Origin of the sequence: Pseudonocardia sediminis (assembly GCF_004217185.1) — a bacterium.
Taxonomy (GTDB): Bacteria; Actinomycetota; Actinomycetes; order Mycobacteriales; family Pseudonocardiaceae; genus Pseudonocardia; species Pseudonocardia sediminis.
The window spans coordinates 2770687-2828357 of the sequence record NZ_SHKL01000001.1 but is presented as its reverse complement, the minus strand read 5'-3'; the positions used below and the strand labels follow the sequence as shown (position 1 = coordinate 2828357).

Below are 57671 nucleotides of genomic sequence, written 5' to 3'. Positions count from 1 at the left end.
CCGACACCCGCGTCTACTGCTGCGGGCCCGCCCCGCTGCTCGACGCCGTCGACGACGCCTGCGCGCACCTGCCGTCGCAAGCACTGCGCACCGAGCGCTTCGCGGCCAGGGAGCAGGGCGCACCGGTCCGCGACACCCCGTTCACCGTCGCGCTGGGCCGCACGGGCACCGAGGTCGAGGTCACCCCCGACATCACCGTGCTCGAGGCCGTGCGCTCGGCCGGGGTCGAGGTCCTGTCCTCCTGCCGCGAGGGGACGTGTGGCACCTGCGAGACGACGGTCCTGGCCGGCGATCTCGACCACCGTGACTCGATCCTCGACGAGGACGGGCGCGCCGCCGGGGACTGCATGTTCGTCTGCGTCTCCCGCTCCCGCGGCGACCGCCTCGTCCTCGACCTCTGACTCGCCCGAGTCCCATCCGAGCCGTGCCGACACCGCAGTCGAGGAGCGTTCCGTGACCGCTGTCCAGACCCTGCCGACCCTCGATCTCGACCCGTTCGATCCCGAGGTCCTGCGCGACCCGCTCCCCGCCCACGCCGCTCTGCGCGACGCCGGGCCGCTGGTGCGCCTGCCGCGCTACGACACCTACGCGATCGCCCGGTACGACGACGTCCGCGCGGCGCTGTCGGACTGGCAGTCCTTCGAGTCCTCCGCCGGTGTCGGGCTGACCAACTTCCGCACCGAGACGCCGTGGCGACCTCCGTCGCTGCTCCTCGAAGCCGACCCGCCCGGGCACGACGCGCCCCGTACCGTCCTCGCCGGGATCCTCGGGCCCCGCGCGCTACGACGGTTGCGCGAGGACTGGGCCGCCGACGCCGAGCGGCTCGTCTCCGACCTGCTCGCCGGCGGCTCGGCCGAGGTCGACGCCGTCCCCGCGCTGGCCGAGGCGTTCCCGCTGCGCGTCTTCCCCGACGCCGTCGGCCTGGGCCGCGACGGGCGGGAGCACCTGCTCCCCTACGGCGACCACGCTTTCAACGCCTTCGGCCCCACCGACAACGCGCTGGTGCTCGCCGGCAACGCCGACGTCGCCGAGCACTCGGGATGGGTCGGCGAGCAGTGCCGGCGGGAGAACCTGGCGCCGGTCGGGTTCGGAGCCGACATCTGGGCCGCCGCCGACCGCGGCGACCTCACCCACGCCCAGGCCCCGCTCGTGGTCCGGTCGCTGCTCACCGCCGGGGTCGACACCACGGTGCACGGCATCGGCGCCGTCCTGCACGCCCTCGCCACCACACCGGGCGCCTGGGACCTGCTCCGTGCCCGGCCCGAGCTCGTGCGCGGGGCGTTCGACGAGGCGGTCCGCTGGGAGTCCCCGGTGCAGGCCTTCTTCCGCACGACGGTGCGCGACGTCCCGGTCGGCCGCGACGGCGCCGTCCTGCCCGCCGGGCAGAAGGTGCTGGTCTTCTTCGCCGCGGCCAACCGCGACCCCCACCACTGGACCGACCCCGACACCTTCGACCCCACGCGCGACCCCTCGGGTCACGTCGGGTTCGGCATGGGCATCCACCAGTGCGTCGGCCAGCACGTCGCCCGGCTCGAGGCCGAGTCCCTCCTGACCGCCCTGCTCACCCGGGTGACCCGGCTCGAGCTGACGGGCGAGCCGGTCCGGCACCTCAACAACACCCTGCGTGCGTGGGCCTCGCTCCCGATGCGCCTCACGATCTGAGAGTCCCGAGCCTCATCGCCCGTCGCCGGCACGACTCGGAGTCGCTTCGTTCACGGATCCTCGACGGAGGCGATGACGTAGCGCCTCACCTCGGCTCCCAGGATCCGCGCCGCGGTGTCCGAGTCGGGTCCGGAGCCGCGGAACGTCAGAAGCTCCTCCTCGGACTCCCAGCGCTCGAAGATGTTGATCCGCGCCGCGTCGACGGTGTCCGCGGTGATGGAGAAGTCCAGGCAACCCGGCGCGGCGCGCGCCATGGAGACCGCCTTCGCGCCATCGGCCACGAACGCGTCCCGGTCGGTCGGTTCGGCGGTCAGGTAACCAGCGATGATCAGCATGTAGGTCCAGACCGTCCGTGGGATCGGAACTCATCGCCGACGATCCGGACCGGCGCCGGGCGGGACCTACTTCCGCGACCCGGTTACTGCCCGGCCGGCTGGAGGCACCGCTGCAGCAGGCACACGGGCTGACGCTGTTCGAGTACCTCACGCTCAGCCACCTGTCGGAGGCGCCGGGACGCAGTCTGCGGATGAGCGAGCTGGCGTTCCTGACCAACGGCTCGCTGTCCCGGCTGTCCAACGTCGTCAAACGGCTGGAGGGTCGCGGCTGGATGCGACGCTCCCCCGACCCCGACGACGGCCGCTACACCCTCGCCGCCCTCACCGACGACGGGTTCGACGTCGTGCACGCCGCGGCGCCCACCCACCTGCGCGCGGTCCGGGCACTGGTCCTCGACCGGCTCGACGCCGACAACCGGGCGGCGCTGGGGCGGATCGCCGTGGCGTTGGGGGTGCAGGACTTCCCCCCGTCCTGAGGACACGGCGCTGTCCCCTCGGTCACACCGGACCGCCGTCGTCCCTGCTCCTCCGCGTGTCCGGCGCCAGGATCCGGATCCGGGTCCACCACGACGGAAGAGCGAGCGCCCCCGCGTCGTTGAAGGTGAGGTCACCGTGTCGATCGTGAGGTGCCTCAATGCCGCTACCGCTGCCGTTGTCGATCCTGGACCTGGCCACCGTCGCCCGGGGCGAGACCGTCGCCCAGGGCCTGGAAGCCACCACGACGTTGGCGCAGCGCGCCGAGGACTGGGGTTTCCGGCGCATCTGGTACGCCGAGCACCACAACATGGGATCGATCGCGTCGGCGGCGACGAGCGTGCTCATCGCCCACGTCGCCGCACGCACCGAGCGCATCACGTTGGGCTCCGGCGGCGTGATGCTGCCGAACCACTCGCCGTTGCAGATCGCCGAGCAGTTCGGCACCCTCGCCGAGCTCCACCCCGGCCGGATCGAGCTCGGGCTCGGCCGCGCGCCCGGCACCGACCAGGCGACCGTGGGCGCGCTGCGGCGCGATCCGCGCGCCTCCGACCGGTTCCCGCAGGACGTGCAGGAGCTGCAGGCGTTCCTCGGGTCCACCAGCCTCGTCCCGGGTGTCGAGGCCCATCCCGGCCGCGGCACCGGGGTCCCGCTGTCGATCCTCGGGTCGTCGCTCTACGGCGCCCAGGTCGCCGCCGCGCTCGGACTCCCCTACGCGTTCGCCTCGCACTTCGCGCCGGAGGCCCTCGAGCAGGCCGTCGCGCTCTACCGCCGGGAGTTCCGTCCCTCCGAGCAGCTCTCCGCCCCGCACGTCCTGGCCGGGGTGAACGTCATCGCGGCCGACTCCGACGAGGAGGCCGAGCAGGTTCAGCGCGAGGTGCAGCGCTCCCGGGTCCGGCTGTTCACCGGACGTCGCGGCGCATCGCTGACCGACGCCGAGGCCGACGCCGTCCTGGACAGCGCCTCGGGCGCCCAGATCCGGTCGATGACCCGCTACACCGCCGTCGGGACACCCGACACCGTCGCCACCTACCTGGACGACTTCGCCACCCGCGCCGACGCCGACGAGCTGATCGTCACCGGGCCGGCGCCGCGCCGGGAGAGCTGGTGGCGCAGCTGGGAGCTGCTGGCGACGAAGGTGCAGAACGCGCACTGACGCCACCGTCACGGAGGCCGTAGGGGCCGCCGAGACGCTCGCCGCGATGCTGCCGACGGCACGGGCCACCGCGGTCGACCGGCACCGTCGTGGTCACCGCGTATCGTCGCCGCCTGCCGAGGGGCCGCGTTCGCTGGACTCGTAGACCCGGCTCGGCGGCCCGGCGATCAGCGGGTCGGGTGTGCCGACGACGTCGACGTCCTTCGTCGGGTAGTCCAGCGTGGACAGGACCCAGCGCAGGGCCGCGATCCGTCCCCGCTTCTTGTCGTTGCTCTTGACCACCGTCCACGGCGCGGCGGCGGTGTCGGTCCCGGCGAACATCGCCTCCTTGGCGGCGGTGTAGTCGTCCCACCGGTCCAGGGCGGCGAGGTCGACCGGGCTGAGCTTCCACTGGCGCAACGGGTCGATGACCCGGATCGTGAACCGGGTGCGCTGCTCCGGCCGCGACACCGAGAACCACAGTTTGATCAGATGGATCCCGTTGTCCACCAGCGCGTTCTCCAGGGACGGGACCTGCGACATGAACTCGGCGTACTCCGCGTCGGTGCAGAAGCCCATCACCCGTTCGACGACCGCGCGGTTGTACCAGGAGCGGTCGAACAGCACGATCTCCCCGGCTGAGGGGAGCTGGCAGAAGTAGCGCTGGAAGTACCACTGCGTGCGTTCCCGGTCGTCCGGTTTGTCCAGGGCGACCACCCGGGCCCCGCGCGGGTTCAGGTGCTGGGTGAACCGCTGGATGGTGCCGCCCTTACCGGCCGCGTCGCGCCCCTCGAACAGGACCACCACCCGCTGGCCGGTGTCCTTGACCCAGGACTGCATCTTCAACAGCTCGATCTGCAGGGCGCGCTTGACCGCCTCGTACTCCTCGCGCGCCATCCGTTCGGCGTACGGGTAGTCCTCGCGCCACGTCCCGACCTCCACGCCGTCGCGATCCACGAGCAGACCCTCGTCGTCGTCGACGTCGACCACCGACCAGTTGTGCAGGCCGTCGAGCAGGTCCGCCGACCGCAAGGCCTCCCGGAGCTCGTCGCGGGTGCGCTCGGAGTGCCCGGCTCCCTGCGGTGTCCGCCGGAACGCGTTGACAGCCTGCTCGACCGATGTCATCGACTTCTCTCCGAACCTCGCCCGACGGTTCATGGTGACACGGCGGAGGGCCCCGAGGGCGAACGACGCGGCAGACGAGGCGGTCGGACCCGTGCCGCACCACCGGCTCCACGACGCCACTCGCTCCTCCGTCGGTTCAGCTCTCTCCGTCTTCGGTCGGACGGCGCCGGTCGCTCGACCGATGTGCCCGGCCGCACGGCATACCTAGCGTCGACCGCATGTCGAGAGCACTCCCGTCCGTGCCCGGACCGGTCGCACCGACCCCCGACGGCGAGCGCCTGCTGGCCCCGGACCTCGCGCGCGGTGTGATGCTGCTGCTCATCGCGCTGGCCCACTCGCGGATGCTGCACGCGGGCGGGAACGCCTACAACGTCCCCGCCGGCGGCGGCCCGCTCGACGTCGCGGTCCAGGCACTGCTGACGTCGCTGGTCGACGGCCGGGCGGCCCCGCTGTTCGGCCTCCTGTTCGGGTACGGCCTGGTGCAGATGACCCGGCGTCACTCCGGCCCCGGCCAGGATCCGGCCGGGGCCCGACGGCTGATCCGTCGGCGCGGCTTCTGGCTGGTCGTGTTCGGTGTCGTCCACGTCGCACTGCTCTACAGCGGGGACGTGATCGGCTCCTACGGAGTGCTCTCGCTGCTGTTCGCCGGCGCGGTGGCCTGGTCCGGACGCCGGCTGTGGACGGTCACGGCCGTGGTCCTCGCCGCCGGCGCCTCGCTGGCCGCGGCGATCCAGCTGGTGGGCGGGGCCGAACCGCCCCTGCCGGTGGGAGCGACCCTGATCGAGAGCGCGCTGGTGCGCACGATGGCGCTCCCGCTGTTGCCGGTATCCGCATTTGCCTCGGCGGCGCCCGTTCTCATCGGCATCTGGGCAGCGCGGATGCGGCTGCTCGAGGAGCCCGGCCGGTTCCGGCCGCTCCTGCGCGGGGTGGCGCTGATCGGGTTCCCGGTCGCCGTGCTCGGCGCGCTACCGGTCACCCTGCAGGCGGTGGACGTCTGGCACCCCCGGTCCTCGACCGTGATCGCCGCCGCGTTCGCGCTGTTCAGCGCGACCGGCATCGCGGGCGGCCTCGCCTACGCCGCGGTGATCGCACTCGTCGCGCTCCGGATCGGCGATCGGCGCGGCCGGGTGACGACGGCGCTGGTGGCCTGCGGGCGGCGGTCGATGACCTTCTACATCGCCCAGTCCCCGGTGTGGTTGGTGCTCACCGAACCCTCGCTCGTCGGCCTGCACGGCGGGCTCGGCGCGGCGGCGGCCGCCGGGATCGGCGTCGCGACGTGGGTCGCGACGGTGCTCGTCGCCGACCTTCTGCACCGCAACGGACGGCGCGGACCGGCCGAGGCCCTCGTGCGACGACTGACCTACGGCCACCGGACCCCACGCAGCCGCGGACAGGGCGTGACGACACCGACCTAGTTCGCCGACCTGCCCGGCGAACTCGACGTCGACGCATCCGAGATCCCTGCGACCGTCCCGTCGTGTTCCCGGGCTCCGGCACCCTATGATAACTTTGTTATCACCAACGACGCCGGCATGTCCTGGCCAGGCGTGGAGAGGAACTCGATATGCCGCTCTGGAACCTTTACCACCCTCCAGGAGTCTGGTCTGCGGAGGACAAGAAGCAGCTCGCCGAGGAGGTCACCGCGCTCTACACGCCGTTCGGGCTCCCGAAGTTCTACGTCGTGACGCTGTTCCACGAGGTGGGGCCCGACAGCTTCCTCGTCGGCGGTGAGCCCCGGTCGGCCTCGGTGCGGATCCAGGTGGACCACATCGCACGCCAGCTCGAGGGCACGGAGATGCGTGCGGCGGCGATGGCGGCAGCGAACGAGGTCCTCCGCCCCTTCACCGAGGGCAGGGGGCTCGCGTGGGAGATACACGTCGACGAGACGCCGATGGACCTGTGGACCATCGACGGCCAGGTGCCTCCGCGAGGGGGATCCGAGCAGGAGCGACTCTGGGCTGCCGAGAACCGGCCGCTGCCGTCGTGACGCCGTGTGTCCACTCCGCGGTGTGGGAACGTCGCGACGTCGAGTTCGTCTCCGGCGCGGATCGTTGTCGCGGCTGGCTGTACCTTCCCGCCGGCCGGCCCCGCCCGCCCGTGGTCGTGCTCGGGCACGGCGCCGGCGGTACCCGGGAGATGGGGCTGGACGCCTACGCCGAGCGGTTCGCGGCCGCCGGTCTCGCGGTCCTCGCGTTCACCTACCGGTACTTCGGCGACAGCGGCGGGGAACCTCGCCAGATGCTCTCGGTGCGCCGTCAGCTCGAGGACTGGGATGCCGCACTCGCATTCGTCACGACGCTTTCCGAGGTCGACGGTACATGCCCCGCGATCTGGGGCTCGTCGCTCGGCGGCGGGCACGTCCTGCGGGTCGCGGCGCGTCACCGGGAGGTCCGCGCAGTGGTGAGCCAGTGTCCTTTCACCGACGGTGTCGCCAGCGCGCTGGGGCTCGGCCCGGGCACCCTGCGTCTGCTCCCGGCGGTGGCCCGCGACGTCGTGGCCGGACTGCTCGGTCGTCCCCCGGTGACCGTCCCGTTGGCCGGGACGCCCGACTCGCCGGGTCTGATGAGCACCCCGGACGCCCTGCCGGGATACCTCGCCCTGGCACCACGGGAGGGCGGCTTCGTCAACGCGGTGCTCGCCCGCGCCCTGCCGCAGCTGGTGATCTATCGGCCCGGACGCGGCGCCCGGTCGGTCGCTGCTCCGCTGCTGGTCTGCATCAGTGAGACCGACAGCGTCGCCCCACCGCGCGCGACCCTGCGCCACGTCCGCCGAGCGCCGCACGTCGAGCTGCACCACGACCGGGCCGGGCACTTCGACTTCTACCTCGGCGAGGCCTTCGAACGCCTTGTCGCCCGGCAGACCGACTTCCTCGTCCGGCACCTGGCGGTGCCGGCGTGACCGTCTCGCGGCCCCCGCGCGCTGCGCGCGCCGGCCCCCTCCGGCTGCTCCCCGGCGTGCTCGCGCGCCCCCTGCTCCGTGCGGTGCTGGCCACCCTCGCCCTCGGGCTGCGCCTGACCCGGCGTCGAGCGCGTGTACGCGACCAGGTCACCCGCACCCTGTCGTTCACCCTCGCCACCGAGGACGGCGTCGCTCGGACGTGGTGGTTCGACGGCGTCCGGCGCACGGTCCGCTCGGCGCCCAACACGATCCCCGACCCCGACCACGGCGCGTACTTCGAGAGCAGCGCGAGAGCCCTGGCAGGTCTGGTCTCACCCCGCGCGGTGCCGATCATCGTGGCCGACGTCCACCGCGGACGGGTCCGCATCCGGGGCAGCATGCTGATCCTGCTGTGGTTCTGGGGACTGACCCGGACCTTCCTGCCGCTGGGCCGCACCCCCGGCCCGGGCTCCCTGCCCGGCGCCTACCTCGCCCACGACCCCGCCACCCACGGCGCGGAGTCCATCGTCGTCGAACCGGCGCGCGACGAGCTCGACCACGACTGGCCCGCCGCCTGGGCGGCGCGTTCCCGGCTGTGGCTCGTGCGCGGCGGCGCCGGCGAACCCATGCCGGAGCCGTGAAATGAGCAACCCGACCCTCAACGACCGGTCCCTGGGCTGGCTGCGGTTCCTCTGGGACAAGGCCACCACCCCCGACGACTGGAGCGACCAGGGAGAGCCGCACGTCTGGTGGGACCGCTACAGCCAGCCCCCGATGTGCGCGTTCCCGCGCTTCGACCTCGCCGAGACGGGCTACGTCCTGCCCGTCATGTGCGAGGCGACCCCGGCGTGGCGCGAGGTCTACGTCCGGATCGCCGACGAGCTGATCCGCCGCTACGTCTCGTTCTGGGGCGCGGTCGACTGGTGCACCCTGATCGGGCCCGACCCCTACGTCGACCGCTACCCGCCCGAGTGGCTCGCGGTGGTGCCCGAGTCGATGCGGGGCCGGTACGCGATGCCGGGGTGGACCGCGAACGGGGTCGAGCCGTGGGGCTTGCAGCCCGACCCGGTCGGCGCCGACGGCAACCTGTTCTACCGGGGCTGGCTGAACCTGCTGCTCGGCATCCGCCGCTACATCTCCGGCGAGGCGAGAGAGCACGAACCCTTCGAGGTCACCGGGTACCGCAACCGGCAGTTCACCTGGACCCACGCCCGGATGGCGCGCTACCTCTCCGCACAGTTCGCCGCCCGTCCGCAGGGTCCGCACTGCGAGAACACCAAGATCTGGCCGTTCTGCTGCAGCGCCGCCACGCTCGGGCTCCAGCTCTACGACGGCCTCGTCGGCGAGGACACCCACGCGCCCGTCCCGGACTGGATCGACTACGTCCGCCGCCACTACACGGCCGAGACGGCCGACGGCGAGCTCGACTGGTTCGCCCTCTACTACGACCCCATGATCGCCGAGGCCATGATCCTGCCGGGTCCGGTCAGCGCCTACAGCGCACTGACGGTGCTGCACTACCTGCAACCCCAGGACCGGGCCTGGACCGAGCGGCTCTACGGCCAGGCGGTGCGCCGGCTGGGCTGGAGCGACCCGACGATCCCGGTCACCCAGCTCGCCGACGACCCGCAGATGCTCTCCACCGCTTACTGGATGGCGCGCGAGGTCGGCGATGACGTCACCGAGGCCCGCCTGCGCGAGGTCGTCGAGACGACGATGAGCCCGCGCTTCTTCGGCGCGGAGAACGACCGCTTCGGATTCTTCTACGGCCACGACGAGCCGTGGCCGCGCGGCCAGCTCAGCGCCACGCTGATGCTCACCGAGTGCGGAGGGCCGGGGGCCTGTGCACGCGTGTTCACCGCCCCGAACACCGCCATGCACACCGAGCCGACGCTGACCGGGGTCGACTACCCGCGCCTGGCGATCCGGGGCGCCCGCTACGACCCGGCACGTGCCGTCCTCGACATCGACACCGCAGCCGGAAGCCCCTCGTCCCGCGGTCAGGTCACCACCGTGACCGTCGAGCAGCTTCACGACCCGGCCGCCGTGACCGTCACCGTCGACGGCCACCGCTGCGATCGTTGGCGGGTCACCGCACCCGACGCCCTGAGCATCGACATCGACATCGACACCCACCACGTCGAGGTCGCCACCACGACCCACCGGAGCCGTCCATGACCTCCTCCGACCTCACCGGCGCGCTCGTCGACCTGCTCGGGCTCGAGCATCCCCCGGTCGCCGTCACCATCGCCGACGACGCCCCGAGCGCCCCTCGGGCGCCGGTCGTCGACCAGCCGGCCGGATGTTGCTTCTGGGCGCCGGCCCAGGACGCCGTGCTCGACACCCGGGCAGCCGACCACGCCCACTGCAGCGTCGGCAGTTACACGCACGGATTCCTCGACCTCGAGGACGCGGCAGCCGGCGCGGACACCGCCGCGCTGCTCGCGAGCGGCTGGGTCACCGGCGACGACCTGGCCGCGGCGCCCCGCCTCGCGACGCGCCCCACCGCGATCCGCTACGAGCCCTTCGACGGCGCCGCGGCCCCCGACGTCGTCCTCATCCGGCTCTCGCCGGCCGCGCTCACCACCCTGCAGAGCGCCGTCCCTGGACTCCGGCTCACCGCCAAGCCCCAGTGCCAGATCGTCCCCCTCGCCGCCGCGGGCACCTCCGCGGTGAGCCCCGGCTGCGCGGTCAGCCGGGTCCGGACCGGGCTGCCCGCCGGAGAGCTGACCGCCGCCCTCCCGGCGGCCGACGTGCCCGCGCTCGTCGAGCGCCTGAGGCACACCCGTGCCGCCGACGACGCCGTCGCCGCGTTCGCCCGCGACGACCTCGCCGCGTTCACCACCGCCTGAGAACCAGGAGCCACGATGACCGAGCACACCCTGTCCGTCGAGGGCCACGGCCCCGTCCTGCTGGCCCGCTTCGACGGACCGCCGCACGGGCTCGTCGGACCCGACCTCGCCGAGCAGCTCGCCGCGCTCGTCGACCGGGCCACCGACGACCCCGGGGTGCGCGCCGTCGTCCTCACCGGCGCCCACCCGGACCGGTTCATCGCCCACGCCGACGTCCGGTGGCTGCAGGAGGGCGGAGCCGCCAGCCCCAAGGCCGGGCCCGGACTGGCCGGCGGGATCGCGCGCGCCGGCGCCGCAGCCCGCCGGGTCGGACCGGAGTCCGTGGTCTCCCGGACCCCGCTGTGGGGCGCGGTCCAGCTCGACAAGCTCCACGACACCCTGCTGCGGATGAACACCAGCGGCGCGGTGTTCGTCGCCGCTCTCAACGGCTCCGCGCTGGGACTGGGCCACGAGATCGCCCTGGCCTGCGACCTGCGCATCGCCGCCGACGGCGACCACCAGCTCGGACAGCCCGAGATCCTGCTGGGCTTCAACCCCGGCGGCGGTGGCACCCAGCGCCTCCCCCGGCTCGTCGGGAACCACCGCGCCCTCCTGATGATCCTCGAGGGACGGGCCCTCACCCCGGCCGAGGCACTCGAGGCCGGGACCGTCGACGCCGTCGTACCCGCCGACGAACTGCTCGACACCGCCCTCGCCCGGGCCGCGCACCTCGGCGCCCGCGACAAGGCCGCGATCGCGGCCTGCAAGCGCGCGATCTACCTCGGCGGCTCGGCGACCCTGCCCGAGGGCCTGCACGCCGAGCGGCGCGAGTTCCTCTCGGTCCTCACCGGCCACCACGCCCAGGCCGTCATGCGCTCCTACCTCGCCGACACCGACACCAGCGGTGACCTACCGCTCTACGACACCGACGCCTACGCCGCCGCGCTCTCCTCGGGTAGCTTTCCTACGATGCCCACGACAGGACTGCACTGAGCGCGACACCGCCCTCCGGCGACACCGTCATCCGGACGGGGCGGCCCACGCGCGAGGAGCTCGTCGACGTCGTCATCGAGCTGCTACGCACCGTCGGCCCACAAGCGGTGCAGGCGCGGCGGATCGCGGCGGAGGCCGGCGCGACGACGATCGTCGTCTACCGGCGCTTCGGCGGGATGCCGCAGCTCGTGACCGCGGTGGTGGAGGCGGGCTTCGACCGGCTCAGCACCGTGTTCGCCGACCGGCCGGAGTTCGACGACCCCGTCGCCGGATTCTGCGACCTGGCCCTGACCTACCGTGGAGCGGCCCACGCGAACCCGCACCTGTTCGACCTCATGTTCGGGCTGTCCAACCCCGGGGGATACCGCGCCGACCAGTGGGCGTCGGCGCCGGACGGCGCAGGTGTGCCCGGCCGACGATCGAGCTACTTCGACCGGGCGTACGAACCCCTCGTGCGGTACGCCCGGCTCGCGATCGCGCAGGGTCACCTGCGCGAGGGAGACCCCGAGTCGATCGCGGCGCAGCTGTGGAGCTTCTCCCACGGATTCGTCGTGCTGGAGCTCGCCGGGCACTTCGCGCCGTTCGCCGACCCCTTGCGGGAGGTGTTCGCGCCGATGGCGACCAATCTCGTCGTCGGCCTCGGGGACGACCCCGGCCACGCCGCAGCGGTCATGCGCTCCGCGCTGACCCCGGCAGCGGACGACGGCTCGGTCCGGGAAGCGGGCAGGACGTGGCCGACGCACGACTGACGCGGGAGCCGAGCCCTCGGATCCCGCCGACCCGGCGGGGACACGCATCCGTCAGGGTGGGCGACCCTGGCCAGCGTGCCGCCGAGGGCGGTCCGCTGCCGCAGTATCGGGCGGGGTCGGCGCGACGACGGTTCGCGTTGCTGTACTCCGAAGCGGTACGAACGGTCTGCCCCACTCACCCTCCGCTGAGATCGACCGGGGGCCGCTCCCCAGGCTCCCGGGTCCGCTCGCCACCCGGGACAACCGCGGGAATCCCGCCTGGCAGCGACTGGGGTCCGCTCGTGCCCGACGCCCCGCCGACACCACTCAGGACATCGCCGGACGCTTGGAGTCGTTGCCCTCCGGGATGATCGAGCACCTCCGAGGGGACTTCGACTGGCGCTCACCGTCCTGGATCCTGATGTCGGCGTGGCCGAGCACAAGCTGCACGATCTCTCGAAGGGCCTCACGAGCCCTCGAAGATGGCGAAGACCTTGTTCGAGTTGAAGACGTCGGTCTCGACCATCTCCGACCAGCGCAGCGGCAGGCCGAGCTCGTCCATGGCCCCGACGAGACAGAACCAGTTGAGCATCTCGTGCTGGCCGTCGCGGACGATCTCGGCGCCGGTGGTGCGCCGCCAGCGCTCCCGGTCGCCGTCGACGAACGCGCGGTAGAGCTCGCGGTCCGAGTCGGTGTCCGGGCGCAGGTGCCAGTCCTTGTCGTTGAGGAACGCATGGGACCAGCTCGACGACGCGACGAAGGCGACGCGCATTCCCCAGCCACGCATCGCCCGTGCGACGGCCGCCCCCAGCTCCATGCAGCGGGCCGGCGTGGGGCCGGTGGGGTCGAGCTCTTCGGTGGCGATGTCCGCGAACCTCGCGAGGCCGCCCTTGCGGGCGATGGCGTGCTGGCCGTAGCAGTTCACGGTGATCGGCAGGATCGTGTACGGGAACTCCGTGCCGGCGTTGTCGTAGTCGAGGAAGACCTGGGTGTTGGCGATCGCGTGCGGGAAGTGCGCGCCCTCGCGCTTGCGGTACGAGTAGGCCATGTCGAAGCCGTCGTCCATCAGCTGGTTGGTCAGGGTCCGGCACCACTGCTTGTTGCCGTGCAGCGTCATGGTCATGTCGTCGGGACGGCCCCAGGCGTTCGGGTTGCCGTAGTCGTTCATCAGCGAGAACGGGTGGATGTCGATGTCGTCGTAGGCGAGCACGCAGAACGGCGGGACGACCTCCTCGCGGAAGTTCTCGTACTGGTCGTCGCCCCAGACCACGACGACGTCGGGCGCGAACGCGTCGAGCCGCTCCCGGCAGCGGGCCAGGCCCTCGACCAGGGCCGTGCGGTGACCCGGCGCAGCGGCGCGGCCCTCGTCGTCGCCCCACTCGGCCCGCATCAGCTCGGGCCAGCCCGCCGGATCCTTCTCCGCGGCGGGGATGTCCGGATCCGTCAGCGTGCCGCGCAGCAGGACGGCCATCATGTCGTCGCGGCCGCCGAGCAGGGGGTAGTGCGTCAGGCCCAGTCCGAGGACGTCGCTCATCGGTGCTCCGTTCCGTTCCATCAGCTCATGCTGCTTCCGCCGTTGACCGACAGGGTCTGGCCGGTGACGAACCGGGAGTCCTCGCGGGCCAGGTAGGCCACCGCGGCGGCCACCTCGTCCACCTCACCGGGGCGGCCCAGCGGGATCAGGGCCACGGCGTCGTCGACGACGGTGCGCAGGCGCCCGGGCACGCGGCCGGCGGCCATCGCCGCGTCGAGGGCGTCGGTGCGAATGTACGACGGCGCGACGGTGTTGACCGTGATGCCGTCGCCGGCGAACTCCCGGGCCAGACCGGTCGCCAGCGCGTGCACCCCGCCCTTCGCGGCGTTGTAGACGGCGTGGTCGGTGAGCCCGTTGCGCACCGACTCCGCGCCGATGTTGACGATGCGGCCGTACCCGCGTCGTCGCATGTGCGGCAACACCGCCAGCGAGCAGCGCAGGGTGGTCCAGAGGTTGTTGTCGATCGTCGCGCGCAGGGTGTCCTCGGTGTGCTCCAGCGTCGGCCGGATGACACCTCCCCCGGCGTTGTTGACCAGCACGTCGACCGCGTCGAACGCGGCGAGCGCCTCGTCGCACAGCCGGTCCGCCGTGCCCGGCTCGGCGAGGTCGCCGGCGAACCCGGCGGCCCGCCGGCCGTCGTCGAGAAGGGCCGCGACGACGACGTCGACCTCCTTCTTCCCCAGACCGGCGACGACGACCGCGGCGCCGTCCGCGGCGAGGCGCCGGGTGATCGCGTGGCCGATGCCGGTGGCTCCCCCGGTCACCACCGCCACCCGCCCCGCGAGCGGGTTCACAGGATCACGGCCACGTCGTTCGCCGGCCGCAGCGACGACATGTCCAGCTCGACCCGCTTGCTACGGATGCGCAGCGCGCCGTCGCGCTCCACCAGCCGGTAGGTGTAGCCGCCGACCCAGGTGGAGTCCTTCCCGTTGCGGGTGCGCCAGACGATGAACGACGCCCGCACCGGGATCTCGTCGCCGTCGGGCTCGCCGACCCGGACGTTGGTGACGAGGTGGCGGCACTTGGAGTGCGGGTACTCGCGGTGGGCCTTGCGGCTGTTCAGCCGCTCGACCCGCAGCGTCATGCGCAGCCGGTCGTCGTCGATCAGCACGAGGTCCGTGGTCGGGTCGCCGTCCGGGACGTCGGTCGCCGGGACGACGTAGCGGGAGTCGGAGGTGTAGAGGGTCAGCCAGGTGTCGAGATCCCAGGCGTCGAGCAGCTCGGCCTCTGCGAACAGGAGATCCTCGACCTCGCTGCGGGTGGGCCTGCGGACCCGGGCGGGAGCGCTCACGGGTTCACCGTCCGGTCCACGCGGTCCATGTCCGCGCGCCACCGTCGCCAGAACGCGCGCATCTGCGCCTCGTCGTTGGCCCGGGGCTCGCGGGTCATGCCGCGGGAGATGTCGTTCCACTCGACCCCGCCGCTGGTGAAACCCTGCTGGCAGGACTCGAGCGCCTCGATGTCGTCGGGCGTGGCGAACCCGCCCGGGCCGAGGAACGTCAGGAAGCTGTCCAGCCGGCGCTGGCGCACGTCGGGCTGCTCCTCGCGCGGGGCCATCTCCCAGGCCGTGACCTCCATGTGGTCCGGCGCCGTCGGGACGAACGTCCGCACGGTCAGCGCCATGATGTCGTTCACGATCAGGTTCGGGTAGATCAGCATGTTGCGGTTGAGGTCGGCCATGCGGTGCGCCCGCTCCTCGCCGAACCGCTCGACCAGCCCGGCGCGCAGCCCGTCGACCGACGCCTTCGCGTCCTCGCCGAACAGCGGCTCCCACTTCGCGACCGGACGGCCCCACGGTGCCTCGTACTCGAGCACCGCGTGCCCGTTGCCCAGGTCGTGCGCGGTGCCGGTGACGCCGACCGACAGGTCGGTGCCGAGCGCGACCAGGTACTTGAAGTACGTGTCGTGTGTGGACACCGCGTGGTAGCCGTCGATCGAGTTCTCGACCAGCAGCTTCCAGTTGGCGTCCATGCCGTACTCGTTCGTGCCGCGGACGATCTCCATGTCGGCCGGGGCGGCGTCGATGATCAGGTCGAGGTAGTCCTTGGCGCCGGCCAGGTACTCGACGAGCCCGACGACCTCGGGGTCGTAGCAGCAGAAGACGAAGCCGCGGTAGCTCTCCACCCGCGCGACCGACCGGAGCGCCAGGCCCTCCCAGTCCAGCGTCCCGCCGTAGGCCTCGCGGTCAGGGACACCGGACAGCGTGCCCTCCGAGTCGAAGGTCCAGGCGTGGTAGAAGCACTGGAAGACCTTCGCGTTGCCCCGGTCCTGGCGGCACACGACGGCGCCGCGGTGGGTGCAGGAGTTGTGGAAGACGTTGACCTTCCCGCTCTTCGCGCCGCGGACCATGAACACCGGCCGGCCGCCGACGCGGCGCCGAACGTAGTCGCCGGGGTTCGCGATCTCCGACTCGTGCCCGACGTAGAGCCAGTTGTGCTCGAAGATCTTCGCGTGTTCCTCGGCGAGGATCTCCGGGGACATCATCGAGTCCCGGTGGACGCGGAAGCGCTCGGGCTCCTCGACGACGAGGCGGGAGCCGGTGCCGACGAGGCCGTCGAGAACGGTCATCTCACTGCCCCCGGCCCAGGAAGTCCGCGACGGTGGCGTTGAACTCGTCGGCGCGCTCGATCTGCGTCCAGTGCCCGCAGCGGGCGAACACCCGCAGGTCGGCGTCGGGCAGCAGGTTCACCATGGTCCAGGAGACGTCGGCGGGGACGACGCGGTCCTCGCGGCCGTGCACGAGCAGCGACGGCGTCGCGGTGGCCCGGACCTGCTCCTCGGTGATGCCCAGGTTACCCCCGTCGTGGCGCGAGTCGGTGAACATCGCGGTGTAGGCCTCGTGCACGCCCGGGGCGGCGCTGGCCTCGTACCGGATGCGGACCAGGTCGTCGGTGATCAGGTCGGGATCGACGGCGAAGTAGGTGCGGAGCAGGTCGCGCATGTTCTCCGGCGACGGCGTGTAGGCGCGCAGGGCGCGCAGCCCCTCGGTGATCGTCATCCCGACACCGGGCGAGCCCATGAGCACCATGCGGGCGACACGCTCGGGCCGGTCGTTCGCCATCTCCAGCGCGATCCGCCCGCCGAGCGAGTTGCCGACGACCGAGAACCGTTCGAGCCCCATCGCGTCGGCGAAGTCCCACACGTGGTCGGTCCAGGAGCGCAGCGAGTAGCGCACGTCGGCGGGCCGCTCGGTGGCACCGAAGCCGACGACGTCCGGTGCGAGCACCCGGAACCGGTCCGCGAGGACCGGCAGGTTGAGGCGCCAGTTCGCCCAGCCCGAGACACCGGGCCCCGAACCGTGCAGGAACAGCACGGGGTGCCCGGTGCCGGCGTCGTGGTAGTGGGTCCGGACCCCGCGCGCGTCGGCGTACAGGCCCTCGGCGAGGTCGGTGGTGGTGGCGGTCATCGGCGCTCCGTGGCGGGTCGGCGGGCGGAGGTCAGGAGTGCGCGGGGGTTGTCGACGCCGACGGCACGGCGCCGCTCGGGCGGGCAGGGCGGCGCGAGGACGGCGCCGGCGGGCTGCTCGCGGGCGGCGAAGGGGTAGTCGGTGCCGAGGACGACGTGGTCGTCGCCGACCCGGGCGGCGGCCAGGTCGAGGCCCGCGAGGTCGTAGGTGAGCGAGTCGACCCAGAGGCCGCGGGCACGTTCCAGAGCCGTCGGCGTCCCGCCGGCGAGGGTCTGGCCGTGGGCGACGCGCGGCAGGATCGACGGCAGCGCGCCCCCGCCGTGCGCGAGGCATACCCGGACGTTCGGGCGGTCGACGAGGGTGCCCGCGGTCAGCAGCGCGGCCGCCGCGATCGCCGTCTCGGTGGGCATGCCCGCGCCGAACGCCAGCCCGGCCCGGACCAGGCGCGGATCGAGCATCTCGTCGACGGGGTGGACGAACACGACGGCACCGAGCTCGTCGGCGGCGTCGAAGAACGGCGCGAACCGCGGGTCGGCCAGCTCCAGGGACCCGACCCGGGCGCCGACCTCGACGCCGTCGAACCCCAGGTCGAGCACGCACCGTCGCAGCTCCGCGACCGCGGCCACGGGGTCCTGCAGCGGGACCGCGCCCAGCGCGCGGAACCGGTCGGGCGCCTCGGCGACGAGCGCGGCGAAGAATTCGTTCTGTGCGCGGGCCTGCTCGGCGGCACCCACCGGCGGCGCCGTGTGGTCGAGCGTCACCGGGGTCGGGGAGATCACCTGAACGGCGATGCCCTCGGCGTCCATGTCCCGCAGCCGCGCCCCGGCCGACCAGCACCGGGAGTCGACCGTGCGGTACCGCCGCTCCCCCACGTGGATCGTGGCGACGTCGTCGCCCTCCCGGAGCACCCACGGCCAGGCGTGGCCTTCCGCGGACGGCGGCACGGCCAGGTCCGGGGCGATCGCGTGCGTGTGGACGTCGACGAGCATCTCCGACCTCCCTCGCAGCGCTGTGATCCCGGCCACCGTACGAAACCTTCATGAACAATGACAAGGGTTCCGGCTGCAGTTGCTGCATTGCTGGTGGATCAGCCGTTAATGTTTGTGCACATCGTCGTTGGAGGTGCCATGAGCGAGGCCGACGTCCCCGTCGTCCGCCGGGGCCGCTCCCGGGCCGAGTCCGTCGCGGAGGCCGTGCAGTCCGACATCGTCGAGCGGGGCGCGGTCACGGGCGACCGGCTCGGACTGCGGACCGACCTCATCGACCGGTACGGCGTCAGCCCCTCGGTGATGAACGAGGCGCTCGGCCTGCTGCGCGACCGCGGCCTGGTCACCGTCCGCCCCGGCCCGTCCGGCGGCGTGTTCGTCGCCGAGCAGCCGGCGCAGGTCCGCCTCGGAGCGATCGACCTGTGGTTCTCCGCCGCCGTTCCGAACCCGCGCGAGCTGTTCGAGGCCCGGACGTTCTTCGACGACGCCTTCGGCGCCGTCGCCGTCGACCGCGCCGGCCCGAACGACATCCGGGCCATGGAGTCCGCGCTGCACGACATGCGCACACACACCGACGACCCGGCCGCCTACATGCGCGCGACCGTCGCGTTCCACGCCGCGATCGCGTACGCCACGGATCTGGCGGTCGTCGTGGGGCTGTACGAGACGGTGCTCGCGCTGCTGCGCGGCGGCATCGTGCGCGCCGCGTTCGTCGAGCCGCGGGACGAGATGGTCGCCCACGCCCTACAGATCCACGAGGGCATGACCGCCGCGATCCGCGACCGGGACCACGACGCGATGACGAAGCTTCTGGCCTTGCACGCCGCCGACCTGGAACGGGTGCAGGACGAATCGCCATAGCAACAACGGGCGGGCGCACTCGCCCGCCCCGGGGCAAGGATGCAGCCGCCACCGTCGCCTCGTAAGTGAGACGTTCGCTGATCCTGCCGCCGGTGACCGCGATGCCCGACATGATCAGATCGTGCGTGACCATGCCGCCCGGTTCGGAGCTCCGACCCTCCAGCACTACCGGCGCGTCTACCTCACCGCCGGCCGTGAGTGGCCGGGCGAGGACCACATCCGGGCTCGCTACTCCCTGTGTGCCAACGCCCGGCCGGTCTCGACGCGCTGCAACCGCCCTGCCTCAGAACTGACTGACGCATGTTCTTCGAGGTCACGGCAGCGACGTCTGGCTGAGCAGACGACCAGCTAGTAGCTGTACCAGCACAAAACCCGGTTCGAAAGATCTCGAACCGGGCCTCTGAACTGCGCAAACGGTGGGCGATACTGGGATCGAACCAGTGACCTCTTCGGTGTGAACTGTTGGCGGCGCGATCGGTCACGGCATATCAGCAGGTCAGAAGACCCGTAGCTGACGTTGAAGGTCGCTGGAGACGGGTGGCGTTGCTGTACTCCGGGGCTGTACTTGACCGGCCGGGGTAGCCATTGCGTTCGAAGACAAAGTCACGCCGGGTTCGGAAGATGGTTCCTGGAGCGTCGCGCGATGACCGCCGTACCGCGGAAGGCATCAGGACAAGACCTCCGAGGAGGAACGAGTAGCTCGCGACTCCAGGCAGCAAGCGAGAATCGCCGCCAGGAGGAAGTTGCGCCCCGCGTCGTGGGTGAAGATCTCGTCGACGGCGACGGCCTCCGAGATGACCGCAGACACGGCGATCTTGAGTTGCCATGTTACTCACGAACGGCACGCGACCCTGTTCGAGGCAGACCTCGATGCGACTGATCAGATCGGGCATGCGGGGAACGAGATCGGGGCCGCCGTGGCGATGGGCGATGGGCGGTAGCCAATGGACAGGTTCATCCGTGTCAGCGTCCTGAACCAGACTCGCCGCCCACCACATGGCTGTCGCATAGCGCGGCGGGAGGAAGTTGGGTTCGTCGCCGAACAACGCCACGAAGTCCGGTACGGGTATAGGTGAGGTCGGCGTAGCTCGCCGGCGATGCAAGCAGTGCTCGACAACGGTCGGGGTGATGGTCAGGCTGTCCCGGACTTGGCGGCGCACTACCCCGCCGGGTGCGCGGCCGTGAGATCGCTGCCGCAGTTACCGCACGCGTCAGGCACATGGTCCACGATCTCGTCCGGGGTGCCGATCTGGAGCTACGCCGACCCGCCCTTACCGGGCTGCTTACCTGGGTTGCAACCCCTGCGCCGCCGCGCCCCGCGCGAGCGCGATACCGCGGAGCCCCTCCGCAGAGGGCGGCTGCGAGGAGTTGCCGAGTTGCGGCCCGGCCAGGGCTTGGACTCAGCGACCTCGGCCTGCAGCCCCACCATCACCCGAGCCCGCGACTCGATCAACGCGAGGAGATCTTCGCGCAACGGCCCGGTTGCGTGATCAACTCCGCCTCTCGGGGAGACGCGACCGCCCGACCGGACGATTCTGTCGGTGGGTTCGGGCAAACTCAGGTGCTGGCATGCGGAGCGATGCGATTGGCGATCATGGAAATCACGGGCGACCTGATCCGGACAGCACTGAGCTCGAACCCGACCTTGGCGCTGCTCAAGGCATACTCGAGAGACTGGGTGCTGCCGCTATTCGCTGAGCATCTCGGGCAGGTCGATGGGTCCGTGTCCGCCGAGTGGTTCCACGAGCGCGTCACCGAGGCTCTCGAGCTGATCCCGGAGTGGCGAGGCGATGTCTCGCCGGCCGACCATTGCCGCGACTGGATCGAGAAGCGTTGGCTGGAGACCGAGAAGCTAAACGGCCGCCTGCGGTACCGCCTGTCGCCCTACTCCCTTCGGGCGCTGCGGTTCGTCGGCGAACTCGTGGAAGGTGAGACGACTGTCAGTAGCGCTCGGCTCGGCTCCATCTCGCACGCAGTGCGGCTCCTGGCCGACATGACCAGTCCCGACCGGCAGGTTCAGCTGCGCCGGATCGACCGGCAGATCGTTGAGCTGAAGCAGCGGCGCAACGACATCGCCTCCGGCCAGGTGCGGCTGGCGAACCTGGAGGAGATGAAGCTGCAACTGCGCGAGATCCTCGCCATGACCCGGTCCTTGCCTGCGGACTTCCGGCAGCTCCGGACGATGGTGGAGGACCGGCACCAGGAGGTGGCGCGGCGGGCGATGGTCGACGGGCCACCCAAGGCCGACCTGGTCGAGGAGTACCTACGCGAGAACGACATGTTGTCCAGGACGAGCCAGGGCTCTGCATATCTCGGGTTCTCCCGGCTGCTGTCGTCCAGACAGACCGAACAACTGCGCGTCGACATCGACCAGATCCTGGCGCAGGAGTTCGCACGCCTGCACATGTCTGCCGCGCAGCGCGACGAACTCGACTGCATGCTTTCGACCCTTCTCACCGCCGAACTCGACGTCCAGAACAGCTATGTGCGTTGGACTGCGTCGCTGCGCCGCTTCCTCACACGCGCCGCCCACGGCCGCCACCAGCGACTGCTGAGTCTCGCCGACCGTGCCCTGCACGCCGGCGCCCTCTGGACACAGGCCGAACCCGGGCAGCGGTACTTGCCAGACGACACGCTCGGTGTGGGCGCGCTTGCCGTCGTGGATATCTCCCAGACTCAGCTCTGGCGAGAGCACGGCCCGCAGGAGGTCGTGGTCAAGGTCGCCGAGCAGCGCAAGACACTCCCCGGCGAGGACCGGGCAGCTCTTCGGCTGGCGGCCGGTACCGCACCCCGAGCTATCGGACGAACCATCAACATGCTGCTTACCAGCCGCCCGGCGGTAACGGGCGCTGAAGTGTTTGCAGCCACCCCGGCTGAGTTTCAACACCTGGGCGCTCTGGTGAGCCTGCTTGACCTCGCGGTCCTGCACGGACAGATCGACACCGACCTCGACGAGAGGGTGCAGCTGTCCGGAGACCGAGCAACCGCCCTGATTGCCATCCTGCCGCACCTGGTCTTCGACTCGCCCGTTCCCACCAAGGAGCTTTCATGAGCGAACCCGTCGAGACCGCCTACACGCCGTCCGAAGACGATGTAAACGAGCACGACTTCGACGGTGACGACTCGACGGAGTCAGGTGGATCGCGGCTGCCGGCCGCGGCGCGCCGGGCACTGGCGACACTGCTGACCAACAGGTTCATCACCCGGTCTCGCCACCGCTCGGCATGGGATGCGCTGCTGACCTACGAACTCGAGATCCGCGAGCGACTCATGGACCAGTACATGATCCTCGTCGTCGATAGGGACTACGAGGTGGCGTTCAAGCGGCAAGACCCGGCTGAGGATGCCCCGAAAATGCTGCGTCGCGACAAGCCGCTGACCCGTGACGCCTCGCTGCTGCTGATCCACCTGCGTAAGGAGCACGCGTACTCCGACGCGGCCGACGACTCAGTGATGATCACCCGGGTCCAGGTGTCGGAGTTCCTGCGCCCGTTCCGCGAGGACGGCGACGGTGACGAGGCCAGGTTCGAGCGCCGGGTGGAGGCTGCGATCCGCGCTGTAGCCGAGCTGAAGCTGATGACACCGGACCCCGACGCAGACTACCTGTACGTCATCTCGCCGGCCATCGTTCCCCTGATCGGAGCTGACGAGATGATGCGCATGGAGCGGTACTTCATCCAGGCGAACCCCGCAGCCGTTGTAAGCGAGGCTTCCACCGGCGATGGCGCAGTCGAGGAGCTCGCGTGACCGTCATACCGGCGGCAGCAACGCCGACCGATCAAAGCGGCTCGCTTCCGGTCCAACCGGACGGGCACGACGCGGCACAGTTCCGCATCAGCACGGTGCAGATCCTGAACTGGGGCGCCTACTCGGGTCTGCAGATCATGACGGCGGCGCGGTCGGGTACCGCGATCGTCGGCCCGTCCGGACGAGGCAAGTCCACATTGCTCCACGCCATGGCCTCGGTGATCCTGCCCAATCCGCAGGAGTTCAACCAGGCGGCCCGCGACGATCGTGGCAAGAAGCGGGAGCGCACCGTCTACTCCTACGCGCGCGGTCACACCGACCAGAGACAGGACGAGAACGGACGCTCCGCGACGACGAACTACCTACGCCCGCCGGGCGGGTCAGGATTCCCCAGCGGTACGGCGATCACATGGGAAACCCGAGACGGGCGATGTACTACTGCGTTCCGGATGGCGTGGGTCGGCCCCGACACCGACGGACCGGAGACGATCAACGGTGCCACCGTCTACGGGTTCGTCAACGACCACTTCGACCTAGCACGACTCAACGGAATCACCGCCGTCCGCCAGGGCGCATCCCCGCTGTCGAAGGGCTCGTTGGAACGGCTCATCGACCAGGGTCGGGGCGACGTAGTGGACACTTCGCAGGCGCGGGTGCACGCGAAGATGCGCTCCGTCATGGGCATGGGCTCCACCGACGAGTCCCAACATCTCGCAATGCAACTCCTGAGGCGGGCACAGGCGTCAAAGGGCATCTTCTCGATCAACGCCCTGTTCAAGGAGTTCGTGCTGACCGAGCCGCTCGCGCTGTCGCGGTGGGACATCGCCCTCGAGGCGTACCGGGAGGCGTCACGGCTCTACAAGGAGTTCGAGACCGCGCGTCGCCGCACTGAGACGCTGGCTCCCCTTCCCGTGATCGCCGAGAAGTACCGTTCTGCGGGCGCTGACTACGTCACGAAGCATGGCCTGCTGACCGGGGACCATGACGGCCCCGCACCTGTTGGTATCTGGCACGCAGAGAAGATCATCAAATGGGCTCAGAGCGCCATCGACGACAATCACCTCGCCAAGGCCGAGACGGACGAGGTGCACGCCACCGCCGTCACGGTTGCCAACGCCGCTGAACGGAGCGAGCAGGACACGATCACGCAGCTCACCGCGGCCGGCGGAGACCGTTCCGCGGTCATCACCGAGCAACTCAAGAGCGCGAGAAAGGACCAGAAACTGGTCGAGGAGGACCGGCGGCAATTCGAAACCCGCCTCTCGGTGTTCGAGTTGACACTGCCGACATCGTCGGGCGATGTAACGCTCACGCACGCCAGCCTGGTTGAACTCACCGCACAGGAACAGACGCTGCTGCGGGAGACGTCCGAACAGGCCAGCAAAGCAGCGGGCAGGCTCTGGCAACTCCGCCAGAACGTCACAGCGACAGAGCGCGAGATCACCGGGTTGCGGGCACGGCGCAGCCTCATCCCCGAGGACGCTGACGGACGCCGCAACCGGATCGCCTCCGCGCTCGACATTGATACTGATCGGCTCCGGTACGCCGGGGAGCTGCTCCAGCTCAAGCCCGAGCATCGTCGGTGGGAGAAGGCGGTCATCGGCCTGCTGCTGCCGTTGTCGAGCACCCTGTTGGTCGAGAGCCACGACTTCGTGCGGGTACGCCGGTACGTGCACGACCACGACATGCACGGTTCGATCACCATCACCCCCGCCCGTCCTGGCTCACCCCGGCCCGCCCCGATGGACAGCGGGATCCCTGCGCTGCTCGATATCGCCGACCATCCGTTCCAGGGATGGCTGGCCGCCGAGCTGAATGAGACCGCGAACTACTTCTGCGTGGAGACAGACGCCGATCTCGACGATCGGCACCCCGCATGGGCGCGCGGGTCGATCACCCCGGTCGGCATGCGCACCGGTTCCCGGAACCGGCTCACCAAGGACGACCGCCGCCTGCGCTACCCCTGGATCGGATGGGACACCCGCCGGTTGCTCCAGGAACTGGACAGCGAGCTTGAGTCGACCCAGCGGGAGCTGGAGGGCGCCAAATCGGTGGCCGACCAGGCCGACCTGCGACGCGAGTCGGCTCGAGCCCGACTCGACGAGCTGGGAGCGCTTAACACCGACCTGTCCTGGGACCGGATAGACACCTCAGCCACCGTTCAGCGCATCGGAGAGCTGGAAGCACAGTTAGTCCTGGCCAACTCGCCCGAGATTGCGCACTTGGTGGCGCTCTTACGCACCCAACGGGAGACGGCCGTCGTAGCCAGGGGGGAAGTGCAGCAGCTCGAGGAGCGGCAGAAGGGGCTGAACGAGCAATGGCACGCCCTCACCTCGACCCTCGAGGATGCGGAGGATCGCATCGACGACGCGCCACCACTGACAGACAACGAGCGTGCGGCACTCGCCGCCACCCCCTTTGCCGCGCCGACCGACGTAGCAGGGGTCACGGTGAGCCTTGGGGAGGCAATCGACAACCTGCGTGCGCAGATCGAACGCCACCGCGAGGACCGGGAGAAGCTCGAGCATGCGGTGGTAGGCCACCTCGCCGCCTATCGGAACCTGGACGAACGAACCTTCCGCGAGACTGACGGCACTATCGAGTCCTTGCCGTCGGTGCTGGCGATCTACGAACAGCTCGTGACCGACGACCTACCCCGCGCGAAGGATGCCTGGCTCGCGAAGGTAGACGAGGACATGAACCGTCAGCTGCGCGGGCTGCTGGTGCAGATCGACGACGATGCCCGGGCGATCAAGCGTGGGTTGGCCCCGATCAACCAGGTGCTGTGCCACGTGCGGTTCCGACAGAACGCGACGCTGAGCATCGAACCGGTAGAGCGACCAAGCAGCGATCTCAAGGACTTCCGGCAGATCATCACCCGATACACCAGTAATACCATCGGCGTGGACGCCGGACGAGACGCCGACCAGGTGGAGAAGGCTTTCACTCGCCTACGCACCCACTTGGCCAAACTCGACGAACAGTCACGATCCGGAGACGCGTGGCGGCGGCGAGTGTTCGACGCCCGCGAGCATGTCGAGTTCCGCGCCATCGAGGCCCGTCTCGACGGGGTCAAGGTCGTCCACGACGGCGTCTCGGGCATGAGTGGCGGCGAAGGACAGGAGCTGATCGCTTTCATCCTCGGAGCAGCACTCCGGTTCCGCCTCGGCGAGGGCCGGGACGGTCCGCCCAGCTACGCGTCCGTCATCCTCGACGAAGGGTTCGTCAAGGCCGACAGCGACTACACCGGCCGCGCACTGGCCGCACTGCAGGCTCTGGGGTTCCAGCTGATCGTGGGCGCACCCCGGGAGAAGGCGACCGCCTTCGAGGACTACGTGGAGTCCGTCGCGTACATCAACGTCGACGTGGACTACCCCGCCCGCGTGCGCATCTACCCGATGACGATGACTGAGGCACTGCGGCTCGAGGGCGAACGCGAGTGATGCACGATCCCGATCACGTCATGGACCAGGTTGGTGTCCGGTACGACAAGAACTGGCGCGACTGGCTGCTCAGCGGAACCGAAACGCAATTCTCCTTCGCGCTTGGGGCGCCGTCGGCGCAGGTGATTGGCCGCGACTTCGAGTCGGTCAGCCGGTGGGTAAACACCTGGCACAGCTGGGCAGAAGCTCATCCGGCCGCCCATCTGCGCAGCACCACACGCCGTACCGTCGTGGGCTCCCAAAAGGTGCCCACCCACCTCGACGTACCGACGCTGGATGACCTTGTCAGCCTCGATCCGGTACTCGCCAACCATTGGCAGCGGGCCAACGAACGTTGGTCACGGATACGCGCCCTGCCCACCGATGTGCTCGTTCCGCGGCTGCGTCCCCGGCTGCAACAGATCCTTGACCTTGCCAACCACGACTTCGAGGTTCTCCTCGAGGCCGTCAGATGGTTCGTCGAGAACCCGCGCTCCGGACTGACCACTCGGCAGGTGCCTGTCACTGGGATGCACACCAAGTGGCTCGCCCGAAATCGGGGGCTCGTCCTGGCCTGCCTTAACAGTCGCGAAGAGCATTCTGCGGATGGCTACCAAATCGACGACGAACTCGAACAGGCCGCCCTTGACCCGCTCGGGCTGACGGCCCTTCCGGTCCACGTCAACTTGATCATCGCCGACCCGGTCGAGCGCGCCCGTATTGGTGGCCTTCGGCACATCAGCGCGCCCCTGCCCGAGGTCACCTCGCTGCCCGTCCAGCCCGACACGGTCCTGATCGTAGAAAACAAGGAGTCCGCCTACCTGGTTCCCGACCGACCCCGGACAGTGATCGTCCACTCGCTCGGTAACCATCTCAATGTCTTGGACCAGATCGGCTGGCTGACCGTCGCAGCAGACCAGCTGTACTGGGGAGACCTTGACCGGGCCGGATTCACCTTGCTGTCACGGGCGCGTGCTCGGCTGCCGCATCTGGTCTCGGTCCTCATGGACCCCATGACTCTCCACCAGCACGGAGCTCTCGCCGTCGCGGACGACACCCGAGTCGACCTGCCAGAACCCAACCTCACCGATGCCGAAGCCGCGGCACTCGCCGCACTCACCACCGAGCACCGGGCGTACCTGCGCCTGGAGCAGGAACGGCTACCAGCGCCGTTCGCTCTCAACCAGCTGTTCCGCGCTCTGGAACGACACACGCGCGACGGAGCGCGATAGCGGCGGCGCTGGCCTTGTCGACACGTTGCCACGGCAGAATGTCTGCAGGGCGCGACGGACATCATCGACAGCCTCGACGGACCTGATTTCGTGTCACGTTACGTGTCATGAGCGCGTCATCGGCTCGGCAGCGTTCTCGACGCCAGTGGCTGCACCGCAACCCAGCCAACCACGGACAGCGGGCCCATGGAGGACGGCGAGCCCGGGGGCTCCCGGAGCGACGGACCTCAGGTCAGACCGTGGATCAAGATCATCTAAACGGGCTCATCCCAATCGGGGGTGTAGGAGTTGGGGTCTGAAGCCGCCGGTCTCGAGCAGGCTTCGGGCGATGTAGTTGGTCAGGTTGCGGAACCCGAGTGCGGAGCCGCGCAGGTGTTCGAGCCGTCCGTTGAGCGCCTCGGTCGGCCCGTTGCTGGTGCCGGGTCGTTCGAAGTAGGCGAGCACGTCGGCGGCTCGCTTCTTCAGGGTCCGGCCCAGGGTGGTGAGCTCGGTGAGCACCTTGGGGACGCCGGCGCTGAGGTCGGTGATCAGCTTCTCCATGAGCTCGCGGCCACGTTGCCGGTCCTCGTGGCGATAGGCGGCGATCATGCGCTGGTAGACACCCCAGGTCGCCTCGACCTCGACGTGAGCGTCATCAACGAACAGCGCGCGTAGCCTGTCGCTCTGCTTGTCGGTGAGCAGGTCCGCGCCGGTGTGCAGCGTGCGCCGCGACTTGTAGAGCGGGTCGTCCCTGAACCCACGGTGCCCGTGGATCGCGAGTTGGACCCGGCGCCGGCACCTGTCGAGGGCGTCACCGGCCAGGCGCACGACGTGGAAGGGATCCATCACCGTGACCGCGTCCGGGATCTCCTCCGCAGCGGCGGTCTTGAACCCGGTGAAGCCGTCTATCGCGACCACCTCGACCGCGTCACGGAAGGCGTCGTCGCGGTCGGCGAGCCAGGTCTTGAACGCCGCCTTCGACCGGCCCTCGACCATGTCCAGCAGCCTTGCTGGGCCGGCGCCATCGCGGACCGGGGTGAGGTCGATGATCACGGTGACGTACTTGTCGCCACGCCTGGTGTGGCGCCAGACGTGCTCATCGACGCCCATGACCTTCACGCCCTCGAACCGCGTGGGGTCGTTGATCAGCAGCCGATTGCCTTCGGCCAGGACCGCGTTGTTGGCGGTGTCCCACGCGACCCCGAGTCCCTCGGCGACACGGGCGACGGTGAGGTGTGCGACCACGATCCCTTCCAGCGCCCACCGCAACCCGGTGCGCGAGAGCTTCGCGCGTGGCTCCGCCGCGGCGCTGGTGTCTTGGCGCCACACGTGTCCGCAGTCGGCACAGCGGTAGCGGCGCACTACAACTTCCAGCACGGTCGGTCGCCAGCCCAGCGGCTCGTGGGCCAACCGCCGGATCACGGTGTCACGAGCAGCGCCTTCGCTGCCGCACCGTCGGCAAGACTGATCTGGTTCCACCACGCGGCACACGAGGACCGCACGATCCGGTTCAAGTCGTTGCCCGGTCACGCTCAGACCGAGGCCGTCGAGTCGAGCGAAGGCGGTCAGGTCAGGGCGGCCGAAGCCGGCCGGCGGGGTAGCGTCGGACACGTCGAGGTCTTTCGGATGGATGGCGTAGGAACCTCCATCGTCGGGAGACCTCGACGTCTATCTGCGGATCGACGGGCCCGGCCGACCTACACCCTCATCTGGGAAGAGCCCGCAAAGCCGACGTGATTAGGTCGTCGGTTCGATTCCGACAGGCGGCTCCGGCGAACAGCCCCTGACCTGCGCAAACGCAGGGCAGGGGCGGTTCGGTTCTGGTGGTCGCGCAATGCGCTGGCCTCACGGCTCTGCCCGACACCGACGTCGCTCTCCTCTGCGACGGACCCCTCGCCGGCTGAGCGCTCGCGGCCGGCATCCTGTCCGTGTGCCGATATGCCTCGCTCCGCTCGGCAACGCAGCGTGGCGTTGTGTCGCGACCTGGACGTGCGAGGTGTCAACGGTGCGTCGGCGCAGCGATCGTTGTGTGCGCAGCGAGATGCTCCATGCCGCACGCGCGCCGGCGCCGCACGAACGCAACGCCCCGGAACGCCAACGACCCGTCATCGCTGCGACGCGCAACGCGTCTCCCGTCACGGCAACGGATCGCAACCACGACCCGCCCACGGCGCCTCGCGGGACGGAGGGCAAGTTGACACAGTTGCGCTGCCATGGAACCGCGCTGGCTCTCTCGATGACCACCGGTGAAACAGTGCCGCTCCAGGCTTGCGCCTGGTGTTGCCTGGCCTCCTCGTGATCGGCCCGTCGGGGATCGTCAACGTGGTGCGGGTGTCGAGGCGGTCGGGTCCGACGGCTCGGCGGGGCGCGATCGTCTCGTGCGTTGGCGGACTACGGGAGCTTGGACGCGAGGACGTCGGCCGCCAGGATCTCGGGTGCTGCGCCGAGGAGGTGCTGGTTGGCCATCAGGGCTGCGACGATGGCGCCGTTGGCGTGGGCGTCGCGAGCGGCCTCGTCGGGGAATGCATCGAAGATCCAGAAGGTGTCGGCGTGGGTCCTAGCCGCGAACCAGACAATCGTTCCTACTTCTTCGTTGGCGAGTGCGACAGCGCCGGCGAGCAGATCGGCGAGCGCGTCGTGCTGTCCATCGGCCGCGACGATCTTGGCGACGAAGGCATACGGAAGTGATGCGGGTGTGGACATGAGGGGTTCTCCTTGAAGTCGGGGTTCTTCGTGGGGCGAGTTCAGCGTATGACGAGCGAGGGCCGGTGGGGAGTGGCGTATACGGCAGTATTGCTATTGTTCGCGCCATGCGTATCGGACTGATCGCGATCGACGGCTGCTTCGGTTCGGCGGTCGCGTCGGTCATCGACATCGTGCGGGTGGCCGACGGAGCCCGCGGCGATGTCGACCCGCGGATCGACCCGATCGAACTCGCCATCCTCGGACCGAAACGGCGAGTGACCACGACGGCATCGATGACCCTGTCGGTGGACCACCCGCTGTCGGAGTCCGGAGAGTTCGACGTGGTCGTCGTCCCTGCGCTTGGAACCCTCACGGCCGCCGCGACCCACGACGCCCTCCAGAGCCGAGATGCTCGTTCGGTCATCGCCTCACTCGGGCGCCTCGACGACGCGACCACCCGGATCGCCGCGGCGTGCACCGGCGTGTTCGCCGTCGCCGAGACCGGACGGATGCATCATCGGCGGGCGACGACCAGCTGGTTCCTGGGGCCGGAGTTCCTGAAGCGCTATCCGACCGTCGCCCTCGATCTCGACACCATGGTCGTGGTCGACGGGAACCTCGTCACCGCCGGCGCCGCCTTCGCCCACATCGACCTCGCGCTCTCACTCGTGCGATCGATCAGCCCCGACCTGGCCCAACATGTCGCCAAGCTCCTCATCATCGACGAGCGCCCGTCGCAGGCGGCCTTCGTCGCCTACGAACATCTCCGGCACGAGGACCCGATCGTCGTCGAGTTCGAACGCTTCGTGCGCGTCCGCCTGGACGAACCGTTCAACGTCGCCGTCGTCGCGCAGTCGCTCGGCACCAGCCGGCGCACCCTCGAACGACGAGTCCGTGCGGCGCTCAACCTCACTCCGCTCGGCTTCGTCCAACGGCTTCGCATCGAACGAGCTCGGCACCTCTCAGCAACCACGGACCTCACCTCCGCCGAGATCGCGCGACGGGTCGGCTACGCGAACGCCGAGACTCTGCGCTCCCTCCTGCGCAGGGAGCGACGCCGTTCCTGACCTATCGCCATGCCTGTAGCCGGTGTCCTAGCGCTCGGTTGGAACCACCTCTCAGCATGTCGCGTCGACGCTCCTGCGTCGCCCCTGGACGACCCACTCGACACGCCCGCAGCACAGGCCATGTGACGTGCCCCGGCTTCCCGGACGGTCGGGGTTGGGTGGCTGTGATGTCGCTGCGTTCTCGTCGAGGGGGTCAGCAGACCCGATCAGGGTCGATTGGGATGAGCCGCGAAGGCGGTCAGGTCAGGGCGGCCGAACCCGGCCGGCGGGGTAGCGTCGGACACGTCGAGGTCTTTCGGATGGATGGCGTAGGAACCTCCATCGTCGGGAGACCTCGACGTCTATCTGCGGACCGACGCGCCCGGCCGACCTACACCCTCATCTGGGAAGAGCCCGCAAAGTGCCGCTCCGGATGGATCACGAAGCGACTGGACGTTCCAGGTGAGATGTTGCTGAGAGCCGGACGTCCCGCCGCTAGCGGGACGTCCTGGTCACTGCCGCGCAAGCGGCCGAGCATGAGGAGGCAGACATGTTGCCGATGCTAGCAGCGGGACCCTGTGACTCCGGGCCTGTTCTCCTATCCGCGCGAGCTCTGAACGCACCCTGGGCCTTCTTTGAGGCGGCGGCGCCGAGGACGTCGTGACGGCAGAACGGCTCAGGCGGCACCCAGGCGCGCGTGGATGCGGAGTCTGGCAATCGGACTACGAACCGCCGCTAGCAGGCATGCGCGAGACCGCGATGACGTGGTGGGGGTGACGGTCGAGGCCGGTCGGTCACCCGAGGCTGGTCTGTCGTCGCCGCGGTAGCCGTGGTTCAACCGCGGGGGTGCTCGTCGTCCTCATCGGGTTCGACCCGCTGCTGGTCGGCCACGTCGGCAGGGTTGGCCTCGTATGCTCGTTCGGTCAGTGCGGCGGGGATCTCGTGCGGATCGGCCGTCTCGTGCGGGTGGGCTGGTGTCTGCTGGTCGGCTACATCGTCGACGGGCTGGTCGACGGGCTGATCTCGGAGGTACTCGGGGGACTGATTCGGGCTCGTTGCCATCGATGTTGCTCCTGTCGCGGGTGGGGGTGTGTTCCTGGTCGACGGGGTGCTGTGGTGTGTCGGGCAGCGGCTGGCTTCGGGTGCGATGCGCAATCGCTCGTCGTCGATCTCTGTCCCGCAGGTGTCGCAGCGGGCGAACACCCCGCGGGCGAGCCGGTCGAGCGCGCCCATGAGCTGAACGCGGCGCCGCTCGAACTCGTGCGGGGCGATCGGCGCTCGGGTGCCCGGGACCCACGGACCAGCGCGCAGGTGATCAGGACGAGGCCGCTGAGTCCGGTGGCGGCCCGGAGAGGGGATCGTGGCCGGGAGTGGGGTGCTCGAGTTCGTCGATGCGGGCGTGGGCGTCGTCGAGCTGGTCCTCCAGGGTCAGAATGCGGGCGGCCGCGTCGAGGGTGAGCCCCTGGTCGAACAGTTCCCGTATCCGGGTGGCGATCTCGAGCTGGCGGCGTGAGTAGCGGCGGTGTCCGCCGGTGGAGCGCTGCGGGGTGAGCACGCCGGCGGCGTCGAGGCTGCGCAGAAACGCCGGCTGCACTCCCAACACGTCGGCGGCCTGGCCCATGGTGACCGACGGGTAGTCCTGGTCGTCGAGACGGGACACACCCATCGCGGTTGGCTCCTGCTCGGCGGGGGTGGGCCCGCTCGGTTTCTTACTCGTGACGACGCTCCGAGGGTGCAGACCAGACATGCGGAGCGGGGCCCGGTCAGGTGTGGCCGGGCCCCGCTCCGCATCATTGTGCTGGTGGATGATCACAGTTCGACGAGGTTCCCAGGCGATCACCTCCCACAGCTGGTCGATCAGGCGCCGTCCGTGTGGCGCGTAACGACATCTCCATCTACGTGCAATCAATATTCAAGCGCGCACTGTAGATGTTGTCAATCGGCCACGGCATACACGCGCCGCTCCGCGATGTTCGTTGGGCGCCGTGGCCAGGACTTGCTCGGGCGCCGGTCCCGCTGCCAAGGGCAAGCAGCGGGACCGGACGGAGCCGACGGAGACGAGAAGTGCGCAACAGGTATCGGTGGTCGATCACCTCCCCGTTCGTCGCGTCCCGATGACTGCGCGGACCGCCAGTGGACTGCTCGTCAGCCGGAGTGCCCGAGGCCGACGCGACTCGGAGGGCTGCGTTGCCGAGCCGGACCGTCGGCGGGAGCGAGACAGTTCCCCCGCCGGACTCGAGGCCCGGCCCGCGACTCGAAGACCTCGGTCAGGACCGCCCTCAAACCTCAGCCCCGCCGCCTACGCCATGCCCCTTGCTCTGGACAAGGGCGTCCAGCATGGGCGCCGGTCGCTCACACGGCCTCGGCCCGGGCCCGGAAGTCGCCCGGCTCGAGCACCGCCGAGATCGCGACGCCCGCGACGAGCGCCCAGAACGGGCTGGAGACCCCCAGCGGCGCGACCCCGCTCATCGCCACCACCAGCGCCGTCAGCGCGCCGGTCCGGAAGCGGCCGTCGCCGAACGCGCCACGGAACGACGAGACCAGCACACCGATCATCGCGAGCCCCGCGACGACCGACACCAGCTCGGTCGGCAGTGCCGTGACCGCGGTGACGGCGAACCCGGCGAGCACGCCGAACGCGACGAACAGCACCCCGTTCACGACGCTCGCGGCGTACCGGGCGTCGGGGTCCGGCCCGGCCTGCGGGCCCGAGCAGATCGCTGTCATGGGCCCGGCGACGTTGGCGTTGTGGCCGCCCGTCAGCGGAGCCAGCAGCCCGCCGACGCCGCTGGCGACCGTCATCGCGTTGATCGGTGGGCGGTAGCCCTGGCTGAGCAGCACGCCGTAGGCCTGCGCGTTCTCCGCGGCGATCACGAGAACCGCCAGCGGGATCCCGACGGCCAGGATCGCACCGACGTCGAATGTCGGGGCCACGAGGACCGGCGCCGTCCACCCGTCCACGGCGGTGGACTGCGCGGCGAACCCATCCGTCAACGCGGCGGCGAGCAACCCTGCCAGCAGTGCGCCCAGCGCTCCGGGTACCGCCGGGACGAACCTCGACAGCAGCAGGAACCCGGCCACCGCGGCCCCGACGATCCACGGCGCGGACTCGGCCGCCGTCACCACGCCGGTACCGAACCGGATCAGCGCCCCGGCGATCATCGCCATCACGATCGGTTGCGGCAGCCATCGGGACACCGTGCCGATCAGCCCGGACAACCCGAGCACGAGCACGATGAGTCCCGCGACGAGGAACGCCCCGACGACGGCGGAGAACGGGAACGTCGCCAGCGCTCCGACCACCAGGACCGCACCCGGGATCGAGTACGCGCCGACCACCGGGATCCGGTAGCGGAGCGCGAGGATCAGCGAGATCAATCCCCCGAACACGTAGATCCCGAAGATCCACGACGAGATCACCCCGCCGGCCAGTCCGTTCGCGGCGGCGCCGTCGATCACGATCAGCGCGGGGCCGGTGCAGCCGAACACGGCCGCGACCACCCCGGCGCCGATCGTCGCGGGGTTCAGCCGTCGGGGCAGGTCGCGCAGCCCCGACCGGATTCCCGGACCCGGCTCGATCCGGCGGGGCGGCCGCGGTTCCGGGCCCGCGATGAACTCGATGGGAGTGGAGCCCTCGGCGGGCTCGTCGGTGGGTGCGGTCATCGTGTCGCCTCCTCGCGATCACTTGCCGGGCTCGGGAGCCGGGCGGCTATCGGCGCCACAGGGTGCGGGCGCCGGCGAGCCCACGGCGGGTGAGCACGCGGACGGTGTCCCGGACGGTCCCCAGCACCAGGCGGAGCTGCGCACCCCGGCCGGGTTCGGTGACCGAGCCGGTCTCCGCGGCCTCGTCGACGCTGGCCGCGAACTGCTCGAACATGCGGCGTGACACGTCCCCGGCCAACGCCCGGCCGAACTGCGCGACCCGGCCGGTGAGATGGACGTCGGCGTGTGCGGTCAGAACCGTGCCGCCGCCCGGCTCGGGCTGGGCACCCAGCACGACGTCGGCCTGGGTGGCGCTGCCGCCGGCGTCGGCGCCCTGGGCGTGGAATCGCAGCCGGTGCTCACTCGGGTCGCGCTCGATGACCTGCGCGAGGCCGTCGAAGGACAGCTTCACCGGGCCGAGCGCGACGACGGCGCGGCCGCGGTACCGGTCACCGTCGAGCACCTCGGTGAGCCGGGCCCCGGGCAGGCAGCGAGCGAGCAGGTCGAAGTCGTCGAGCACCGCCCAGACCCGTTCGACAGGTGAGTGGAGCCGGCTGGTCACGTCGACGACCGCCGACGGCGGCCCGGACGGGAGCCGCACCTCCTGCGGGAGCGCCGCCTCCGGGACGTCCGCCTCGGCCGCGGCGGTTCCGGTCCCGCCCGCCGAGGCCCGCCCGACCAGCGTGTGCGCGCCGCACGCCCGTGGCTCGGGGATACCGTCGGGATAGGTCTGCCGCACGTCGTCGACGGCCGCGAGGATGCCGCGGTAACCGGTGCACCGGCAGAGCACGCCGGACATGTGTTCGGGGAGCTCGTCGCTCTCGACGTCCGGGGTGCTCGCGAGCAGGTCGTAGCTGCTCATGAGCATCCCCGGGGTGCAGTACCCGCACTGCAGGCCGTGATGGGCGGAGAACGCCTGCTGCAGCGGGTGCTGGTCGTCGGGTGTGCCCAGGCCCTCGACGGTCACGATCTCCGAGCCCTCGCACTGCACCGCAAACATCAGGCAGGCCCGGGCTGCTTCGCCGTCGACGAGGACGGTGCACATGCCGCAGACGCCGTGCTCGCAGCCGAGGTGGGTGCCGGTGAGACCGAGCCGCTCACGCAGCACGTCACCGAGGTGCGCTCGGGGCGGCACGGTGACCGTGGTCTGGGTGCCGTTCACCGTCATCGTGATCCCGGCGGTCTCGTCGGCGGCCACTCGGGCCCGTGGCTCCGCGGGACCCGTCCGCTTCGGCTCGACTGTGGTCATGAACCCTCTTTCCGGTCCCGGGCGCGGTGCAGCGCGCGGGACAGCTCGCGGGCGGCGAGCACGCCGAACAGCCGGCGTCGATAGCCGGTGGAGCCGTGCGTGTCCCCTCCGGTGTCGACGACGGCGTCGGCGAGCGCCGCGGTGGCCGGGCGCAGGTCGCCCTCGTGCTCGGTGAGCAGCGACGTGACGTCCCGGGTCACGGCCCGGGCCGGTCTGGGTGGCGCTCGGCTGCCCACCGCAAAGTCGTCACCAGGTCCATCGGACCCCCTTGTCCTAGTCTGTTTCAGACCATACGGTTCGTACTGTACGAGATGCAAGCCCGGCGCCCTCACCCCCGGGCGGCCAGCCGGCCGCCCGGCGCTCAGGAGACGGTTCGCCGGGGGGAATGCCGCCGCCGACGACGCGCTCGGAGGATGCGCGACGACCATTCGCGATCCCGTTGTCGCAGGACACCCGACCCACGGACTTCCGGCATACGGAGACCGACGACATCGAAAGAAGGAGGAGCGATATGGCCACGGCTGCAGACCGGCCGCGCAATCCTGCTCGCGATGTCCGGGGTGCACAGAATGCTGTGGGCAGCGGTGGCCACGCCGCCGGGAAGCCGGTGCCATCCGGCCTTAGAGTTGTAGATCGCCGACTGGATGACGGAGGAGACCGGATGCGACTGTCGACGACGTCCTATCTGGTCATGGGCATGATCGCGTTACGCGGACCGTCGACGCCATACGACCTCAAGCGGGCGGTGAGCCGGTCCGTCGGCTACTTCTGGCACTTCCCGCACGCGCAGCTGTACTCCGAGCCGGAACGGCTCGCTACTGCCGGACTGCTCGCCCTGGACACCGAGGACCGCGGACGGCGACGCAAGACGTACTCCCTCACGACCGAGGGGCGGTCCGCGGTGCGCGAGTGGCTGGCGTCGCCGACACCCGAGCACTTCGAGATGCGCGACGTCGCCGAGCTGAAACTGTTCTTCAACGAGGCCGGCTCCCCGGACGATGTCGGCAAGCTCGCCAGGGAGCAGATTCGTCAACACGAGGAACGGATCGCCGACTACGAGGACATGGTCACCCGGCACGGCCGCGAAGAATGGGCCGAGCCCCGCATGATCACTCTCGAGCTGGGCCTGGAGATGGAGCACGCCGCACTGAGGTTCTGGACCGCGCTCGCCGACGACGACCTCGATCGGCTCCGTCGAGAACGGACCGAGCGCGACACGCGCGGCTGACCCCGCGACGCACTGCAACAACGGTCATGGATGCTGCGCGCTCGGCAAGCCAAGCGGTGGCCGCATCCCTGTCCGGCCGACACGCCGCACGGCCTGCATCGCCTCGACGACGGCAACGCCGGCCCCCGGAGCACCGCGACGTCGGAGGAGGGCCTACTTCAGCATGAAGCCGGCGTCCACCCGCACCTCGGTACCGGTGACGTAGCGGGCGTCGTCGCTGACCAGGAACGCGATCATCCTCGACACGTCCTCGGGCTCTACCACGTCGACGGGCATCAGGTTGCCGCGCATCGGGCCGGTGAGCCGCTCGTGGGTGCCCATCCAGTCTACGAACCACTGGTTGTTGGACATCTCGGTGTTCACGCCGGTGGGGTGCACGACGTTGACCCGGATCATCTCCGGCGCCAGCTCCCACGCCAGCGTGCGCATCAGCGCGATCAGCCCGTGCTTGGCCACGTTGTAGTGGGTGCAGCCGGCCACCGAGCGCAGGCCGCCGGTGGAGCCGGTGAGCGTGATCGCCCCGCCGCGCTTCCCGGAGATCATGTGCGGGATGAACGCCCGGCAGACCTTCCAGCCACCCGTGACGTTGATGTCGAGCATGTCCTGCCACTGCTCGTCGCTGAGCTGCCACGTGCTGTCCGCGGCGCCCATGACGCCGGCGTTGGACACCAGCGCGTCGACGCGGCCGAACTCGGCCATCGTGACGTCGGCGGCGTGCTGGACCGCCGCGGTGTCGCGGATGTCGGCCTCGATCGCCAGGCAGCGCCGGTCGTGCTTCTCCACCAGCGCCACGGTCTCGGCCATGTCGTCGGCGGTGCTCATCGCGTAGTCGATGGTGGCGATGCCGCCCGGCGCGTCGAGGATGACGACGTCGGCGCCCTCGCTCGCGAGCGTGACCGCGTGCGAGCGGCCCTGCCCGCGTCCGCCGCCGGTGATCACCGCGACCTTGCCGTCCATGCGGCCCATGTCAGTTCCTTCCGTCTTCTCTCACGCAGCGAAGAACTCACGCAGGACACCGGCCAGCTCCGCCGGCTGCTCCAGCGCCATGCTGTGTCCGCACTCGGCGATCTCGACGTAGCGCACGTCGTCGCTCACACGCTCCATCTGCCGGCGTGTCTCCTCGCCGATGAACAGTTCACTGGCCACCGCGAGCACCGGCATGGGCAGCTTGGTCCGGCCCCACTTCTCATCGAGCGCGATGTTGGTGAACGTGGCGCGGTAGACCTCGAAGATCGCCCGCAGCCCGCCCGGCGCGGACGAGCAACGCGTCCACTCGGCCACGCAGTCCGGCGTGATCGCGGCGGGGTTGTAGGTCTCGTTTTTCATCCACGTCGACCAGAAGATCTCCTCCCGACCGCTGATCAGCATCTCCGGGAAGTCCGGGACGTGGAAGAAGCCGACGTGCCACAGGAAGTGGCTGGACCGCACGTTGTCGGCGGTGAGCGCCGACCAGTCCTCCAGCCCGAAACCGGGCAGCAGCATCTCGCCGTAGGACAGCTTCGTGACGCGCTCGGGGAACGTGGCGGCGACGGCGTAGGCGAACGCGGCGCCCCAGTCCTCGCCCGCCACGGCGAACGTCTCGTGGCCCAGCTCGGTGAGCAGCGCGCCGACATCCTGGGCGATCGTGCCCATGTCGTAGCCGCCCTCGGGCCGCTCGGAGTCGCCGAACCCGCGCACGTCCGGCGCGACGACGGTGAAGTGCTCGCTGAGCAGCGGGATGACGCGGTGCCAGTAATACCATGTCTTCGGCACGCCGTGCAGCAGCACGAGCGCAGGCCCGGAGCCCGCGGTGACGTAGTGCAGTCGCACCCCGTTGACGGTCCGGCGCCCGTGCTTCACAGCGGCGCCGGTGTGGTCGGTGATCTCCAGCATCTACTGCTCCTTCGTGGCGCGGTCGAACCGGGTGACGATCTCGACCAGCGCCTCGGGGTTCTCCTCGGCGATCCAATGCCCCGACCGGGGAACGGACTCGACCGTGACGTTCTCGGCGACCTCGCGGCCCATCTCCTCGGTGACCGCGCTGAACAGGCTGACCTGCCCGTAGAGGCCGAGTACCGGCATCGTGAGCCTCCCGTTAGCCGCGAGCGCAGCACGGGTGTCTGCGGCGTCCTGCTCGAACGCGCGGTAGAGGTCGAAGCCGGCACGCATGGCGCCCGGTTCGGCGTAGGCGGTGGCGAAGTGGTCGGTGTCCACCGCGGTGGGACGGAAGCCGAGCTTGTCGTAGAAGTGCTGCAGGTACCAGCGCTCGCGCCCTGCGGTCAGCGCCTCGGGCAGGTCCAGGATCGTGTGGAACGCGAAATGGAACAGCGTGGGGTCGTTCTTCATGCGGTCGTGCACCTCTGTGCCCGGCAGCGGAGCCTCGCCGTAGCCCATGGCCCGGGTGTCGCCCGGGTAGCGCAGGGCGTACGCGGTGGCGAGCTGGCCACCGAGGTCGTGACCGAGCACGAAGGCGGGTGCGGTCAGGCCCAGGTGGTCGTGCAGCAGCTGGTGGATGTCCTCGGCCATTGCCCGCTTCGTGTAGCCGCCGCTGGGCAGGTCCTCCACGCGCGGGTCCACGGCGCGGCCGAGATCCAGCCGCGGCCGGGAGGTGTTGCCCGCGCCGCGGTAGTCCGGCGCGACGACGTGGTAGCCCGCGTCCGCGAAGAGCGGGATGACGTGGCGCCACTGCCACGAGGTCTCGGGCCAGCCGTGCAGCAGCACGAGGACGTCGTCGCCGGCCCCGGCCTCGTAGTAGTGCATCCGGACGCCGGTCTCCAGCAGAGCGGTGCCGGTCATCTCCGCGAGGTTGTTCATGCCCCCGCCGGCTTCCCGAAGAACTCCAGGTAGGTCCGCGCCAGCTCGTCGGGCCGCTCCAGGGACGGGTTGTGTCCACACCGCTCGATGACGACGCTGCGGACGTCCTGCGCGACCGGCTCCATCTGGTGGCGGACCTCGTCGCCGAAGAACGCCTCGCCGCCGACGGCCAGGACCGGGATGGTCAGCTTGTGTTCGAACTGGGGTGCGTTCTGCTCCCCGTCGAGGTCGTTGGACCGGTACACCTCGAGGATCGTGTGGGTGCCGCCCGGCGACTCCAACCAGCGGACCTGCTCGTCGACGTCCTCGTCGGTGGCCGCGCTCGGGTCGTACATCTCGCGCTTCATGAAGAACGACCAGAACTCGCGCTCCCGGCCGGGCATGAGCATCTCGGGGTAGTGCGGCACGTTGAAGAAGTCCAGGTGCCACATCGTGCGGGTGTCCTCCTTCTTCAAGGTCCGGGTACGGCCCGCGACGTCGTCGCTGCCGTACCCGAGCCCCGGCAGGAGCATCTCCTGGAACACCAGTTGCTCCACGCGGTCGCGATGGAACGCGGCCACCGCGTAGCCGATGGCGGCGCCCCAGTCCTCCCCGACGATCCGGAAGCGCTCGAAGCCCAGGTGGTCGGCGAGCGCGACGACGTCCTGCGCCATCGTCTGCGTGTCGTACCCGGTCTGCGGCCGCTCGGAGTCGCCGTAGCCGCGGCAGTCCACCGCGACGACGGTGTGGTGCGGGGTGAGCAGCGGGATCACCTTGCGCCAGAAGAACATCGTCTTCGGCACGCCGTGCAGCAGGATCACCGGGTCGCCGGAGCCACCCATCGCGTAGTGGATGTTCACGCCGTTGACCTCGGGGCGGCCGTGGGTGAGCCGCTGTCCGGCGTGGTCGGTCATGTCGTAGGTGCCCATGGGCGATCTCCGTTCCGTCCTACTTGAGCATGAAGCCGGCGTCGATCGGCACGGTCGTCCCCGTGATCCACTTGCCCGCGTCGGAGCAGAGGAAGGCGACGACGTCGGACACGTCGCGCTCGGGCAGTGCGTCCACCGGCATGAGGTTGAAGCGCATGGCGTTGCCGAGCTCCTCGTGCTCGGTGAGCCACTGCGGGAAGTAGTCGTTGTTCGACATCGGCGAGCCGACACCCGTCGGGTGGATCGTGTTGACCCGGATCGACTCCGGCGCCAGCTCGCGCGCCAGCGTCCGCATCAGGCCGACGATGCCGTGCTTGGCCGCCGTGTAGTGGGTGCAGCCGGCGACCGCGCGCAGGCCCGCGATCGACGACGTGATGAGGATCGTGCCGCCGTTGCCGCCCGCGCGGATGTGCGGGACGACGGCGCGGCAGGACTTGAACACGCCCGTCAGGTTGATGTCGATCATGTCGTCCCAGGCCTCGTCGGTGAGCTCCCAGGTGTTCTCCGACAGGCTGAGGATCCCGGCGTTGGCCAGGTGGATGTCGATGCGTCCGAACTCGCTCATCGCCGTGTCGGCGAGGCGCTTCATGTCCGCGGTCTTCCGGACGTCGGCCTCGATTGCGACGCAGCGCCGGTCGAGCTTCTCCACCGCGGCGACGGTCTCGTCCAGGTCACCGGGCCGCCCCGTCGGGAACGGGACGGTGGCCACCTGCTGCGTGATGTCGCAGACGACGATGTCGGCGCCCTCCTGGGCCAGCCGGATCGCGTGGGACCGGCCCTGCCCGCGCCCGCCGCCGGTGATCACGGCGACCTTGCCGTCGAGCTGCCCCATGTCAGTCCTTCCCGTGCTGCGCGAGCGCGCGGCGGTTGTGTTCGGTGATCGCGTCGGTGAGGTCGCGGTAGGGCTCGTCCCAGGGATCCTTCACACCCCACCCGCGACCGCCGGTGTTCTCGACGTAGCCGCACCAGTGCCAGCCCGCGAACCACGGCTCGTTCCGCACGGCGTCCAGGGCCGCGCCGTAGTCGACGCCGCGCGCGGCGTGATCAGGCAGCCCCTCGCGGTGCGGGTTGAGCTCGGTGGGCGTCCAGTTGCCGACGTCGGCGACGATCACAGGCTTGCCCCCGCACTGTTCGCGCCAGCGCGCGAGGTCCGCGCGCAGCTGCGTGCGGGACTCCTCGGTCGGCTCGGTGAAGTACTGCACCGACAGCACGTCGACGAAGGGCTCCATCGCCCGCAGCACCGGCTCGGGGATGCCCTTGTTGCCGTTGAACCGGTCGCCGAGGATCAGGTGGTCGGGGTCGTAGCGGCGAATCGCGGTCACGATCGTCTCGTAGTAGCGGCTCGCCACGTCGTAGAGCTGCCTCTCCCGTTCGGCCGGGTCGAGGCCGCGCAGCTCGGCGAAGTCGGCGCCAGAGGCGTGCGGCAGCCAGGCCGGGATGTCGACGAGGAAGTAGCCGAGCAGGTCGGGCGAGTCGGCGTGCTCGGCAGCGATGCTGCGCGCGAGGTAGTCGCACCAGACCGCGAAGTCGTCGCCTCCGTGAGCAGGGTCCATGGGCCGGAACGCGGGGTAGTTGTTCCAGTCCTCGATCTCCTGCACCGGCACCTGCGCGACGTAGGGGATGCCCGCCCCGCGCAGCTCGGCGGCCGACCACGGGGTGGAGTGCTTGAGGTCGATCGGGTCGCCGAACCAGTCCAGCGCCTCACCCCAGCCGCCCGCGACGTACTCCTGCGTCCAGCCCAGCGTGTTGAACGACCAGTTCCGCAGGTCGGCGACGGCCCCGTCGGCGATCCAACGTTCGCGGGAGCCGTAGCGCTCCCGCCAGATGTCGAGGTTGTACGGGAACTTGAGGTTGGTCTCGTCCACGTGGTTCAGGGCCAGGGACAGGAACGGTTCCCCGTCCGGGTCGACCAGCCGCCCGTCGCGGACTGCGAACGTCGCCATCTCTACAGCTCCCCGGCGAAGAAGCGCAGGTAGTGCCCGGCCAGCTCGTCGGGCGACTCCTCGGCGAGCTGATGGCCCCACGGCAGGATCTCCGCACGCACGTCGTCGGCGACCTCGCGCATCTGCCGCTCGTTGTCGGCGCCGATGAAGTGCTCGCTGCCCACGGCCAGCACCGGCATCGGGAGCCGGGTCTTCGCGGACTCCTTGTTCTGGTCGCCGTCGGTGAGCGTGGCCCGGTAGATCTCGCACATGCATTTCACGCCGCCGGGCGAGGAGTAGCAGCGCACGTACTCGTCGAGAGCGTCCGGTGTGATCGCCGACGGGTCGTGCGTCTCGTGCTTCATGAAGTAGGAGAAGTACTCCCGCTCGTGCCCGCTGATGAGCATCTCCGGGAACTCGGGCACCGAGTAGAAGTTGATGTGCCAGAGCCAGACGTAGCTGCGCACGTTGTCCGGGGTCAGGAAGGAGTAGTCCTCCAGCCCGAAGCCGGGAAGGATCATCTCCTGGTAGACCAGCTGCTGCACGCGGTCGGGATGGCGGGCGGCGAGCTGGTAGGCCGCGGCGGCGCCCCAGTCCTCACCGACCACCCGGAAACGGTCGTGCCCGAGCTCGGTCATCAGCTCGGCGAAGTCCTCGGCCACGTTCGCCATGTCGTAGCCGCCGTCGGCGTGCTCGGAGTCCCCGAGCCCGCGCATGTCCGGCACCACCACCTGGTAGTGCGGCGTCAGGAGCGGGATCACGTGCCGCCAGTGGTAGGAGGTCTTGGGCACCCCGTGCAGGAGCAGGACGGGCTCGCCCTCACCCGCGGTCAGGTAGTGCAGACGCACGCCGTTGACGGTGGCCCGGCCGTGACGGACGAGGTCCCCGTTGTGGTCGACGATTCTCATGGGCTTCCCTCTCAGAGCAGGTCGTAGACGTGGCGGTTGAAGTCCGCGATCGGGTCGACGTACTCGCCGTACGGCTCGTCCCACGGGTCCTTCATGCCCCACCCGCGCGAGAGGTTCTCGACGTAGCCGCACCAGTGCCAGCCCAGGAGCCACGGCTCGCGCACCAGGTCGGTGAACGTGTCGATGTAGTGGCGGGCGCGAGTGGCCTGGTCCGGGACGCCGTCCATCGTGCGCTGGGGGTTGAGCTCGGTAGCGGTCCAGTTGCCGATGTCGGGGATGAGGATCGGCTTGCCGACGCGCTCGTACAGGCCGCGGGCGTGGGTGATCATGTGGTCGCGCGAGGCCTGGTCGTTGCCCGGGTAGTACTGCACGGACAGCACGTCGATGTAGGGCTTCGCGGCCTCGAGCACCACCTCGGGCAGCTCGTTGTCGCCGTTGTAGCGGTCGCCCAGGATCAGGTGGTGCGGGTCGTAGGTGCGGATGTGGCGGTGGATCGTCTCGTAGTACCGGCCGGCGATCTCGAAGAGCTTCGCGTCGCGCTTGTCGCCCTCGAGGCCCTCCAGGCCGGGCCAGTCCGCGCCCGCGGGGTGGCGGAACCACAGCGGGGCGTCGACGAACGAGTAGCCGATGAGGTTCTTGCTCGCCGCGGCGTCCACGCAGATGCTGCGCGCGAGGTAGGCGCAGTGGTCGTCGAAGTCGGCGTCGAAGACGTCCGGGTAGTACGGGCGGCCGTTCCAGTTCTCGTTCTCCGCCAGGCGCATCTGGATGATGTAGGGCATCCCGGCGGCCTCCAGGTCGGCCACCGTCCACTGCGACCCGTGCTCGACGACCACGATCTGCGACCAGTCGAACCTCTCGCGCCAGCCGCCGCCGATGTACTGCTGGGTCCAGCCGATCGAGTTGAAGCCCCAGTTGCGTAGGTCGGCGACGACGCCCTCGGAGATCCAGCGCTCCCGCGAGCCGCCGTAGCGCTTCTGCCAGACCTCCAGGTTGTGCGGGTACTTGAGGTCGGAGTCGTCGATGTGGTTCAGGCCGACGGACAGGAAGCCGTTGCCCAGCGGGTCCACGAGCCACCACCGGCCGCCGTCGCGGTCGAGCCGGAACGCCCCGGTGGCGTCGAAGGTCCAGCGGGTCGAGCCGCCGTAGCTGTCGATCTCGGACAAAGGTCTTCCCCCTCAGCGCGGCAGGCACGAACGCACGTAAGCGTCGGCCTTGGCCAGTTCGTCGGTGATGTGGTGCAGGGGCCAGCCGCCGGTACCGTGGCACTTGAGGCTGGCGGGGCCGGAGTAGCCGACGCGGGCGAGCGTCCCGAGCGGGACGGCGTGGTCGAGGGTGCCGCCGACGCGGGGCAGCTGCTGCTCCCCCGCCCCGAAGTTCAGACCGTCGACGCCGTGGCGGTAGGCCCGGTCGATGTCCCAGATGTAGTAGTAGAAGAGCTTCCGGCGCTCGGCGAGCCACATGATGGCCTCGCTGATGCCCTCCTGCATGACCCACAGGTGTGGCGGGGCGAGGCAGATCCCGAGGTTCGGGTGGTCGATGTCGCGCACCAACCGCTTGATCTGCGCGAGTGTGTCGACGCCTTCGTCCCAGCGCTGCTCCTCGCCGTGACCGGACTCGAAGTCGGCGTTGAACGGCACGGTGAGGTGGTTCTCCACGGCGATCCGGACGCCGTTGCGGGCGGCGGCCTCCACCAGGGTGGGGAGGAACTTCGCGACGAAGTCGGGGTAGTTGGCCTCGCAGTCGAAGATCACGGTGTCGATGCCGAGGTCGCGGGCGAACTCGATGCGCTCGAGCATCTCGTCCTGCGTCTTCCCGTACATCGTCAGGCCGCAGGGGCGCACGCCGTAGCGGTCGAGCACCGCGCGGATCGCCGACGGGTCGTCGCCCGGGGTCACGTGGTGGGCCAGCGGCGCGGCCGAGGACCACAGGTTGACCTCGGTGAACCCGAGCCCGGCGAGCTCGCGGATCGCCACCTCGAGCGGGTAGTCGTGGTAGGGCAGGATCTCTGCGGTGTAGCGCACTTCTCTCCTCACGCCACGATCAGCGGCCGCAGGGTGCGGTGGGCGACCTGCAGGCCGGTGTGGATCCGGTCCTCGGTCCCACCCCAGACCGGGTCCTCGTGCTCGACCGAGAGCACGCCGTCGAAGCCGCCCTCGAAGAGCGTGTCGACGACCCGGCGCCAGTCCACGTCGCCGAGGCCGGGCACCCGGTAGCGCCACCAGCCGACGTCGAACGGGTCTTCGCGCGCGACGGCCTTGCCCGGCCAGCCGTAGCGGTTGCGGCGCTCCGGGAAGAGCTGGATGTCCTTGGCCTGTGCGTGCGGGATCCGGTCCACGTAGGGCTTCAGCGCCTCGACCGGGTCGATGCCCATCCACATCAGGTGGCTCGGGTCGTAGTTCAGGTAGAGCCCGAGCGAGAACATCCACTCCCACAGCTCCGGGGAGTAGGCGAGGTTGCCCGGGTAGCCGTCCGGGTGCCAGCCCTCCATCACGCAGTTCTCGACGATCAGCTTGACGCCGTGTTCGCCGGCCCGCTCGACCAGTGGTGGGAAGATCTCCTCGGCGTCGCGCAGGTTCTGCGCGACCGTCCGGCCGGGGTGGCGCCCGACGAACGTGCCGACGGTCGGGCAGCCGAGTAGCGCGGCGGCGTCGATGCAGGCGGCGAGGTGGGCGTGCACCGCGGCGCGCTCGGACGGGTCGGGGTGCAGGTTGTTGTCGTAGAACGCCAGCGAGCTCAGCGTCAGGCCGGACCGCTCGAACAGGGCGCGGGTCGCGTCCGCCTCGCGCTCGCCGAACGAGGCGACGTCGAGATGGCTGGCGGTGAACGGGCGGTCGCCGATCGCCGGCCAGGCCGCCACCTCGAGGGCCTCGTAGCCCGCTCCGGCGGCCCAGGCCGCGATCTGCTCCAGCGGCTGGTCGGGCAGGCAGGCGGTGAGCATTCCGAGCTTCACGAGGGCACCTCCACCCAGGTCGAGGCGTCCGACGAGCGGATCACCGCGTCGGTCAGTGCCGCGGCGCGCAGGCCGTCGGCGAACGTGGGCAGCCCGTCCGGTGCGTCGCCGTGGACCGCGGCGTAGGTGTCGGCCACGAACGCGTTGAAGCAGTCCTGGTAGCCCTGCGGGTGCCCGGGCGGGAGCAGCGAGTAGCGCGCCGCGGCCCCGGAGGACGCGGGCGAGCCGCGGTGCACGGTCCGGTCGCCGTCGGTACCGCCGATCCGCACCGCTTCCGGGTCCTCCTGGTCGAAGCGGTACGCCGCCCCCTCGCCGTCGAGGGAGATCCGCAGGGCGTTGCGCCGGCCGAGCGCGGTCTGGCTGACCACGACCGAGCCGGTGGCGCCGGTGTCGGTCTCGAACTGCACGGTGGTGGCCGTGCCCCCGCCCGCGGTCGCGGCGAGCAGGCGGGTGATCCGGTGCCCGCTGGTGAACTCGACCAGGTCGCACCAGTGCACGCCGACGTCGGCGAACGCGCGGTGCGCGCCGCCCTCGGAGGCGTCGCCGCGCCAGCCGGCCGGGGCCCCGGCGGCCTGCCAGTCCTGCAGGTAGGCGCCGTGCAGAAGGTGCAGCGGGCCCGCCTCGCCGGCCGCCACCCGGGCCCGGATCTCCCGGGCCGCGGGGTAGAAGCGGTAGACGAACGGGACCGTCGCGACCAGCCCGTCGGCTGCGGCGGCCAGCGCCTGCGCATCGGCCAGCGTCGTGGCCAGCGGTTTCTCGCAGATCACGGGCTTCCCCGCAGCCAGCGCGCGGCGGGCCAGCGCGACGTGCGTCGAGTTCGGGGTGCACAGGTGCACCACGTCGACGTCGTCGGCGTCGATCACGGCCTCGCCGCTCGGTGCGCCGGCGTGGGCGCCGAGCCGGGCCGCGGCCTCCTCCGACCGGTCCGGGCGCGATGCCGCGACCCGGGTCACCTCGCCGCCGGCCGCCCGGACGGCGTGCGCGTGCACGCCGCCGATGAACCCGGCGCCGATGATCCCGGCGCGGAGCCTGTCCCCCATCGGTTCCTCCATCTCAGCTCGTCGTCCCTGGCTCAGCTCGTCGTCCCTGGCTCAGCTCGTCGTCCCTGGCTCAGCTCGTCGTCACGGTCAGCCCGGCCCGGTCCAGCGCACCGTCGAGCCAGGCGCGGCTGATCCGGGCGGCCTCGGCCGGGTCGCCGTCGTACGAGTCCAGCTCGACGACCAGCCAGTCGTCGTAGCCGGAATCGGCGACGGCGGCGAGCACGCCGTCCAGATCGAGCTCGCCGCGGCCCAGCGGCAGGAACGTGGCACCGTCGGCCCCGAGGTCCTTGAGGTGCACGTGCCGGATCCGGTCGCGGTACCGGCGGATCATCGCGGCCGGGTCACCACCGCCGGCGGCCAGGTGCGCGGTGTCCGGGCAGAAGCCGATCGAGGATCGCTCGAAGACGGCCTCGACCTGCTCCGGGGACTGGCCGATCGTCCCCAGGTGCGGGTGGTAGCAGGCGGACAGGCCGTGCTCGGCCGCGATCCCGTCCACCGTGTCGAGGGCCTGGCCGAGCCGGTCGTGGTCGCCCTCGGCGATCCCGTCCGCACGCGGTGCGCCACCGCCGACCACCAGCTGCCCGGCTCCGAACCGGGCCGCGGCCTCGGCGGCCCGGCGCACCCGGTGCAGCTCGTCGGCCAGGATGTCCGGGTAGACGAAGTTCGCGCCCGTGTAGACCCCGACCAACGACAGGCCGGTCTCGTCGAGCAACCGGGGCAGCGAGGCGGCGTCGTCGTCAGCGAACTCGGCGAACTCGCGCACGTTCCCGTCGAACATCTCGACACCCCGGTAGCCGGCCGCGGAGATCTCGCGCAGGGCCCGGTGCATGTCCCCCGGTACGCGGTAGACGAGATCCTTCACGCTGGTCACCCCGCCGGCGGCGCCGGTGACGCCGCCCCAGGTGATCGAGTGATAGCCGAGGCGCACGGCCCACCTCCTCACCGTGCGGCAGCAGCGCCGCACTTCCGATCGATACGGCGACCGTACGGTTTGATTTGCACAGAAGTCAATGGACTAATCTCAGAAGTCCGGAACGACGCGGAACGAGGAGGACCACCGAGTGGGAGCATCCGTACAGGGTGTGGCGCCGGACCAGCTGGACACGCTGGTCACCGTGCTCGACCTGGTTCGTTCCGGGCGCGCCCGGACGCGCCCGGAACTGGCGCTGCGCTCCGGGCTCGGGCGCACGGTCATCTCACAGCGGCTCGGGCAGCTGGAGGCAGCCGGCCTGGTGACCGAGGGCCCCCTCGGGGTGTCCACCGGCGGTCGGGCGCCGCGCGAACTGCGCTTCGTTGCCGATGCGGGGGTGCTGCTGGTGGCCTCGCTCGGGGCGACCGGGTTCGACGCCGGCGTGGCCGACCTGAGCGGGCGCCTGATCGCCCACCGAGGCTGCGACTGGGACATCGCCGCCGGGCCGGAGGCCACCCTGAGCCGGGTGGAGGGCCTGTTCGACGAGCTGCTCGCCGGGCGGGACACCCCCGCCGTCTGGGGTGTCGGACTCGGGGTACCCGGACCGGTCGAGTTCGCATCCGGGCGTCCGGTAGCGCCACCGATCATGCCGGGGTGGGACGCCTACCCGGTCCGCGACCGGCTGGCCACGCGCTACGACGCGCCCGCGTTCGTGGACAACGAGGTCAACCTGATGGCGCTGGGCGAGTACCGGGCGGGCCGGGTGGCCGGCTCCCCCGACCTGGTGCTGGTCAAGATCGGTACCGGGATCGGGGCCGGGCTGATCTCCGGCGGACGTCTGCACCGCGGCGCGCAGGGCTCGGCGGGCGACATCGGACACGTCGGGCTGACCGGCTCGGTGCCCGGTGCCGAACAGGTGCTCTGCCGCTGTGGCAACGTCGGCTGCCTGGAAGCGCTGGTCGGCGGCGCGGCTCTGGCCCGGGACGCGACAGCCGCCGCCCTGCAGGGCCGGGGCGAGCACCTGGTCGCGCGGCTGGCCCGGGCCGGCGAGATCACCCCGGCCGACGTCGTGCTCGCCGCCGAGTTCGGCGACCCGGTGGCGGTGGAGCTGCTGTCTCGGGCCGGCCGCCTGGTCGGCGACACGGTGGCCGCAGTGGTCAACTTCTTCAACCCGTCGACGATCCTGCTCGGCGGGCGGGTCGGAGCCTCCGGCGACCTGCTGCTGGCCAGCGTCCGGCAGTCGGTCTACCGACGGTCGCTGCCGCTGGCCACGCGCGACCTGCAGATCGTGCGGACGTCGCTGGGTGAGCGGTCGGGCCCGACCGGCGCGGGCTTCATGATCGTCGACGAGCTGTTCGGCCGGGACCTTCTTGCGCAGTGGATCCCGCACGGCAGCCCCGCCGGAATGCCGGGCCTGCGCCCGCATGCGGCGGCCGGCGTCTGATCCAATCCGATACCGGAGCACGCCTTCAGCCACGCCGTCGACAACGGTCGCGGGAACCTCGGCTAGGTGTCGTCACCGATCTCACCGATACCGCATCCGCTCGGCACTGGCGACGAACGCCGCGACCAGCGGATGCGCGGCCAGCCGCGGCCAGGCCAGCGTGATCGGCACCCGCGGCGAGTCCGCGACGAGGCGGTAGCGGATCTGCGGGTGGGTGTAGAGCCGTCCGGTGGAGGCCGGTGTCAGCCCGACACCCCGGCCCGCGGCGATCGCCTCCATCCACTCGTCGACGTTGCGGACCCGCACGACGGTGTCCGGTCGCCGGGTCGACTCCCACAGCTCGAGCGTGGTCGTGCCGGAAACCACGTTGATCACGATCGTCTCGCCCGCGAGGTCGGCCAGCACGACCTCCTCGCCGGACAGCAGCGGGTGATCGGCCGGAAGGGCCACGACGCGCGGTTCGTCGGCCAGCACCAGCGTCCCGAACCGGGGGTCCCCGGGGTCGCCCGGCAGGAAACCCACGTGGGTGCGGCCGTCGTCGAGCCCGGCCACCGTGTCGTCGTATCGCCGGATCTCCACCGTCACCCCCGGATGGGCGCGCTCGAAGTCCCGCACGATCGGCGCCGTGTACTCGGCCGTGGAGCCCCAGGTGAACCCGACCCTCAGGACGGGTGACCCTCCGGTCGCCGCGCCGACCGCCTCGTCGAGCACGGCCAGCACGCGATGCGCATGCGGCAGGAACTGCTGACCGGCCGCGGTGAGCGCCACCGTGCGGCGGTTCCGCACCAGCAGCGCCGTGCCGACCAGACGCTCCAGGGAGGCGACGGTGCGGCTCATGGCGGGCTGGGTGATCTGCAGGTTCTGCGCGGCGCGGGTGAAGTTGCGCTCCCGTGCGACGGCCACGAACGCGCGCAGATGCCTCATCTCCACGCCGTGCTCGGCCCGCATCTCACTCATGCGTCGGGAGCATAAGTGGTGCTGGATCGGCATTTCCACCCGCGCCGAACCCGGGCCTAGCGTCGTCTCATCGCCGATCCGACGAGGAGAGGCGCAACCGACGAAGAGAGGACGGGACCGACGATGGTCTCCTTCCGCGGTGTGATCCCGGCGCATCTGCTCCCGTTCACCGAGGACCTGCAGATCGACGAGCACAATCTGCGCCGCCATCTGCGTTCCCTGCTCGACGTCGAGGGCGTCGCGGGCATCACGACCAACGCGCACGCGTCGGAGGTGGCCACGCTGACCGCCGACGAGCAGCGCCGCCAGCTCGACATCGTCCTCGACGAGGTCGCCGGACGGGTCCCGGTCATCTCCGGGGTCTACCAGGACGGGTCCGCGAAGGCCGCGCGGATCGCCGCGGACGCCGAGGCGGCGGGGGCGGACGGCCTGCTCGTGTTTCCCACGGTCGTGTTCGACGGCGGCGCCCAGCTGCGGCCGGAGATGGCGGTGGGGCACTACGCCACGATCGCCGACGCCACATCGCTACCGATGATCGCGTTCGTCTATCCGGCGACGTCCGGGCTGCGGCTGGGCACCGACGCCCTGGTCCGGGTCTGTTCCGAGATCGACAACGTGGTCGCGGTCAAGGAGTGGTCGAACGACATCGTCGTCTACGAGCGCAACCTGCGGGCGCTGCGGGCGCTGGACAAACCGGTCTCGGTGCTGTCCAGCTTCAGCCGTTCGCTTCTCGCCTCGCTCGTGCTGGGCGCGGACGGGATCCTCTCCGGGCACGGCAGCGTCGTGGTGGACCTGCAGGTGGAGCTGTTCCGGGCCGTGGAGAAGCAGGACCTGACCGAGGCCCGCCGGGTCTGGGACCGCATCCAGCCCTTCGCCGAGGCCTGCTACGCCGACCCGTTCCTGGACGGGCACAACCGGATGAAGGTCGCGCTGGCGCAGCTGGGCCGGATCGACGCCGCGCACGTCCGGCCACCGCTGCAGCCGGTGCCCGACACCGAGCAGGCGATGCTGCGGGCCGCCGTCGAGCGGGCGGAGCTGCCCCGTGGGTGAGCGAGCCGGCCTGTTCGACCCGATCGAGATCGGCGGCGTCCGGCTCCGCAACCGGACCCTGCTGCCCTCGATGACCACCCGCCTCGCCGACGACGCCGGGTACGTCACCGACGCGACGCTCGCCTACTACCGGGCCCGCGCCGAGGGCGGTGTCGGGCTGGTGACCGTCGAGATGGCCTCCCCCGAGATCGCCGGCAAGCACCGCTTCCGCGAGCTGGGCATCTACGACGACATGTTCCTGCCCGGCCTGCGCAGGCTCGTCGAGACGGTCCACGAGGCCGGGGCGCGCGCGTCGATCCAGCTCGGGCACGGCGGCAGCCGGGCCCGGTCCGCGGTCTCCGGCACCACCCCCGTGGCGCCGTCGGCCGTACCCACCCCGGTCTTCGAGGTGGAGAGCGAGATCGCCGTCCCGGAGGCCATGTCGCCGGCCCGGATCCGCGAGACGGTCGACGCGTACGTGGCCGCCGCGGCCCGCGCGCAGCGGGCCGGGTTCGACATGGTGGAGCTGCACGGCGCGCACGGTTACCTGATCTCGCAGTTCCTGTCCCCGCTGGAGAACACCCGCACCGACTGCTACGGCGGATCGCTGGAGAACCGGGCCCGGTTCGGCCTGGAGATCCTGCGCCGCATCAAGTCCGAGGTCCCGGGCCTGCCGGTGATCTTCCGGATCGGGGTGGAGGACTTCTTCCCGGGCGGGCTCACCGCCGACGAGGGCATACAGGTCGGCCGGTGGTCCGAGCGGGACGGCGCCGACGCGGTCAGCGTGACCGCCGGGCACTACCGCTCGCTGCCGGCCGCCGAGCGGATGATCCCGCCGATGGCCTACCCCGCGGCGACGTTCGTGGAGTACGCGGCCCGGATGAAGCGGCTCGTCGACGTCCCGGTGATCGGGGTCGGGCGGCTCGGCGATCCCGACCTCGCCGCCCGCGCCGTGGCCGACGGCAAGCTCGACGTCGTGGCCCTGGGCCGACCGCTGATCGCCGACCCGCACTGGGTGGTCAAGGCACAGGCCGGGGCTCCGGTCCGGCGCTGCCTGGCCTGCAACCACTGCATCACGAACATGCGCTCCGGTGCCCAGCTGTCCTGCGTGGTGAACCCGGCGACCGGTCGCGAGAACGTCTACGCCGGCACGAGCGCACCGCAGAGCCGGCGGATCGTGGTCCTCGGCGCCGGACCGGCCGGGCTGAGCTACGCCTCGCTGGTCGCCGCGGGCAACGACGTCACCGTGATCGACAAGGCGGATCGCGCCGGCGGGGCGTTCCGGCTCACCGGGCTCGCGCCCCGGTTCAACGACGTCGCCGCGGCCGAACCGACGTTCGAGGCCTACATCGGCGAGCTCGAACGGGCCTGTCGGCTCGGAGGCGTCCGGTTCCGCTACGGCTCGGAGGCCACCGGCGACGACCTGCGCGGGGCCGACCTGGTCGCGGTGGCCACCGGCGCGGACTACCGGTTCGGGCTCGGCGCCGTGGTCCCCCGCCTGCTGCGCACCCGCGCCGCCCGCTCCGGGGCCGCCGCCCGGCTGTTCGCCTCGGCCCGGGTCCGCGACAGCCTCTACTACCGGCTGCGCACCGGACGCGGCGCCGCACTGGCCCGCCGTCTCCCCCTCGAGCCGGGCACCGAGGTGCTCGTGCTCGGCGACGCCGCCCGGGCCGGCAAGGCCCGCGAGGCCATCACGAGCGCGTTCGACGCCGCGCTGGCGCCCAGAACCCATCCCGCACCCACCCCCTGACACCACCGACAAGAGGTCCAGTGCCATGACAGAGACGTCAGTGAGCGCAGTACACGCCCCGCCGGGAAGCCGGCGGCAGAGCGGCAAGGTCGCCTTCGCCAGCCTGATCGGTACCACCGTCGAGTGGTACGACTTCTACATCTACGGCACCGCCGCGGCGCTGGTGTTCCCGCGGCTGTTCTTCCCCGAGTTCTCACCGGCCGCGGGCCTGCTCGCGGCGCTGTCCACCTACGCGGTGGGCTTCGCAGCCCGCCCGCTCGGTGGCATCGTGTTCGGCCACTTCGGCGACCGCGTCGGCCGCAAGAAGATGCTGGTCATCTCGCTGCTCGCGATGGGCCTCGGCACACTGGCGATGGGTCTCGTTCCCGGCTTCGCGCAGATCGGCGTCCTGGCCCCGATCCTCATCGTGGCGCTCCGGTTCATCCAGGGCGTCGCCGTCGGCGGCGAGTGGGGCGGAGCGGTGCTGATGGCCGTCGAGCATGCACCGCCGGGCAAGGCCGGCCTGTACGGGTCGTGGCCGCAGGTCGGCAGCCCGCTCGGGCTGGTGCTCTCCACCGCGGCCTTCTCCGCGGTGAGCGTGCTGCCCGACGAGGACTTCCTGTCCTGGGGCTGGCGGATACCGTTCCTGGCCAGCGCGGTACTGATCATCGTCGGGCTCGTCGTGCGGCTGCGGCTGATGGAGTCCCCGGTGTTCGCACAGATGCAGGCCGCCGGTGACACCGCCCGGCTGCCGGTCCGCGACGCACTGGCCAAGCACCCGGGCAGCGTGCTCGGCGCCGCCGGCGCGTTCATCGTGATCAACACCGTCTTCTACCTGGTCACCGTGCTCGGCCTGTCCTGGGCCACCTCACACCTGGGCATCCCGCGCGGCACCTTCCTGGCCGCCGTCCTGGTCGCTGCGCTGCTCATGTGCGGCACGGTGCCGCTGTTCGGCGCGCTGTCCGACCGGGTCGGCAGGCGCCCGGTGTTCGCGGCCGGGGCGATCCTGGTGGCGGTGTTCGCGTTCCCGCTGTTCTGGCTGATCGAGACGATGTCGACGCCGCTGCTGTTCCTCGGCGTCATCGTGATCATGGGCATCGGGCACCCGCTGATGTACGGGCCGCAGGCGGCGCTGTACTCGGAGACGTTCCCGCCGGCGCTGCGCTACTCGGGTGCGTCACTCGGTTACCAGATCGGCGGCATGCTCGGCGGACTCGTCCCGCTCGTGGCCAGCGCCCTGCTGATCAGCTACGACAACGCGTCCTGGCCGATGGCCACGCTGCTCGCCGTCACCGCCGTGATCAGCCTGCTGTCGCTGCTCACGATCCGCGCCCGCTACGCCGACCACACCCGCATCGATGACACCCCTGTGGAGGTCACGCCGTGACCGCACTCGATCTCACCGGCCGCACCGCCGCCGTCACCGGCGCGGCCCGCGGCATCGGCCAGGCCATCGCGACGGCGCTGGCCGACGCCGGAGCCCAGGTCGCCGTGATCGACAAGGACGCCGACGGCGCGCAGCTGGTCGCGGGGAAGATCGGCGGCGTGCCGGTGTCGGCCGACCTCACAGAGGCCGCCGCCGTGGAGCGGGCGTTCACCGAGGTCGTCGAGCAGCTCGGCGCCCCCGACGTGTTCGTCAACAACGCCGGCATCCTGCGGGCCGGTGACCTGGTCAGCTCCGGGATCGACGACTGGGACGCCCAGTTCGCCGTCAACACCCGGGCGGCGTTCTTGTCCGTGCGCGCCGCCGCGGGACACATGCGGGCCCGCGGCGGGCCGGGCTCGATCGTCGTGGTCACCTCGAACTGCGCCCGCACCCCACGGATGGACCTGGGCGCCTACTGCGCGTCCAAGGCGGCCACCGACATGATGGCCCGCTGCCTGGCCCTCGAGCTCGCCGGCGAGGGCATCCGGGTCAACACGCTCTGCCCGGGCTCGTGCGACACCGAGCTGCAACGCGTCCAGTGGCGCAAGCTCGGCGTCGGCCCCGAGCGCCAGATCCACGGTGACCCCGCGAAGTACCGCACCGGCATCCCGATGGGGCGCCTCACCACACCCCAGGACGTGGCTGACCTGGCCCTGGTACTCGCCTCGGACGCCACCCGGTTCGTCACCGGGCAGTCCTGGCACGTCGACGGAGGACAGACCCTGCCATGAACGACGCCACCAACTCCTTCGCGAACGACTTTGCCGGGCTGACCGCCGTCGTCACCGGCGGTGCCTCCGGGATCGGCGCCGCGACGGCGGCCCTGTTCGCCGCGCGCGGCGCCCGGGTCGCCGTCCTCGACCTCGACCCGGGCGGCGTGTCCGGCCCGTTGCTGGGAGTGCGCGCGGACGTCACCGACGACGACTCCGTCACCGCCGCCGTCGACGAGGTCGTGGCGGCGTTCGGCGGGATCGACATCCTGGTCAACAACGCCGGGGTCGGCGCAGCCGGCACGGTGGAGGCCAACGACCTCGACGAGTGGCGGCGGGTACTCGACGTGAACCTGCTCGGGCTGGTGCGCACCACCCGGGCCGCGCTGCCGGCGCTACGCCGCGCGGGCTCGGCGGCCGTGGTGAACGTCTGCTCCATCGTGGCCACCGCCGGGCTGCCCGACCGGGCGCTGTACTCGGCGAGCAAGGGCGCCGTGCTGTCCCTGACCCGGGCCATGGCTGCGGACCACGTCGGTGAGGGGATCCGGGTCAACTGCGTATGCCCCGGCACCGTCGACACCCCGTGGATCGGTCGGCTGCTCGATGCCGCCGACGACCCCGACGCCGAGTACGCGTCGCTACGCGGCCGTCAACCGACCGGTGGGCTGGTCGGGATGGACGAGGTCGCCCGGTCCATCGTGCACCTCGCCGACCCACAGATGTGCTCACTCACCGGCACCGACCTGGCCGTCGACGGTGGGATGTCGGGCCTCCGTGTCCCGCGGCGTTGAAAGACCGGCGAGGTCCGGCCAGAGCGTGATCGGCCACGAGTTCATGGGGCTACGTCGCCAGCCCCGCACGGTGCTGACGGTGACCGCGCGCAGCAGTTGTCCGGCCGGCCCGGGGTGGCTCGACCCCGGCCGGGACGGTTCGACGACCTCGCCCACTTCGGTACGGCGGTGAGGCACTCGCCGGGAACCGACCCCGCGCACTCCCACTGCGTGTCACGCCTGATCTCATCCGGCGTCGATCACGTGTCAGGTCGGTCGCTTCTCGGCGATCACGTAGAGGGTTTGATGGTGGGTTGCTCGAACAAGGTGCCGGCGCCCTCGGCGAGGGCCGGAACCGGCATCCCTGCGCCGTTGAGGGCCTTGCGACGGGCCGAGCTCGACGCGCTCCACCCCGTCGGCGGCCAGGACCGCCACCGTCCGGCGCGCAGTTCTCCGGCCATCATCGATCACGCTCGTCTCGGACCGTGCCGGCGGCCTGACGACACGCCGCGGCCCCAGCGGCCGGGGCGAGCAGGTCCTCGAGAACCTCGGTCACGATCCGGCACTGTTGCGGAAGCGCTGGTCCGCTCTCGCGGACCCTGTCGACGAAGGCGGGGGCGAGCTCGGCAATCTTGGTGTTGCTGTGTTGGGAGACCCGGGTCAGCAGCCTGAACGCCTCGTCGGCGCTGATGCCGTAGTGAGCGACCAGTATGCCCTTGGCCTGCCCGATCGCGTCCCGGCTGTGCAGGGCCCGAATCAGACCATCGACCCGATCCTGCAGCACGGTGATCCGGTACTGATCGGGCCCGACGGTCGGTCGGATCGTTTCACCTCCCGGGTGGTCGGTGGCGTGGTCCACGGCTCGATCGGAACCCGCTAGCGATGACGACATCGACGATGCGCTCCGTTCCGGTGCCCGCGGCGAACTCGTGATACGC

54 protein-coding genes (1 of these 54 running past the window's edge) are annotated in these 57671 nt (G+C 70.7%); 25 read left to right on the top strand and 29 right to left on the bottom strand.

Annotated elements, in window-relative coordinates; translation table 11 throughout:
- Nucleotides 1-401 carry the end of a PDR/VanB family oxidoreductase gene (locus EV383_RS13235; protein WP_130290199.1) on the top strand. It extends 574 nt beyond the left edge of the window, so 401 of the gene's 975 nt are visible here — the last part of the coding sequence; its start codon lies off the left edge, out of view; it ends in the stop codon at nt 399-401.
- A 52-nt stretch (nt 402-453) separates the two neighbouring features.
- On the top strand, nt 454-1662 hold the full coding sequence (locus tag EV383_RS13230; RefSeq protein WP_242623065.1) for a cytochrome P450: 1209 nt from the start codon (nt 454-456) through the stop codon (nt 1660-1662).
- A 50-nt stretch (nt 1663-1712) separates the two neighbouring features.
- On the opposite strand, the gene EV383_RS13225 is transcribed toward EV383_RS13230, so the two are convergent.
- Entirely contained in the window at nt 1713-1997 is a 285-nt protein-coding gene (locus EV383_RS13225; RefSeq protein WP_130290198.1) for a putative quinol monooxygenase, read from the bottom strand.
- A gap of 17 nt (nt 1998-2014) precedes the next feature.
- Between EV383_RS13225 and EV383_RS13220 the strand changes: the two genes are divergently transcribed.
- Both EV383_RS13220 and EV383_RS13215 read left to right on the top strand, forming a co-directional pair.
- Complete coding sequence (locus EV383_RS13220; protein ID WP_130290197.1) at nt 2015-2473, top strand: MarR family winged helix-turn-helix transcriptional regulator; 459 nt, start codon at nt 2015-2017, stop codon at nt 2471-2473.
- A gap of 158 nt (nt 2474-2631) precedes the next feature.
- Nucleotides 2632-3627, top strand: coding sequence for an LLM class flavin-dependent oxidoreductase (locus EV383_RS13215; RefSeq protein ID WP_130290196.1), 996 nt, complete (start codon nt 2632-2634; stop codon nt 3625-3627).
- Between the two features lie 93 nt (nt 3628-3720).
- Here EV383_RS13215 and ppk2 read toward each other — a convergent pair whose 3' ends face one another.
- Nucleotides 3721-4731 carry a polyphosphate kinase 2 gene (gene ppk2, locus EV383_RS13210; protein WP_130290195.1) on the bottom strand — a complete coding sequence of 337 codons (1011 nt, stop codon included), beginning with the start codon at nt 4729-4731 and terminating at the stop codon, nt 3721-3723.
- A 218-nt stretch (nt 4732-4949) separates the two neighbouring features.
- On the opposite strand from ppk2, the gene EV383_RS13205 reads away from it, so the two are divergent.
- The 8 genes from EV383_RS13205 to EV383_RS13170 all read left to right on the top strand — a co-directional run bounded on the left by EV383_RS13205 (nt 4950) and on the right by EV383_RS13170 (nt 12181).
- Nucleotides 4950-6146, top strand: a complete 1197-nt coding sequence (locus tag EV383_RS13205; RefSeq protein ID WP_130290194.1) for a DUF418 domain-containing protein — start codon at nt 4950-4952, stop codon at nt 6144-6146.
- 149 nt (nt 6147-6295) lie between these two features.
- Nucleotides 6296-6718 (top strand): tautomerase family protein, encoded by a 423-nt coding sequence (locus EV383_RS13200; protein WP_130290193.1) that lies wholly within the window; start codon nt 6296-6298, stop codon nt 6716-6718.
- Nucleotides 6715-7629: an alpha/beta hydrolase gene (locus tag EV383_RS13195; RefSeq protein ID WP_130290192.1), complete on the top strand. Its 915-nt coding sequence runs from the start codon at nt 6715-6717 to the stop codon at nt 7627-7629. Before EV383_RS13200 ends, EV383_RS13195 begins: the two co-directional genes overlap by 4 nt.
- The gene (locus EV383_RS31155; protein ID WP_207223512.1) at nt 7626-8249 is read left to right on the top strand and encodes a hypothetical protein; all 624 of its coding nucleotides are present in this window, start codon (nt 7626-7628) and stop codon (nt 8247-8249) included. Before EV383_RS13195 ends, EV383_RS31155 begins: the two co-directional genes overlap by 4 nt.
- A 1-nt stretch (nt 8250) precedes the next feature.
- Entirely contained in the window at nt 8251-9786 is a 1536-nt protein-coding gene (locus EV383_RS13185) for a linalool dehydratase/isomerase domain-containing protein (RefSeq protein WP_130290191.1), read from the top strand.
- Nucleotides 9783-10460, top strand: coding sequence for a DUF169 domain-containing protein (locus EV383_RS13180; protein WP_130290190.1), 678 nt, complete (start codon nt 9783-9785; stop codon nt 10458-10460). Before EV383_RS13185 ends, EV383_RS13180 begins: the two co-directional genes overlap by 4 nt.
- Before the next feature lie 15 nt (nt 10461-10475).
- Nucleotides 10476-11432, top strand: a complete 957-nt coding sequence (locus tag EV383_RS13175) for an enoyl-CoA hydratase/isomerase family protein (protein ID WP_130290189.1) — start codon at nt 10476-10478, stop codon at nt 11430-11432.
- A complete protein-coding gene (locus EV383_RS13170) occupies nt 11429-12181 on the top strand; it encodes a TetR/AcrR family transcriptional regulator (protein ID WP_341273752.1) in 753 nt (250 codons plus the stop codon). The genes EV383_RS13175 and EV383_RS13170 overlap by 4 nt, the downstream gene beginning before the upstream one ends.
- A 445-nt stretch (nt 12182-12626) precedes the next feature.
- On the opposite strand, the gene EV383_RS13165 is transcribed toward EV383_RS13170, so the two are convergent.
- From EV383_RS13165 to EV383_RS13140, 6 genes are read right to left on the bottom strand one after another with little or no spacing between them, the layout of a single operon-like run.
- Nucleotides 12627-13694, bottom strand: a complete 1068-nt coding sequence (locus EV383_RS13165; RefSeq protein WP_130290187.1) for a DODA-type extradiol aromatic ring-opening family dioxygenase — start codon at nt 13692-13694, stop codon at nt 12627-12629.
- A 20-nt stretch (nt 13695-13714) separates the two neighbouring features.
- Entirely contained in the window at nt 13715-14458 is a 744-nt protein-coding gene (locus EV383_RS13160) for an SDR family NAD(P)-dependent oxidoreductase (protein ID WP_242623064.1), read from the bottom strand.
- A gap of 26 nt (nt 14459-14484) precedes the next feature.
- Complete coding sequence (locus EV383_RS13155; protein ID WP_130290185.1) at nt 14485-14985, bottom strand: aromatic-ring-hydroxylating dioxygenase subunit beta; 501 nt, start codon at nt 14983-14985, stop codon at nt 14485-14487.
- Entirely contained in the window at nt 14982-16262 is a 1281-nt protein-coding gene (locus tag EV383_RS13150) for an aromatic ring-hydroxylating oxygenase subunit alpha (RefSeq protein ID WP_130290184.1), read from the bottom strand. The genes EV383_RS13155 and EV383_RS13150 overlap by 4 nt, the downstream gene beginning before the upstream one ends.
- 1 nt (nt 16263) lies before the next feature.
- A complete protein-coding gene (locus EV383_RS13145) occupies nt 16264-17100 on the bottom strand; it encodes an alpha/beta fold hydrolase (protein WP_130290183.1) in 837 nt (278 codons plus the stop codon).
- Nucleotides 17097-18089 carry an amidohydrolase family protein gene (locus EV383_RS13140; RefSeq protein WP_130290182.1) on the bottom strand — a complete coding sequence of 331 codons (993 nt, stop codon included), beginning with the start codon at nt 18087-18089 and terminating at the stop codon, nt 17097-17099. Before EV383_RS13140 ends, EV383_RS13145 begins: the two co-directional genes overlap by 4 nt.
- A gap of 138 nt (nt 18090-18227) precedes the next feature.
- On the opposite strand from EV383_RS13140, the gene EV383_RS13135 reads away from it, so the two are divergent.
- The 5 genes from EV383_RS13135 to EV383_RS13115 all read left to right on the top strand — a co-directional run bounded on the left by EV383_RS13135 (nt 18228) and on the right by EV383_RS13115 (nt 27348).
- Complete coding sequence (locus EV383_RS13135; protein WP_130290181.1) at nt 18228-18947, top strand: FadR/GntR family transcriptional regulator; 720 nt, start codon at nt 18228-18230, stop codon at nt 18945-18947.
- Nucleotides 18948-20526: 1579 nt separating this feature from the next.
- Nucleotides 20527-21999, top strand: coding sequence for a DUF3375 family protein (locus EV383_RS13130; protein WP_165438333.1), 1473 nt, complete (start codon nt 20527-20529; stop codon nt 21997-21999).
- Nucleotides 21996-22694, top strand: a complete 699-nt coding sequence (locus tag EV383_RS13125; protein WP_130290179.1) for a DUF4194 domain-containing protein — start codon at nt 21996-21998, stop codon at nt 22692-22694. Before EV383_RS13130 ends, EV383_RS13125 begins: the two co-directional genes overlap by 4 nt.
- Entirely contained in the window at nt 22691-26137 is a 3447-nt protein-coding gene (locus EV383_RS13120) for an ATP-binding protein (RefSeq protein WP_130290178.1), read from the top strand. The genes EV383_RS13125 and EV383_RS13120 overlap by 4 nt, the downstream gene beginning before the upstream one ends.
- 20 nt (nt 26138-26157) lie before the next feature.
- Entirely contained in the window at nt 26158-27348 is a 1191-nt protein-coding gene (locus tag EV383_RS13115) for a Wadjet anti-phage system protein JetD domain-containing protein (RefSeq protein WP_207223511.1), read from the top strand.
- Between the two features lie 264 nt (nt 27349-27612).
- Here the strand turns inward: EV383_RS13115 and EV383_RS13110 are convergent, their stop codons facing one another.
- Nucleotides 27613-28938 carry an ISL3-like element ISPfr2 family transposase gene (locus EV383_RS13110; protein WP_130290176.1) on the bottom strand — a complete coding sequence of 442 codons (1326 nt, stop codon included), beginning with the start codon at nt 28936-28938 and terminating at the stop codon, nt 27613-27615.
- A 780-nt stretch (nt 28939-29718) separates the two neighbouring features.
- Nucleotides 29719-30030, bottom strand: a complete 312-nt coding sequence (locus tag EV383_RS13105) for a putative quinol monooxygenase (RefSeq protein WP_006247389.1) — start codon at nt 30028-30030, stop codon at nt 29719-29721.
- 107 nt (nt 30031-30137) lie between these two features.
- Between EV383_RS13105 and EV383_RS13100 the strand changes: the two genes are divergently transcribed.
- Nucleotides 30138-31079 (top strand): GlxA family transcriptional regulator, encoded by a 942-nt coding sequence (locus tag EV383_RS13100; protein ID WP_020502092.1) that lies wholly within the window; start codon nt 30138-30140, stop codon nt 31077-31079.
- Between the two features lie 813 nt (nt 31080-31892).
- On the opposite strand, the gene EV383_RS13090 is transcribed toward EV383_RS13100, so the two are convergent.
- The 5 genes from EV383_RS13090 to EV383_RS13070 form a co-directional block, all read right to left on the bottom strand.
- Complete coding sequence (locus EV383_RS13090) at nt 31893-32291, bottom strand: TraR/DksA C4-type zinc finger protein (RefSeq protein ID WP_130290174.1); 399 nt, start codon at nt 32289-32291, stop codon at nt 31893-31895.
- A gap of 82 nt (nt 32292-32373) precedes the next feature.
- Nucleotides 32374-32724 (bottom strand): MerR family transcriptional regulator, encoded by a 351-nt coding sequence (locus EV383_RS13085; RefSeq protein WP_130290173.1) that lies wholly within the window; start codon nt 32722-32724, stop codon nt 32374-32376.
- Nucleotides 32725-33410: 686 nt separating this feature from the next.
- On the bottom strand, nt 33411-34721 hold the full coding sequence (locus tag EV383_RS13080) for a benzoate/H(+) symporter BenE family transporter (protein ID WP_130290172.1): 1311 nt from the start codon (nt 34719-34721) through the stop codon (nt 33411-33413).
- 46 nt (nt 34722-34767) lie between these two features.
- Complete coding sequence (locus EV383_RS13075; protein ID WP_130290171.1) at nt 34768-36009, bottom strand: xanthine dehydrogenase family Fe-S subunit; 1242 nt, start codon at nt 36007-36009, stop codon at nt 34768-34770.
- Nucleotides 36006-36209 carry a hypothetical protein gene (locus EV383_RS13070; protein WP_242623063.1) on the bottom strand — a complete coding sequence of 68 codons (204 nt, stop codon included), beginning with the start codon at nt 36207-36209 and terminating at the stop codon, nt 36006-36008. Before EV383_RS13070 ends, EV383_RS13075 begins: the two co-directional genes overlap by 4 nt.
- Before the next feature lie 461 nt (nt 36210-36670).
- On the opposite strand from EV383_RS13070, the gene EV383_RS13065 reads away from it, so the two are divergent.
- Nucleotides 36671-37237: a PadR family transcriptional regulator gene (locus EV383_RS13065; RefSeq protein WP_130290170.1), complete on the top strand. Its 567-nt coding sequence runs from the start codon at nt 36671-36673 to the stop codon at nt 37235-37237.
- Nucleotides 37238-37390: 153 nt separating this feature from the next.
- On the opposite strand, the gene EV383_RS13060 is transcribed toward EV383_RS13065, so the two are convergent.
- From EV383_RS13060 to EV383_RS13005, 12 genes are all read right to left on the bottom strand, one after another.
- Nucleotides 37391-38203, bottom strand: a complete 813-nt coding sequence (locus EV383_RS13060) for a mycofactocin-coupled SDR family oxidoreductase (RefSeq protein WP_130290169.1) — start codon at nt 38201-38203, stop codon at nt 37391-37393.
- 21 nt (nt 38204-38224) lie between these two features.
- Nucleotides 38225-39109 (bottom strand): alpha/beta fold hydrolase, encoded by an 885-nt coding sequence (locus EV383_RS13055; RefSeq protein ID WP_130290168.1) that lies wholly within the window; start codon nt 39107-39109, stop codon nt 38225-38227.
- Nucleotides 39110-40012, bottom strand: coding sequence for an alpha/beta fold hydrolase (locus EV383_RS13050; RefSeq protein ID WP_207223510.1), 903 nt, complete (start codon nt 40010-40012; stop codon nt 39110-39112). It lies immediately after the preceding gene.
- A 14-nt stretch (nt 40013-40026) separates the two neighbouring features.
- Nucleotides 40027-40938, bottom strand: coding sequence for an alpha/beta fold hydrolase (locus EV383_RS13045; RefSeq protein WP_130290166.1), 912 nt, complete (start codon nt 40936-40938; stop codon nt 40027-40029).
- 19 nt (nt 40939-40957) lie between these two features.
- Nucleotides 40958-41770, bottom strand: coding sequence for a mycofactocin-coupled SDR family oxidoreductase (locus EV383_RS13040; RefSeq protein ID WP_130290165.1), 813 nt, complete (start codon nt 41768-41770; stop codon nt 40958-40960).
- Nucleotide 41771: 1 nt separating this feature from the next.
- Entirely contained in the window at nt 41772-42881 is a 1110-nt protein-coding gene (locus EV383_RS13035; RefSeq protein ID WP_130290164.1) for an agarase, read from the bottom strand.
- A 2-nt stretch (nt 42882-42883) separates the two neighbouring features.
- Nucleotides 42884-43768 carry an alpha/beta fold hydrolase gene (locus EV383_RS13030; protein WP_130290163.1) on the bottom strand — a complete coding sequence of 295 codons (885 nt, stop codon included), beginning with the start codon at nt 43766-43768 and terminating at the stop codon, nt 42884-42886.
- An 11-nt stretch (nt 43769-43779) separates the two neighbouring features.
- A complete protein-coding gene (locus tag EV383_RS13025) occupies nt 43780-44931 on the bottom strand; it encodes an agarase (protein WP_130290162.1) in 1152 nt (383 codons plus the stop codon).
- Between the two features lie 12 nt (nt 44932-44943).
- The gene (locus tag EV383_RS13020; protein WP_130290161.1) at nt 44944-45789 is read right to left on the bottom strand and encodes a sugar phosphate isomerase/epimerase family protein; all 846 of its coding nucleotides are present in this window, start codon (nt 45787-45789) and stop codon (nt 44944-44946) included.
- An 8-nt stretch (nt 45790-45797) separates the two neighbouring features.
- Nucleotides 45798-46718, bottom strand: coding sequence for a sugar phosphate isomerase/epimerase family protein (locus tag EV383_RS13015; protein ID WP_130290160.1), 921 nt, complete (start codon nt 46716-46718; stop codon nt 45798-45800).
- Nucleotides 46715-47758: a Gfo/Idh/MocA family protein gene (locus tag EV383_RS13010; RefSeq protein WP_130290159.1), complete on the bottom strand. Its 1044-nt coding sequence runs from the start codon at nt 47756-47758 to the stop codon at nt 46715-46717. Before EV383_RS13010 ends, EV383_RS13015 begins: the two co-directional genes overlap by 4 nt.
- A 70-nt stretch (nt 47759-47828) precedes the next feature.
- On the bottom strand, nt 47829-48686 hold the full coding sequence (locus EV383_RS13005; protein WP_130290158.1) for a sugar phosphate isomerase/epimerase family protein: 858 nt from the start codon (nt 48684-48686) through the stop codon (nt 47829-47831).
- A 133-nt stretch (nt 48687-48819) separates the two neighbouring features.
- Between EV383_RS13005 and EV383_RS13000 the strand changes: the two genes are divergently transcribed.
- Nucleotides 48820-50112: an ROK family transcriptional regulator gene (locus tag EV383_RS13000; RefSeq protein ID WP_130290157.1), complete on the top strand. Its 1293-nt coding sequence runs from the start codon at nt 48820-48822 to the stop codon at nt 50110-50112.
- 81 nt (nt 50113-50193) lie between these two features.
- On the opposite strand, the gene EV383_RS12995 is transcribed toward EV383_RS13000, so the two are convergent.
- Nucleotides 50194-51069, bottom strand: a complete 876-nt coding sequence (locus EV383_RS12995) for a LysR family transcriptional regulator (protein WP_165438332.1) — start codon at nt 51067-51069, stop codon at nt 50194-50196.
- 123 nt (nt 51070-51192) lie between these two features.
- On the opposite strand from EV383_RS12995, the gene EV383_RS12990 reads away from it, so the two are divergent.
- From EV383_RS12990 to EV383_RS12970, 5 genes are read left to right on the top strand one after another with little or no spacing between them, the layout of a single operon-like run.
- On the top strand, nt 51193-52119 hold the full coding sequence (locus EV383_RS12990) for a dihydrodipicolinate synthase family protein (protein WP_130290155.1): 927 nt from the start codon (nt 51193-51195) through the stop codon (nt 52117-52119).
- Nucleotides 52112-53848, top strand: coding sequence for an oxidoreductase (locus tag EV383_RS12985; RefSeq protein WP_130290154.1), 1737 nt, complete (start codon nt 52112-52114; stop codon nt 53846-53848). Before EV383_RS12990 ends, EV383_RS12985 begins: the two co-directional genes overlap by 8 nt.
- A 25-nt stretch (nt 53849-53873) precedes the next feature.
- A complete protein-coding gene (locus EV383_RS12980) occupies nt 53874-55214 on the top strand; it encodes an MFS transporter (RefSeq protein WP_130290153.1) in 1341 nt (446 codons plus the stop codon).
- Nucleotides 55211-55984: an SDR family NAD(P)-dependent oxidoreductase gene (locus tag EV383_RS12975; protein WP_130290152.1), complete on the top strand. Its 774-nt coding sequence runs from the start codon at nt 55211-55213 to the stop codon at nt 55982-55984. The genes EV383_RS12980 and EV383_RS12975 overlap by 4 nt, the downstream gene beginning before the upstream one ends.
- Nucleotides 55981-56754 (top strand): SDR family NAD(P)-dependent oxidoreductase, encoded by a 774-nt coding sequence (locus tag EV383_RS12970; RefSeq protein WP_130290151.1) that lies wholly within the window; start codon nt 55981-55983, stop codon nt 56752-56754. The genes EV383_RS12975 and EV383_RS12970 overlap by 4 nt, the downstream gene beginning before the upstream one ends.
- 439 nt (nt 56755-57193) lie before the next feature.
- Here the strand turns inward: EV383_RS12970 and EV383_RS32885 are convergent, their stop codons facing one another.
- Nucleotides 57194-57592: an ANTAR domain-containing protein gene (locus EV383_RS32885; protein WP_341273724.1), complete on the bottom strand. Its 399-nt coding sequence runs from the start codon at nt 57590-57592 to the stop codon at nt 57194-57196.
- Nucleotides 57593-57671: the final 79 nt, after the last annotated feature.

Bases quoted from the DNA above. Each gene is read 5' to 3' on its own strand.
- EV383_RS13140 (WP_130290182.1), bottom strand. From the start codon at position 18,089: ATGCTCGTCGACGTCCACACGCACGCGATCGCCCCGGACCTGGCCGTG.
- EV383_RS13135 (WP_130290181.1), top strand. From the start codon at position 18,228: ATGAGCGAGGCCGACGTCCCCGTCGTCCGCCGGGGCCGCTCCCGGGCC.
- EV383_RS13215 (WP_130290196.1), top strand. From the start codon at position 2,632: ATGCCGCTACCGCTGCCGTTGTCGATCCTGGACCTGGCCACCGTCGCC.
- EV383_RS13045 (WP_130290166.1), bottom strand. From the start codon at position 40,938: ATGGGCACCTACGACATGACCGACCACGCCGGACAGCGGCTCACCCAC.
- EV383_RS13130 (WP_165438333.1), top strand. From the start codon at position 20,527: ATGCGATTGGCGATCATGGAAATCACGGGCGACCTGATCCGGACAGCA.
- EV383_RS12990 (WP_130290155.1), top strand. From the start codon at position 51,193: ATGGTCTCCTTCCGCGGTGTGATCCCGGCGCATCTGCTCCCGTTCACC.
- EV383_RS13085 (WP_130290173.1), bottom strand. From the start codon at position 32,724: ATGGGTGTGTCCCGTCTCGACGACCAGGACTACCCGTCGGTCACCATG.
- EV383_RS13225 (WP_130290198.1), bottom strand. From the start codon at position 1,997: ATGCTGATCATCGCTGGTTACCTGACCGCCGAACCGACCGACCGGGAC.
- ppk2 (WP_130290195.1), bottom strand. From the start codon at position 4,731: ATGACATCGGTCGAGCAGGCTGTCAACGCGTTCCGGCGGACACCGCAG.
- EV383_RS13145 (WP_130290183.1), bottom strand. From the start codon at position 17,100: ATGACCGCCACCACCACCGACCTCGCCGAGGGCCTGTACGCCGACGCG.
- EV383_RS13065 (WP_130290170.1), top strand. From the start codon at position 36,671: ATGCGACTGTCGACGACGTCCTATCTGGTCATGGGCATGATCGCGTTA.
- EV383_RS13175 (WP_130290189.1), top strand. From the start codon at position 10,476: ATGACCGAGCACACCCTGTCCGTCGAGGGCCACGGCCCCGTCCTGCTG.
- EV383_RS13165 (WP_130290187.1), bottom strand. From the start codon at position 13,694: ATGAGCGACGTCCTCGGACTGGGCCTGACGCACTACCCCCTGCTCGGC.
- EV383_RS13185 (WP_130290191.1), top strand. From the start codon at position 8,251: ATGAGCAACCCGACCCTCAACGACCGGTCCCTGGGCTGGCTGCGGTTC.
- EV383_RS13080 (WP_130290172.1), bottom strand. From the start codon at position 34,721: ATGACCGCACCCACCGACGAGCCCGCCGAGGGCTCCACTCCCATCGAG.
- EV383_RS13050 (WP_207223510.1), bottom strand. From the start codon at position 40,012: ATGACCGGCACCGCTCTGCTGGAGACCGGCGTCCGGATGCACTACTAC.
- EV383_RS13180 (WP_130290190.1), top strand. From the start codon at position 9,783: ATGACCTCCTCCGACCTCACCGGCGCGCTCGTCGACCTGCTCGGGCTC.
- EV383_RS13060 (WP_130290169.1), bottom strand. From the start codon at position 38,203: ATGGGCCGCATGGACGGCAAGGTCGCGGTGATCACCGGCGGCGGACGC.
- EV383_RS13075 (WP_130290171.1), bottom strand. From the start codon at position 36,009: ATGACCACAGTCGAGCCGAAGCGGACGGGTCCCGCGGAGCCACGGGCC.
- EV383_RS13035 (WP_130290164.1), bottom strand. From the start codon at position 42,881: ATGGCGACGTTCGCAGTCCGCGACGGGCGGCTGGTCGACCCGGACGGG.
- EV383_RS13055 (WP_130290168.1), bottom strand. From the start codon at position 39,109: ATGCTGGAGATCACCGACCACACCGGCGCCGCTGTGAAGCACGGGCGC.
- EV383_RS13040 (WP_130290165.1), bottom strand. From the start codon at position 41,770: ATGGGGCAGCTCGACGGCAAGGTCGCCGTGATCACCGGCGGCGGGCGC.
- EV383_RS12995 (WP_165438332.1), bottom strand. From the start codon at position 51,069: ATGAGTGAGATGCGGGCCGAGCACGGCGTGGAGATGAGGCATCTGCGC.
- EV383_RS12970 (WP_130290151.1), top strand. From the start codon at position 55,981: ATGAACGACGCCACCAACTCCTTCGCGAACGACTTTGCCGGGCTGACC.
- EV383_RS13030 (WP_130290163.1), bottom strand. From the start codon at position 43,768: ATGAGAATCGTCGACCACAACGGGGACCTCGTCCGTCACGGCCGGGCC.
- EV383_RS13200 (WP_130290193.1), top strand. From the start codon at position 6,296: ATGCCGCTCTGGAACCTTTACCACCCTCCAGGAGTCTGGTCTGCGGAG.
- EV383_RS13115 (WP_207223511.1), top strand. From the start codon at position 26,158: ATGGACCAGGTTGGTGTCCGGTACGACAAGAACTGGCGCGACTGGCTG.
- EV383_RS13100 (WP_020502092.1), top strand. From the start codon at position 30,138: ATGCGTATCGGACTGATCGCGATCGACGGCTGCTTCGGTTCGGCGGTC.
- EV383_RS13125 (WP_130290179.1), top strand. From the start codon at position 21,996: ATGAGCGAACCCGTCGAGACCGCCTACACGCCGTCCGAAGACGATGTA.
- EV383_RS13010 (WP_130290159.1), bottom strand. From the start codon at position 47,758: ATGGGGGACAGGCTCCGCGCCGGGATCATCGGCGCCGGGTTCATCGGC.
- EV383_RS13105 (WP_006247389.1), bottom strand. From the start codon at position 30,030: ATGTCCACACCCGCATCACTTCCGTATGCCTTCGTCGCCAAGATCGTC.
- EV383_RS13150 (WP_130290184.1), bottom strand. From the start codon at position 16,262: ATGACCGTTCTCGACGGCCTCGTCGGCACCGGCTCCCGCCTCGTCGTC.
- EV383_RS13205 (WP_130290194.1), top strand. From the start codon at position 4,950: ATGTCGAGAGCACTCCCGTCCGTGCCCGGACCGGTCGCACCGACCCCC.
- EV383_RS12980 (WP_130290153.1), top strand. From the start codon at position 53,874: ATGACAGAGACGTCAGTGAGCGCAGTACACGCCCCGCCGGGAAGCCGG.
- EV383_RS13090 (WP_130290174.1), bottom strand. From the start codon at position 32,291: ATGGGCGCGCTCGACCGGCTCGCCCGCGGGGTGTTCGCCCGCTGCGAC.